The 57671-nt window shown below is 60.7% G+C and carries 46 protein-coding genes and 8 pseudogenes (2 of these 54 only partly in view); 21 read left to right on the forward strand and 33 right to left on the reverse strand.

Annotated features, from left to right (window positions below; all coding sequences use genetic code 11):
• Nucleotides 1-1074: the 5' portion of a PAS domain-containing sensor histidine kinase gene (locus tag OMK73_RS14770; protein WP_267602705.1), read on the reverse strand. 105 nt of this gene lie to the left of the window's left edge; only the first 1074 of its 1179 coding nucleotides appear in the window; it begins with the start codon at nt 1072-1074; its stop codon lies off the left edge, out of view.
• A gap of 91 nt (nt 1075-1165) precedes the next feature.
• Between OMK73_RS14770 and OMK73_RS14775 the strand changes: the two genes are divergently transcribed.
• On the forward strand, nt 1166-1732 hold the full coding sequence (locus OMK73_RS14775; RefSeq protein WP_267602706.1) for a TetR/AcrR family transcriptional regulator: 567 nt from the start codon (nt 1166-1168) through the stop codon (nt 1730-1732).
• A 1135-nt stretch (nt 1733-2867) separates the two neighbouring features.
• On the opposite strand, the gene OMK73_RS14780 is transcribed toward OMK73_RS14775, so the two are convergent.
• Genes OMK73_RS14780 through OMK73_RS14790 form a run of 3 tightly spaced genes read right to left on the reverse strand, consistent with a single transcriptional unit; the run spans nt 2868 to nt 6098 of the window.
• Nucleotides 2868-3758 carry an IclR family transcriptional regulator gene (locus tag OMK73_RS14780; protein WP_324291731.1) on the reverse strand — a complete coding sequence of 297 codons (891 nt, stop codon included), beginning with the start codon at nt 3756-3758 and terminating at the stop codon, nt 2868-2870.
• A gap of 30 nt (nt 3759-3788) precedes the next feature.
• A complete protein-coding gene (locus tag OMK73_RS14785) occupies nt 3789-4445 on the reverse strand; it encodes a glutathione S-transferase family protein (RefSeq protein ID WP_267606387.1) in 657 nt (218 codons plus the stop codon).
• Nucleotides 4446-4454: 9 nt separating this feature from the next.
• Entirely contained in the window at nt 4455-6098 is a 1644-nt protein-coding gene (locus OMK73_RS14790; RefSeq protein WP_267602707.1) for a class I adenylate-forming enzyme family protein, read from the reverse strand.
• 294 nt (nt 6099-6392) lie between these two features.
• On the opposite strand from OMK73_RS14790, the gene OMK73_RS14795 reads away from it, so the two are divergent.
• Entirely contained in the window at nt 6393-7010 is a 618-nt protein-coding gene (locus OMK73_RS14795) for a 2-hydroxychromene-2-carboxylate isomerase (protein ID WP_267602708.1), read from the forward strand.
• 61 nt (nt 7011-7071) lie between these two features.
• Here the strand turns inward: OMK73_RS14795 and OMK73_RS14800 are convergent, their stop codons facing one another.
• The 3 genes from OMK73_RS14800 to OMK73_RS14810 are packed head-to-tail and all read right to left on the reverse strand — an operon-like array spanning nt 7072 to nt 10135.
• On the reverse strand, nt 7072-8193 hold the full coding sequence (locus tag OMK73_RS14800; protein ID WP_267602709.1) for an acyl-CoA dehydrogenase family protein: 1122 nt from the start codon (nt 8191-8193) through the stop codon (nt 7072-7074).
• Between the two features lie 9 nt (nt 8194-8202).
• The gene (locus OMK73_RS14805; protein WP_267602710.1) at nt 8203-9399 is read right to left on the reverse strand and encodes an acyl-CoA dehydrogenase family protein; all 1197 of its coding nucleotides are present in this window, start codon (nt 9397-9399) and stop codon (nt 8203-8205) included.
• A 7-nt stretch (nt 9400-9406) separates the two neighbouring features.
• Entirely contained in the window at nt 9407-10135 is a 729-nt protein-coding gene (locus OMK73_RS14810) for an SDR family oxidoreductase (RefSeq protein WP_267602711.1), read from the reverse strand.
• A 192-nt stretch (nt 10136-10327) separates the two neighbouring features.
• Between OMK73_RS14810 and OMK73_RS14815 the strand changes: the two genes are divergently transcribed.
• The 3 genes from OMK73_RS14815 to OMK73_RS14825 all read left to right on the forward strand — a co-directional run bounded on the left by OMK73_RS14815 (nt 10328) and on the right by OMK73_RS14825 (nt 13593).
• The gene (locus OMK73_RS14815) at nt 10328-11896 is read left to right on the forward strand and encodes a class I adenylate-forming enzyme family protein (RefSeq protein ID WP_267602712.1); all 1569 of its coding nucleotides are present in this window, start codon (nt 10328-10330) and stop codon (nt 11894-11896) included.
• Between the two features lie 215 nt (nt 11897-12111).
• Complete coding sequence (locus OMK73_RS14820) at nt 12112-12930, forward strand: Bug family tripartite tricarboxylate transporter substrate binding protein (protein ID WP_267602713.1); 819 nt, start codon at nt 12112-12114, stop codon at nt 12928-12930.
• Between the two features lie 12 nt (nt 12931-12942).
• On the forward strand, nt 12943-13593 hold the full coding sequence (locus OMK73_RS14825) for a TetR/AcrR family transcriptional regulator (RefSeq protein ID WP_267602714.1): 651 nt from the start codon (nt 12943-12945) through the stop codon (nt 13591-13593).
• 713 nt (nt 13594-14306) lie between these two features.
• On the opposite strand, the gene OMK73_RS14830 is transcribed toward OMK73_RS14825, so the two are convergent.
• The 3 genes and pseudogenes from OMK73_RS14830 to OMK73_RS14840 form a co-directional block, all read right to left on the reverse strand.
• On the reverse strand, nt 14307-15308 hold the full coding sequence (locus OMK73_RS14830) for an NADP-dependent oxidoreductase (protein WP_267602715.1): 1002 nt from the start codon (nt 15306-15308) through the stop codon (nt 14307-14309).
• Between the two features lie 8 nt (nt 15309-15316).
• Nucleotides 15317-15781, reverse strand: a complete 465-nt coding sequence (locus tag OMK73_RS14835; RefSeq protein ID WP_267606388.1) for a DUF2147 domain-containing protein — start codon at nt 15779-15781, stop codon at nt 15317-15319.
• Between the two features lie 132 nt (nt 15782-15913).
• Nucleotides 15914-16141: pseudogene (locus OMK73_RS14840) on the reverse strand (short-chain dehydrogenase/reductase); the annotation flags it as partial.
• 391 nt (nt 16142-16532) lie between these two features.
• Between OMK73_RS14840 and OMK73_RS14845 the strand changes: the two are divergent.
• A pseudogene (locus OMK73_RS14845) lies at nt 16533-19396 on the forward strand (Tn3 family transposase).
• A 322-nt stretch (nt 19397-19718) separates the two neighbouring features.
• Here OMK73_RS14845 and OMK73_RS14850 read toward each other — a convergent pair.
• From OMK73_RS14850 to OMK73_RS14865, 3 genes are all read right to left on the reverse strand, one after another.
• Nucleotides 19719-20024 carry a panthothenate synthetase gene (locus OMK73_RS14850; RefSeq protein ID WP_267602716.1) on the reverse strand — a complete coding sequence of 102 codons (306 nt, stop codon included), beginning with the start codon at nt 20022-20024 and terminating at the stop codon, nt 19719-19721.
• 1099 nt (nt 20025-21123) lie between these two features.
• Complete coding sequence (locus OMK73_RS14860) at nt 21124-21678, reverse strand: RES family NAD+ phosphorylase (RefSeq protein WP_267602717.1); 555 nt, start codon at nt 21676-21678, stop codon at nt 21124-21126.
• Nucleotides 21675-22268, reverse strand: coding sequence for a hypothetical protein (locus tag OMK73_RS14865; RefSeq protein ID WP_267601385.1), 594 nt, complete (start codon nt 22266-22268; stop codon nt 21675-21677). Before OMK73_RS14865 ends, OMK73_RS14860 begins: the two co-directional genes overlap by 4 nt.
• 792 nt (nt 22269-23060) lie before the next feature.
• Between OMK73_RS14865 and OMK73_RS14875 the strand changes: the two genes are divergently transcribed.
• Nucleotides 23061-23324, forward strand: a complete 264-nt coding sequence (locus OMK73_RS14875; protein ID WP_267602718.1) for a hypothetical protein — start codon at nt 23061-23063, stop codon at nt 23322-23324.
• Nucleotides 23325-23534: 210 nt separating this feature from the next.
• Here the strand turns inward: OMK73_RS14875 and OMK73_RS14880 are convergent, their stop codons facing one another.
• Nucleotides 23535-24773, reverse strand: a complete 1239-nt coding sequence (locus tag OMK73_RS14880; RefSeq protein ID WP_267602719.1) for a hypothetical protein — start codon at nt 24771-24773, stop codon at nt 23535-23537.
• Nucleotides 24774-25633: 860 nt separating this feature from the next.
• Between OMK73_RS14880 and OMK73_RS14885 the strand changes: the two are divergent.
• Nucleotides 25634-26918: pseudogene (locus OMK73_RS14885) on the forward strand (IS4 family transposase).
• Between the two features lie 334 nt (nt 26919-27252).
• Nucleotides 27253-27396, forward strand: coding sequence for a hypothetical protein (locus tag OMK73_RS14890; protein WP_267602720.1), 144 nt, complete (start codon nt 27253-27255; stop codon nt 27394-27396).
• Nucleotides 27397-27872: 476 nt separating this feature from the next.
• On the opposite strand, the gene OMK73_RS14895 is transcribed toward OMK73_RS14890, so the two are convergent.
• Complete coding sequence (locus tag OMK73_RS14895; RefSeq protein WP_267602721.1) at nt 27873-29921, reverse strand: ATP-binding protein; 2049 nt, start codon at nt 29919-29921, stop codon at nt 27873-27875.
• A 110-nt stretch (nt 29922-30031) separates the two neighbouring features.
• Between OMK73_RS14895 and OMK73_RS14900 the strand changes: the two are divergent.
• Nucleotides 30032-30235, forward strand: a pseudogene (locus OMK73_RS14900) (hypothetical protein); the annotation flags it as partial.
• A 1307-nt stretch (nt 30236-31542) separates the two neighbouring features.
• On the forward strand, nt 31543-31734 hold the full coding sequence (locus OMK73_RS14910) for a hypothetical protein (RefSeq protein ID WP_267602723.1): 192 nt from the start codon (nt 31543-31545) through the stop codon (nt 31732-31734).
• Between the two features lie 378 nt (nt 31735-32112).
• On the opposite strand, the pseudogene OMK73_RS14915 reads toward OMK73_RS14910, so the two are convergent.
• The 3 genes and pseudogenes from OMK73_RS14915 to OMK73_RS14925 all read right to left on the reverse strand — a co-directional run.
• A pseudogene (locus OMK73_RS14915) lies at nt 32113-32475 on the reverse strand (Tn3 family transposase); the annotation flags it as partial.
• Between the two features lie 140 nt (nt 32476-32615).
• Nucleotides 32616-32684 carry a hypothetical protein gene (locus OMK73_RS39180; RefSeq protein WP_420715651.1) on the reverse strand — a complete coding sequence of 23 codons (69 nt, stop codon included), beginning with the start codon at nt 32682-32684 and terminating at the stop codon, nt 32616-32618.
• 130 nt (nt 32685-32814) lie between these two features.
• The gene (locus tag OMK73_RS14925; RefSeq protein WP_267602724.1) at nt 32815-32991 is read right to left on the reverse strand and encodes a hypothetical protein; all 177 of its coding nucleotides are present in this window, start codon (nt 32989-32991) and stop codon (nt 32815-32817) included.
• A 614-nt stretch (nt 32992-33605) separates the two neighbouring features.
• On the opposite strand from OMK73_RS14925, the gene OMK73_RS14930 reads away from it, so the two are divergent.
• Entirely contained in the window at nt 33606-34091 is a 486-nt protein-coding gene (locus OMK73_RS14930; RefSeq protein ID WP_267602725.1) for a nuclear transport factor 2 family protein, read from the forward strand.
• A 513-nt stretch (nt 34092-34604) separates the two neighbouring features.
• Nucleotides 34605-34769 carry a hypothetical protein gene (locus OMK73_RS39185; RefSeq protein ID WP_420715534.1) on the forward strand — a complete coding sequence of 55 codons (165 nt, stop codon included), beginning with the start codon at nt 34605-34607 and terminating at the stop codon, nt 34767-34769.
• Between the two features lie 31 nt (nt 34770-34800).
• Here the strand turns inward: OMK73_RS39185 and OMK73_RS14940 are convergent, their stop codons facing one another.
• Nucleotides 34801-36084, reverse strand: a complete 1284-nt coding sequence (locus OMK73_RS14940; RefSeq protein ID WP_267602727.1) for a cytochrome P450 — start codon at nt 36082-36084, stop codon at nt 34801-34803.
• A gap of 68 nt (nt 36085-36152) precedes the next feature.
• Nucleotides 36153-37376: an 8-amino-7-oxononanoate synthase gene (gene bioF, locus OMK73_RS14945; protein WP_267602728.1), complete on the reverse strand. Its 1224-nt coding sequence runs from the start codon at nt 37374-37376 to the stop codon at nt 36153-36155.
• Nucleotides 37377-37855: 479 nt separating this feature from the next.
• On the opposite strand from bioF, the gene OMK73_RS14950 reads away from it, so the two are divergent.
• Nucleotides 37856-38107 carry a hypothetical protein gene (locus OMK73_RS14950; RefSeq protein WP_267602729.1) on the forward strand — a complete coding sequence of 84 codons (252 nt, stop codon included), beginning with the start codon at nt 37856-37858 and terminating at the stop codon, nt 38105-38107.
• Here the strand turns inward: OMK73_RS14950 and OMK73_RS14955 are convergent.
• Entirely contained in the window at nt 38104-38316 is a 213-nt protein-coding gene (locus tag OMK73_RS14955) for a hypothetical protein (protein WP_267602730.1), read from the reverse strand. The genes OMK73_RS14950 and OMK73_RS14955 overlap by 4 nt on opposite strands.
• Nucleotides 38317-38403: 87 nt before the next feature.
• Between OMK73_RS14955 and OMK73_RS14960 the strand changes: the two genes are divergently transcribed.
• Complete coding sequence (locus OMK73_RS14960) at nt 38404-38667, forward strand: type II toxin-antitoxin system Phd/YefM family antitoxin (RefSeq protein WP_267602731.1); 264 nt, start codon at nt 38404-38406, stop codon at nt 38665-38667.
• Nucleotides 38664-38933 carry a Txe/YoeB family addiction module toxin gene (locus OMK73_RS14965; protein ID WP_267602732.1) on the forward strand — a complete coding sequence of 90 codons (270 nt, stop codon included), beginning with the start codon at nt 38664-38666 and terminating at the stop codon, nt 38931-38933. The genes OMK73_RS14960 and OMK73_RS14965 overlap by 4 nt, the downstream gene beginning before the upstream one ends.
• Nucleotides 38934-39367: 434 nt before the next feature.
• On the opposite strand, the gene OMK73_RS14970 is transcribed toward OMK73_RS14965, so the two are convergent.
• The 6 genes and pseudogenes from OMK73_RS14970 to ggt all read right to left on the reverse strand — a co-directional run bounded on the left by OMK73_RS14970 (nt 39368) and on the right by ggt (nt 47126).
• Nucleotides 39368-39808 carry a GNAT family N-acetyltransferase gene (locus OMK73_RS14970; RefSeq protein ID WP_267602733.1) on the reverse strand — a complete coding sequence of 147 codons (441 nt, stop codon included), beginning with the start codon at nt 39806-39808 and terminating at the stop codon, nt 39368-39370.
• A 345-nt stretch (nt 39809-40153) separates the two neighbouring features.
• A pseudogene (locus tag OMK73_RS14975) lies at nt 40154-40950 on the reverse strand (response regulator).
• 760 nt (nt 40951-41710) lie between these two features.
• Nucleotides 41711-42217: a helix-turn-helix transcriptional regulator gene (locus OMK73_RS14980; RefSeq protein WP_267602734.1), complete on the reverse strand. Its 507-nt coding sequence runs from the start codon at nt 42215-42217 to the stop codon at nt 41711-41713.
• An 88-nt stretch (nt 42218-42305) separates the two neighbouring features.
• Nucleotides 42306-42752, reverse strand: a complete 447-nt coding sequence (locus OMK73_RS14985; RefSeq protein ID WP_267602735.1) for a hypothetical protein — start codon at nt 42750-42752, stop codon at nt 42306-42308.
• Between the two features lie 465 nt (nt 42753-43217).
• Nucleotides 43218-45002, reverse strand: coding sequence for a SulP family inorganic anion transporter (locus OMK73_RS14990; RefSeq protein ID WP_267602736.1), 1785 nt, complete (start codon nt 45000-45002; stop codon nt 43218-43220).
• A gap of 387 nt (nt 45003-45389) precedes the next feature.
• Nucleotides 45390-47126 carry a gamma-glutamyltransferase gene (ggt, locus tag OMK73_RS14995; RefSeq protein WP_267602737.1) on the reverse strand — a complete coding sequence of 579 codons (1737 nt, stop codon included), beginning with the start codon at nt 47124-47126 and terminating at the stop codon, nt 45390-45392.
• A 125-nt stretch (nt 47127-47251) separates the two neighbouring features.
• Between ggt and OMK73_RS15000 the strand changes: the two genes are divergently transcribed.
• The 3 genes from OMK73_RS15000 to OMK73_RS15010 all read left to right on the forward strand — a co-directional run bounded on the left by OMK73_RS15000 (nt 47252) and on the right by OMK73_RS15010 (nt 51033).
• Nucleotides 47252-48352, forward strand: coding sequence for an IS5 family transposase (locus OMK73_RS15000; protein ID WP_267602738.1), 1101 nt, complete (start codon nt 47252-47254; stop codon nt 48350-48352).
• 585 nt (nt 48353-48937) lie between these two features.
• Entirely contained in the window at nt 48938-49729 is a 792-nt protein-coding gene (locus OMK73_RS15005; protein ID WP_267602739.1) for a flagellar brake protein, read from the forward strand.
• Nucleotides 49730-50148: 419 nt separating this feature from the next.
• A complete protein-coding gene (locus OMK73_RS15010) occupies nt 50149-51033 on the forward strand; it encodes a MipA/OmpV family protein (RefSeq protein ID WP_267602740.1) in 885 nt (294 codons plus the stop codon).
• A 26-nt stretch (nt 51034-51059) separates the two neighbouring features.
• On the opposite strand, the gene OMK73_RS15015 is transcribed toward OMK73_RS15010, so the two are convergent.
• The 5 genes and pseudogenes from OMK73_RS15015 to OMK73_RS15030 form a co-directional block, all read right to left on the reverse strand.
• On the reverse strand, nt 51060-51251 hold the full coding sequence (locus OMK73_RS15015) for a hypothetical protein (RefSeq protein ID WP_267602741.1): 192 nt from the start codon (nt 51249-51251) through the stop codon (nt 51060-51062).
• Nucleotides 51252-51401: 150 nt separating this feature from the next.
• A pseudogene (locus tag OMK73_RS39190) lies at nt 51402-51608 on the reverse strand (hypothetical protein); the annotation flags it as partial.
• Nucleotides 51609-51887: 279 nt separating this feature from the next.
• Nucleotides 51888-52298 carry a hypothetical protein gene (locus OMK73_RS15020; protein WP_267602742.1) on the reverse strand — a complete coding sequence of 137 codons (411 nt, stop codon included), beginning with the start codon at nt 52296-52298 and terminating at the stop codon, nt 51888-51890.
• An 81-nt stretch (nt 52299-52379) separates the two neighbouring features.
• A complete protein-coding gene (locus tag OMK73_RS15025; protein ID WP_267602053.1) occupies nt 52380-53702 on the reverse strand; it encodes an IS4 family transposase in 1323 nt (440 codons plus the stop codon).
• A gap of 817 nt (nt 53703-54519) precedes the next feature.
• Nucleotides 54520-54624: pseudogene (locus tag OMK73_RS15030) on the reverse strand (IS6 family transposase); the annotation flags it as partial.
• A gap of 465 nt (nt 54625-55089) precedes the next feature.
• Here OMK73_RS15030 and OMK73_RS15035 point away from each other — a divergent pair.
• Both OMK73_RS15035 and OMK73_RS15040 read left to right on the forward strand, forming a co-directional pair.
• The gene (locus OMK73_RS15035; RefSeq protein ID WP_267602743.1) at nt 55090-55341 is read left to right on the forward strand and encodes a hypothetical protein; all 252 of its coding nucleotides are present in this window, start codon (nt 55090-55092) and stop codon (nt 55339-55341) included.
• 283 nt (nt 55342-55624) lie between these two features.
• Complete coding sequence (locus OMK73_RS15040; RefSeq protein ID WP_267602744.1) at nt 55625-56833, forward strand: sensor domain-containing diguanylate cyclase; 1209 nt, start codon at nt 55625-55627, stop codon at nt 56831-56833.
• 226 nt (nt 56834-57059) lie between these two features.
• On the opposite strand, the gene OMK73_RS15045 is transcribed toward OMK73_RS15040, so the two are convergent.
• Nucleotides 57060-57671: the 3' portion of a pilus assembly protein gene (locus OMK73_RS15045; protein WP_267602745.1), read on the reverse strand. It continues 1632 nt past the right edge of the window; the window shows 612 of its 2244 coding nt (coding positions 1633-2244); the start codon falls outside the window, past its right edge — the gene reads right to left on this strand; it ends in the stop codon at nt 57060-57062.

Raw genomic sequence — 57671 nt, forward strand, 5'->3', positions numbered from 1 at the left:
GCGGGGTCCGGTGTCGAGGACGAGTATGCCGTCGAGCTCGCGTGTCCGTTCCCGCATGCCCAGCAGGCCGAGATGGCCATCGGCCGCCACACGATCGATGTCGAAGCCGAGGCCGTTGTCCGAGATTTCCAGCTCAAGGCGATCGGCTACCCAGTCAAGGCTCACGGTGACTTCGGTAGCTTTGGAATGCCTTGCGACGTTGGTGAGCGCTTCCTGGAAGATCCGGTAAATGCCGATCTCACGGTTGCGGTCCAACCCTCGCGCGGCGCCCGTGGCGCGAAAGCGGGTGGCGATACCGTAGCGCCGTTCGAACCGGCCGAGGTCGAGGCACAGCGTGTCGTGCAGGCCCAGATGGTCGAGGGCGCCCGGGCGGAGTCCTTCGGAAATTACGCGCATGGCTTCGATGGTCTCCTGCGTGAGCTGGAGGGTCTGGGCTGCGGTTAGCGCCAGCGAGGCGAGCGCCGGCGCCGCCGAGCCACCTTGCCGCGCCCGTGGCGCGCGACAGCGGTCCAACGCCTCGATGCCCCGCGACAGCCGCGACAGGTCAAATTTGATCGCCGTCAGCATGCCGCCGATCACGTCGTGCAGCTCGCGCGCCACGCGGTGGCGCTCGTTCTCGCGGACGTTGTTGGCGCTTGCGACCAGCTCCTGCAAGCGCTCGCTGGCCTCGACCAGCTCGGCGCGTTGCCGCTCGCGCTCGGTGATGTCGATGCCGAGGCCGACGATTGCGGGGCGGCCGTGGAAGATTACGCGCGTGCCATGAATCTCGAAGCAGCCTGGGTTGCGGGACGAGGTCCGGCGAATGACGAACAGCTTGGAAGCGCCAACGCCGCTGATCTGGCGCTCGTACTGGGCCATCAGCGCACCGCGTTGCGAGGGGTTCGCCACGTCGCAAAGCCGGGCGCCGAGCAACTTCTCGCGCCTGAGACCGCACATGCGCGCGAAAGTCTCGTTGACATAGCGGAAGCGGCCGTCCTGCAGGATGTAGATGCCGGCGATGGACTGCTCGACGATGCCTTTGAAGGGGACCTCGTAGTCGTCCAGGTCAACGTTCAGCTCGTCCAGCTCGGCCATGGCAGCTACCCGCTATCTGAATGATGATTGTCATGCTAGAGAATGACGAGCACAATGCAGAAAGTCAAGACAAGAACATGGGATTTGACAGATGGGACACTCACAGGCGGACAAAGCGCAAAGCAGGAAGCGCATCCTGGAACAGGCCGCGGAGCAGATTCGGGATGGCGGACTCGAATCCGTCAGCGTCGGCAAGCTGATGCGTAGCGCCAACCTGACGCACGGCGGCTTCTATGGGCACTTCGAGTCCCGCTCCGACCTGCTGCTGCACGCGCTCGAACGCGCGCTGGATGCCGGGAATGCCGCGTTCGATGCAAAAAACGGGAAGGCGTCGGTCGAGTACAGCGCAACGGTACGCAGCTACCTGAGCCGCAAGCACCGCGACGCGCGCACGACCGGCTGCGCAATCGCCGCGCTGGCGGGCGACGTGGCGCGCGCCGACGAGTCGGCGCGCGAGGCGATGTCGACCCACATCGAGCGGTTCATCGGCCGGATGGATGCCGCGCTGGGCGGGGACGATCCGGACAAGGCCGTGTTCGCGGTCAGCGCCATGATCGGGGCTCTGGTGGTGTCTCGCGTGATGGCCGACGAAAAGCGCTCCGACGCAGTGCTGGCCGCGGCGAAGCGGGAGTTGCTCGCTTTGCAGCAAATGGAATGAGCCACGCCGCCGCGATCAGGGCGACCCATGGGCTACTGCGGGTTACTTGAGCGCCTGGCCATGGTTGCGCTCATAGACGGTGGTTAGCGTAGCGACCCTGGCTCCTGCCTCGAATACTTCGAGGTCGCATTGGCACAAGGTGCCAAGCTGTTGACGCCGCACGGGCGAAACCGTTAAGGCTTCCCGCACCCGTGCACTCTGCCCAAAATAGCGGATGGTGAGCCATACTGGACTTGTTGCCGCTTCTCCCTGAGAGTACTTGTCGCATAGCCGGGCCACCGCGAGGCACTGTGCAATGTCGTCGTCATGCCATGTCGTCACTGGCAGCATTCCGCTACGCCATGGCATGTAGCTGTTTGACGGTAGCTCGCCATCCAGGACAACATGCGCGCGACCTACGATAGCCCCCGCCTGCCTGAGTTCGGCCAACCATCGCTGCTGCCGACCGTCCCCGTGCTTCAGACGTGCGTCGACGTCGCATCTGCCCTCATACAATGGCCTGCCAACGTGGGCTGTCAGCATGACCGGGCTCAGTGCACCGCACGTCGACTCCATCACAACACTTAGCAACAGCTCCGCCATACCCGGCTGTCCAAGGGTTGCGCGTGGCGCCTGCCCTTGTTGTGCGATTCGCAATGTTTCCGTAGACGCTCGTGGACCGGACGACGTGGAATCCATTTCTCCCTCCTGCCCTGTTGCAGGCGCCGCCAAGGCGCTTCCTGGTTTCGACTATAGCGAGGAGTTATCTAGAAGAGCGATATTGGGAAAAATAGGGAAAAATCTGACACGGATTCGTCGTTAACGGGGCGCTTCAGAGACAGAGAATATTGCACGCTAAGCTTTCGGGAACCCGGCCAGAAGCTGGCTACCTGGTGGCAAAGGCCTGATCCGGTTGCGGACGATGACCCAAAACGGCATCTGTAGCGGGGCACAGCAAACGGGGGGCACTGTCACCCGCCATGAGCGGCTGGTCGGCACATCAGCCGCCGGAGACCGAGTTCGGCCAGTTGCAGCCGCACGAGTCATCGCATCCGAGTGGTCCGCAAGTCCCTGCGGATTCAACCGGTCGATGCAGCGAGGATCGCTGGCGCCAAGGCACGGCGTCTATCCGTGCGGCCCCGCGATACAGATCCGCTTAGGAACTACTCTGACACAAGGCTTGCCGGATCTGCCGTACCGCCTGCAGCAATTTCGGCCGCAGCTCCTCATGCAAGCGGGAGAGGGGGAAGTAGCTGGCAGCGCCGGCAAGACTGATCGCCATAAGCGGCAAGCCACGGCCCGGGGAGAACGGCACCGCGATACCGTGCACTTCCTTTACCCACCCTCCCGCTGAAGTCACGCATCCCGTGGATTGATACTCGGTTATGGATTCCTGGATGCCCCGCTCCACGACTGGCCACGTAGTCTCATCGAGTTCCTTGATCCGCTCCATCAGATCGGCGCGCTCGGCTGGGGTGGCGGCGGCGAGCAACGCCCGGCCGGCGGCGCTTGTCCCCAGCGGAATCCGGGAACCCACATCGAGGTTGAGGGTGATGATCGACGTGCTACGGCAGCATTCGAGGTACAGCGACGAGAGTCGGTCACGCGTGACTAACGCCACGACGGACCCAGTTTCCGCAGCCAGCAGCTGCATGTATGGACGTGCCACCTGGCGAACGTCGAGGTTGGCGAGCATCGAGCTGCCGAGCGCGCCGGTGGCCGTACCGAGACGATACTTGCCAGTTTCCGGCACCAGGTGGAGATAGCCGAGCCTCGTCAGCGTGTATGTTAGACGAGTAATCGTCGACTTCGGCAGGCCACAGCGCTCAGCAATCTCATGATTGGCAAGGAAGTTGTCGCCCGAATGGAAGCAACTCAATACTTCCAGCCCACGCGCCAGCGCCGTGACAAAATGCCTGTCCTGGCCTTCGCCGAGCGATGATTCCTCCTCAGGCTCATCGGCAATAGCGGGCGGCGCCATTTCTGGATTCTTCTGGATTGATTTCGGCATCGTGTTGATTGTCTTTCCGACCTGTTCTGTTTCCACCGACTAACCCGCCGACGATAGCATACTCGCCTAGGCTTGCGCCGCGTGGTTTTCCGCTTTGTGCTTCTCCGCCATGGATTCGACCAGCAGCGCCCGCTGGTATCCCGGCCTGGCTTTCAGCCGCGCGAGGTAGCGCGTGACGGATTCCGGAAACTCATCCTGCAGACCGTTCATGGCGGCGAACTGAACGGCATAGCCGACCGAGATGTCCGCCGCCGTGAAGCGATCCCCGCAGATGTACTCGTCACTGGAGACGATCGCATCGACGCCCCGCAAGCGCCCCAGGAAGAAGCGCTTGTAGTCCACGGCGGCCTGCGGCAGCTTGCGTTCCTCGGGTTCGAGGCGGGAGTACCGCATGAAAATCGCAATGGGAAACGTCAGCGATGCTTCCCCAAAACTCAGGAAATTCAGGTACCGGCCGTACGCGGCCTCATCCGGGCGCACGCTGAGACGCCCCGATGCATGGACCTCCGCGAGGTACTGGCAGATGGCGCTCGACTCGGTCATCTTGACCGCGCCATCGATCATGCAGGGGACCGTCCCGAGTGGGTTGACGGCCAGATACGACTTGGCTAGGACGCGCGGTGGAAAGGGCAGCAACTGCAGCAAATAGGGAAGCTGCAGTTCTTCGAGCATCCATAGCGGCCGGAAGGACCGCGATCTCGCACAGTGATATAGCTCAATCATCGCTGACACTCACTCGGCCTCGAACGCCGAACGCGGGGTACCCTGCCCGGGCTTCTGGCCGTTGCCCGCCGATGCCCACTCGCGCAGCGTCGCCTTGGCCAGCTTGCCGATGCCGATTCGAGGCAGCTTCGCCACTACATGGATTTCTACCGGAATCTTGAACTGGGACAGGTTGCGCGTGCAATGCTCGTGGATGGTGTCATGCAATGCCTCAACCTGTTGACCCGAAAGCTCGGACGAATGGCCGACAAAGGCGACCACGGTCTCCCCCTGCATGTCGCACGGCTTGCCAACCACCGCCACCTCCCGGACACCGAGCACTTTCAGGATGGCGGCTTCCACCTCGGCCGCCGAGACGTTCTCGCCGCGGACCTTGATGACGTCCTTGACCCGATCGGTGAACGCGTACCAGCCATCCTCATGAAGACGAACACGATCGCCGGTCTTTAGGTAGCCCTCGTCGTCGAATGCGGTCTCCGTGGCCGCGCTATCGCCATCGTATTCACTGAAGACCGACAACCCGCGGCGTCCCCTGACCAGCAGATGGCCCGCTTCACCGGGGCGCACTTGCCGCCCGTCATCGTCGACCACCTTGACATCGTAGTAGAGGCTCGGACGTCCAATGCCTCCCGTCAGGGAACCTTGCTCGGGGTTCGAAACCAGTACCTGGATCAGCACCTCGGTCATGCCCCACCCTGCGACCATCCCCACCTTGTAGTGCGCCGCCGCGGCGTGGTCGTGCGTGGAGGTTACCCAGAGGCGAAACGCATGCGCCGGCACCGGCTCGCTGCGCAATGCCGCGAGGGTGAAGTGAACATGAGAGCCGACCGTGGCGTTGTGTTTCATGACCACCGGCCAGTACCGGCTGCGCGAAAAGCCCGGTTGCAGGACGATCGTCCCGCCCGCCCACATGGTCGAGAAGAAGCACCACGAGAGCCCGACCACATGGAACAACGGGAGAAACAGCACATGCGTGTCGTCCTCGCGAAGCCCCTGCTGCCGGGCATTCACTTCCGCCGCCCAGAGCACGTTGGCGTGGGTCCACACGACGCCCTTGGCCCGCGAGGTCGATCCGGTGGTGAACATCACCGAAGCGGGTGCGGACGGATCCGCTGGGCGTTGCGCAAGCGCGTCGCCCAGCAGCGCGGAAAAAGGCACCATCGATGCGACCGCCCTCTCCTGTGCGGGATCCACTGGCACGTGATCGAGAACGGCAACCCATGACAGGCCGGGGCAGTGCTCCGCAAACAGCCCCGCGAACTTTGGCTGAGTGACGGCGCATACCGCGCCGGTGGCCTGTGCAAAGTACTCAAGTTCCGGTCCCGCGGAGAGCGGATTTGTCGCCACGCATACCGCCCCGGCCCAGGCGCAGGCGAAGCGCATAAGAATCGTCTCCGGACAGTTCTCCATATGCACGATCACGCGCTCACCCGGCTTCACGCCACGCTGCGCAAGGCCGCCCGCAAGCTTGCGGACCGTGTCCAGGAAACCGAGATAGGTATAGGTGCGCGACGGTCCTTCGAAAGGCTCCCACACCAGCAGAGGGTGCGCACCGCGACGACGCGCAAGCTCAACGATCCAGCTCGCGATGTCATAGCCGTGGTAGGGGTTTGCCAGGTCTGCAACCGATTGACCGACTGTCAGCGACGTCATCTTTGTCTCCTCGCGCCGGGCCTCGTGGATGACCGGCCTGGTCGCGCTAATGGTTTGCATCGCAGCTTGCAAGTCTGCACTGCAGTCCACTATACTGCTCCTCGGTTTGCGTGACAAGTGAACATTGGCGCAGATTTCGTGGAAATACATCACTGTGTCGCCATCATAAAGTTCTGCACTTCGGTTTATAGAACCGTTTTATGCAGCCAAAGGGGCTTCTGACGCCGGCCAGGCCAGACGGCAGGCCAGACCACCACGCTGAGTGACTCGACACACACTAGAGGGAGACAATCCATGCATGCACCCACTGTGCAATTCCTGCTCGATTTCGGCAGTCCCAATGCCTTCCTGTCGCACAAGGTGATTCCGGCAATCGAAAGCCGAACCGGCGTAACCTTCGAATACGTCCCGATTCTCCTGGGCGGACTTTTTCGGCTGACGGGCAACCGCTCCCCCGCGGAAGCCTTCGCCGGCATCAAGAACAAGCAGGCATTTGCCCGGCTGGAAACGCAGCGATTTGTCGACCGCCATCATATTGTCGGCTACCGCTCCAACCCGCATTTCCCGGTCAACACGCTCCAGATCATGCGGGGCGCCGCGGCGGCCCTGATCGAAGGCGGGTTCGAGCAATACGTCGACGTGGTGTTCTCTGCGATGTGGGAACGCGGCCTCAAGATGGACGACCCGGCCGTGATCGAGGCGACGCTGAATGAAGCGGGTCTCGATGGCGCACGCATGCTCGCACGCATTGGCGACCAGGCGGTCAAGGATCTCCTGCTTGCCAATACCCAACAGGCCTTCGAGCGTGGGGCCTTCGGCTCGCCAACGTTCTTCGTCAACGACGAGATGTACTTCGGCAAGGACCAGCTGCGTGACGTCGAAGAGGAAATTCAACGCGTTCTGGCCAGATAGCATCCGGAAATGATATGCGCGCCGACCCCGGCGGGGGCGGCGCGCAATGCCTCTCGGCGCCTCAGTTCAGAGCCGGTTCACGCGACACCTGTCTCGCGACGCGCCGCAGATGGTAGGCAGCGTTGCCAAGGGTCTGCTCGATGGCCGTCAGCCGCCGGAAGAAATGCGAGATTCCCATTTCTTCCGTCATGCCCATCCCGCCGTGAATCTGGATGGCCTGCTGTCCGACGAATCGAGCGCCGATACCGACAAGCGCCTTCGCCGACGCGCAAGCCTGAGCGCGCCCGGCCTCGTCGTCGACATACGCCAGTGCGCGCCAGACGGAAGACTTCGCTTGCTCGGTGTGCACGAACATATCGACGAGCTTGTGCTGCAGGGCCTGGAAGCTGCCGATGGGAACGCCGAACTGCTTTCGGGTGCGCGCGTATTCGGCGGTGTCCCGGATCATCGATTCCATAATGCCAACGGCCTCGGCGCACAGGCCAATGCGAGCAATGTCCAGCGCCAGTTCGAGATGCCTCAGCGTCTCGCGGCCATCGCCCAGCAACGCGTCGGCAGGCACCCTGACGTTGCCGAAAGTCGCCTCCGAAACCGCCGCGCCATCCACCGACGGATGGGTCACCAGTCCGACTCCCGGCGAGCCGGTCGGCACCATGAACAGCCGGAAGTCGTCACCCCGCCGCGCCAGCACGATCAATACATCGAAATTGCCCGCCAGAATGCCCTTCTTGCGGCCGTTGAGCACGTATCCGCCCTCGCCCTCCGCCTCGGAAAAAGTGGTATCGATCCTGGTGGGGTCGTAGGCGGAGCTGACCTCCTCATAGGCCACCGCAAAGCGCACTGAGCCATCAATGATTCGCGGGAGCATTTCCTGCTTCTGCAGCTCGCTTGCGCCGGCCTGGATCAGCGCGCCGGGAAACACGATCGAAGCCAGATAGGGTTCATTGACAAGCGCCTTGCCGAACTCTTGCATCACCAAGGCGACGTCATTCCAGCCACCACCCCCGCCGCCGTATCGCTCTTCGAATGGCAATGCAAACATGCCCTGCTCGGCAAGCGCTTGCCAATGCCTGGAATTCCCCGAGGTTGCCGCCGCCCGTTCCGCGAGGCTATATTCGCGGGTCAGATATCGCGAAACGGCGTCAATCACGAGTCGCTGGTCTTCAGTCAGGTCGAAATTCATGTTGACGCCTTACAGATTCAATTCGAGCTTGGCGAGGATGTTCTTCTGAATCTCCTCGGAACCGCCATAGATCGTGAGCTTGCGCAGGTTGAGATAGTTCGCGGTCTGGGCCGGCGCATCATCCGGCAGCCATCCGCCGCCCGACCAGTCGAGCTCACGTGCCTCGCGAGGATAGGGCAGCGCGTCAATGCCCAATACATCGAGATAGAGCTCCGATACCTGTTGCGCAAGCTGGCAACTGCGGATCCGGTAGAGCGACGCTTTCGTGCCCACATCCCCGCCCGCATCGGCTTCGGAGAGCGCACGAAGCAGCGTGTATTCGAGCGCGTCCACCTCGATCGTGATACGTGCCACCCGCTCGCAGAAGCTCAGGTCATCGCCGAGCAAACCATCGGGGCCGGTGCGCGTGGATGCGCATTCGACCAGTCGCCGGAGATTGCGCCGGATTTGCCCGATCATTCCCGTGCTGAATCGCTCATGCCTGAGCAGGTATTTGGCACAATCCCACCCGCGATGCAACTCCCCTACCAGATTCGAAGCCGGAACACGCACCCCATCGAAGAAGACTTCGTTGACTTCGTGCTTTCCGTCGAGCGTGATGATCGGTCGCACGGTAATGCCTGGCGAGCGCATGTCGATCAGCAGGAAGGAAATGCCTTGCTGCTTCTTCGCATCGGGATCGGTCCTGACCAGACAAAACATCATGTCCGCATGCTGCGCGTACGTTGTCCATATCTTCTGGCCGTTGACGACAAACGTGTCGCCATCGAGCCGCGCGCTCGTCGACAGGCTCGCCAGATCCGAGCCCGCACCCGGCTCCGAATAGCCCTGGCACCACCAGTCGTCGCCGCTTCGGATACGCGGTAGATAGCGTGCCTTCTGCTCGGCTGTGCCAAACGCGAGCAGCACGGGCGCCACCATGCGAACGCCAAACGCAATCGGTTCGGGCGCTCCGGCGAGCGCGCATGCCTCGGCGAAGATGTAGCCCTGCACCGGCGTCCATCCCGTTCCGCCGTACTCGACCGGCCAGTTCGGCGTACTCCAGCCTTGTGCCGCCAGGATCTTCGTCCAGCGCACAATGTCGTCCTTTGTCAGCGGCCGGTTCTCGACTACCTTCCGCCTGATGTCATCCGGCAGATTCGCGCGCAGAAACGCCTGGACCTCCGCGCGGAATGCCCGATCCTGCTTGCTATAGGTCAGTTCCATGGTGGGTTTACCAGGCCTCGATCCACGGACGCAGGTCGAGTTCGTGCGTCCACGCATCCCTCGGTTGCTGGTGCAACATCCAGTACATGTCCGCAATGTGCTCGGGGTTGAGAATGCCGTCGCGCTCCTTCAGTGCATAGCGCTCCGGGAACGTCTCCCGGATAAATTCGGTATCGATGGCCCCGTCGATCACCGGGTGCGCCACATGAATGCCTTTCGGTGCGAGTTCCTTTGCCATGGCCTGGGCCAGCGCGCGCAGGCCGTGCTTGGCGCCGGAGAATGCCGCGTACCCGGCACGGCCACGCAAGCTGGCCGTCGCCCCGGTAAAGAAGATCGACCCGCGTTCGCGCGGCACCATGACCCGGGCCGTCTCACGCCCCATCAGGAAACCGGCGAAGCAGGCCATCTCCCAGACCTTGAAGTACACGCGTGACGTTGTTTCGAGGATATCGAAGCGCACGTTGGCGCCGATATTGAAGACGGCGACCTCGATCGGCGCAATCTTGGTTTCGATCTCCTGGATCAACGCCACCATTTCCTCCTCCTTGCGGGCATCCGAGGAAAACGCGTGCGCGGCACCGCCTTCGCTCTCGATCTGCGCAACCAGCGGGGCGAGCTTTTCCGCATTGCGGCGCGTCATGCACGCGATATAGCCCTCCCGCGCAAACCGACGCGCAATGGCGCCGCCGGTGGCATCCCCGGCGCCGATCACGAGTACCGCCTTCTTTTCCGACATGCTAGTCTCCTATTGATTTTGCGGAACAATGTACTGCATTGCGGTTTAGTATGGTCCGGCAGATGGTCATCGTCAACGTCATTTTGCGGAAATCTTCGATCTACGCCGCCTGATCGTCTTGTATTTGAGAACCGATTAGCAGTAATATGGCCCGCATAGCAGTACATAATTCAGGAGACAAAGGAGCCGGATGTGACGAAACAGCACGCGCAACCTTCCAGCACGATGAACCGGATCCACGAGGTCATCAGCCCGTGGGTGCATGCCCAGCCGGAAGCCCTGGCACTTCAGGACAGCCGGATCAGGCTGACCTATGCGGAACTGTCCCACGCGATCGACGCGGTTGCGGAACGTCTGCGAAACCTCGGTATACGCCCCGGAGATCGCGTCATGCTGGTTGCCGAGAACTGCGTCGCGCTGGCGGTGATGGTGCTCGCCTGCAGCGCCTGCGATGCATGGGCGGTCGTCGTCAATCCTCGCCTGTCACCCAGGGAGATCGACAACTTCCTGGAACATTCGGACGCGCGCAGAGCGTTCTACGCCGCAAATGTCTCGCGCGAAGCGCTGGACCATGGCCAGCGTGTACAGGCGACCATGGAGACGTTCCCCTACCTTGGCGAACTCGCGGTTGGCCCGCTGAACCCGACGGCAACTGTCGAACCGGCAAGCAGCGATCCCCGACAGCAAGTGGCGGCGATGATCTACACATCGGGAACGTCAGGCAGCCCGAAGGGCGTCATGCTCACGCATGCGAACTTCCTCTACATGGCGTCACTTGCGACGACGCTTCGTCGCCTGAGTCCACAGGACGTCGTCTACGGCATCCTGCCAATGGCTCACGTGGTGGGACTCTCGTCGCAGCTGCTGGGATCGGTGTCGTGCGGATGCACGCTGTTGCTGGAAGAACGATTCTCGCCAGAGGTTCTCCGCACCGCGATCTGCGCGAAGGGCGTCACAGTCTTTCTTGGGGTGCCTGCCATGTTCGCGCGCCTGCTGGACTGGTGCGCGAAGACAGGCGCGTCGCTCGCCGGGCATCGGCTCAGGGTCATTGGCGCTTCCGGCTCGCCGTTGATGCCGGACCTCAAACACGCCGTGGAATCCGCTTTGGGCATACCGCTGCAGAACGGCTATGGCTTGACGGAATTGTCGCCGACCGTCGCACAGACCCCGCTGGACGCGCCGCGCACTGACTGCGCTGCGGGCATGCCGATTCCCGGACTGGAGATTCGCATCGTGGATAGCCGTGGCAATGACGTCCAGCCACGCGAAACGGGCGAGCTATGGGTCCGCGGCCCCAACCTCATGAAGGGCTACTACAAGGCGCCGGATCTGACGCGCGCCGCTGTCAATGCGGAAGGCTGGTTCAACACAGGCGACATGGCGCGCCTGGCCGATGACGGCGCGCTGTTCATCGTCGGCAGGACCAAGGAGCTGATTATCCGCTCGGGCTTCAACGTCTATCCGGTGGAAGTCGAACAAGTCCTGAACAGCCATCCGTCCATTGTCCAGTCGGCGGTTGTCGGCCGGCAGGTCGAAGGCAACGAGGAAGTCGTCGCCTTCATCGAACTGGCTTCCGACATGCCCGTCAGCCGCGATGCGTTGATGAGCTTTCTGCGTGCCCGCCTGTCGCCGTACAAGGTGCCGGCGGAAATCCGCGTCATGCGCCCGCTCCCGGCCGCGCCGACGGGAAAACTGCTCAAGGGCGAAATCAAGAAGCTGGCCGCGGTGGCGACGGACGCGCGGCAAGTCACGCTTAGCTGAGTGCGTTCGCGCGCCTCGTATTACATAAAGCAATCATGGAGACATGCAGTGATCAGGAAAACGTGTATCAACGGACTGGGCGTCGCGGTTCTCGGACTCCTTTCGCATCCCCTGCTGGCCGCTGACCAGAACTACCCCACCAAGCCGATCCGTCTGGTCGTCCCGTTCTCCGCGGGGGCGCGCTCGATACGACGGCACGCGTGCTGGCGGAGCGCATGTCCTCCCATATGGGCCAGGCGGTCGTGGTGGACAACCGAACCGGCGCTGGCGGCATTATCGGCGTGGACAACGTGGCAAAGGCGGCCCCCGATGGCTATACGCTGTCCATCTCCCAAAGTTCCCAGTTGCTGGTCAATCAGTTCCTCTACAAGAAGCTGCCCTATAACCCCAATCGGGACTTCACGCTTGTGGCCAAGATTGCGGACTCTCCGCTGGTACTGCTGGTAGGCGAAATGGTCCCGGCCAAGGACGCCAAGGAACTCCGCGCCTACCTGAAGGCCAACCAGGGAAAGCTCTCCTACGGCTCCTGGGGCGTCGGAACCGTCGGCCATCTGAGCGCCAACAAGCTCAATGAAGTCACCGGCGCGCAAATGACGCACGTCTCCTATCGGGGCGAGGTACCCATGGTGCAGGACCTGATCGCCGGCAACGTTCAACTTGCCTTCGCGACGGGATTGCAAGCGAACATGTTCCTGCCGAGCGGAAAGCTGAAAGCCATCGGCGTCACCGGCACGTCCCGCCTGCCGACCTTGCCCAATGTGCCCACTCTCGCGGAGCAAGGCTTCGACAGCGATGTATTCAAGACCGTGGGCTGGTCCGCCATTGCCGCACCTGCCGGCACGCCCAAGCAGGTGATTCAACGCGTGGCGGACGAGGTCAAGCTGGCAACGAATCTCCCCGACGTCAGGAAGCGAATCGGCGATCTCGGCTTTGTCACCAACTACGCAGGTCCGGCGGAATTTACCGCCGTGTATCAGAAACAGCTGCCGATATGGCAATCAGTCGTGAAGGAGTCCGGTGCGTCCCTTGACTGAGTGGCGTTCGCTTTGCGCATCAAAATGCGCCTGGATCATCCGCGATCGCAGAAAGGACTGATGCGCTCTGCCAGAGAGAACTTCATGCGCGTGGCGACGGCAACGATGCGTAGCCGCGGCATCCGGGCGATTACCGTCGGAGAGATCACCGGCAAGCTGGGGCTCTCGCGGAGTTCGTTCTATCTACGCTTCGACTCCCGGTCGCATCTGATCGAAGAGGTGTTGCTCGCATACTTCGACGGCTTACGATCCGATGCCGCGGCGAGCGTGCTGGGAGTACCGATCGGACTTGCGCGACTGGTGCGGATTCTCGAGTTCTGGATTCGTGACCATGTGGCGCAACGCGGCGGTTGCCTGATCCTGAGCGGCGCCACCGAATGTGCGACATATGGCGCCGATCCCATCCGACAGGCCGTGCACCGCGTCACGACAAACTGGCGGGCCTATTTGGCCGAGCAACTCAGGGATTCGGTGGCGACCCAGCAGATCCCGGATACCGTCGATATCGAGCAGTTGACCTTCGAGATCTTCAGCTTCGTGCTCGGCATTCAACACGACTGCGTCTTCCTCGGCGAACCGGTTTCGTTTCGCGGGCGCTTGTTCCAGCGGATTCTGGAACGAAACGGTGTGGTCCTGTGCAAGAAGCTGGCGCTTCGAATCTAAACCGCCATCGGGCATGCCGTGCCGATGCATTGTGGCAGGTAGTGACAATATCTTCCAGGAGTCCCCGATGGAGCAGTTGGTAGCAGGCTGTCGCGGAGCGAGGTCTACAAGCTCATGAATTGTATGATCGTGCCCCGCCCCATTGCTTGGGTCAAAACGATCTCGGAGAGCGGGCTGGTCAATCTCGCCCCTTCTGCGAGGGCTTAAGAGTCCAACCCTCGACAAGACCGACTCGATCGCAAACGAGTTGAAAATCCATCCTTTGACGCTGGTGGCATATACGTATCTTCGTCAATGCACACAGGAAGAGCAGGAATCAATATTTCAACAGGCGCGTTCGCAACTGCAAAATTGTCGATCGTCGATACGGCGAGCAAAGACGCGTGGGCGTAATCTTGCGGCGGCGCTGGATCAAAGTGATGGCGCGATTCCGAATCGCGGGCAGGTATGTTACTCCGATGTGATCTAGACTCGTCACGTGACTACTCGTAGCTGCCGGAAAGCCTTACAGGCAAAGGCCTTCCTGGGAAACCGCCAGATTTTGCACCAAAAGTACGATTCCCCCTTGTATGGCGTCGACATTTGAGGATGCTCTGTTACCGGGGGGGCGAGCCGCCCGGTCTGCGCATCGCTGGCGCCATGCGGCTTCTGCGCCTCGGCTGGTCATTCATGCAGTGGAGCAGGGTCCGAAAAGAACCAACGGGTGATCGCGCCTATCTGACCTGAACGACGACCTTTCCCTTGGCCCGGCCTTTCTCGACATAGGCCATGGCCTCGTTGGTCGAATCGAATGAAAAGACCCGATCCATTACTGGCCGTATTGCGCCGGCATCAATCAGTGAAGTGATCTCGCTCAACTGGCGTCCGCTGGCCTTCATGAAAAGGAATGAATATTTCAGGTCACGACGTATCGCCCGCTTCCGGACTCCGTAACTCAGAAGACGAACAGCCAATCTCACGAACCACGGTGCTCCGATTCCACTTGCGAAAGCGGGATCGGGAGGTCCAGAGATCGAGATGAGTGTTCCGCCGGGCTTAAGGACGCGCAGAGATTTCTCCAGCGCCGTTGCGTCTTGGCTGTGGAGGACCACATCGTAGCCCTGCAGTACTTTCTCGAAATCGTCTTTCTTGTAATCGATGACGACGTCTGCCCCGAGGCCTCTTACCAGGTCGGTGTTGGCGCTGCTCGTGGTGGTGGCTACAGTGGCGCCAACATACTTGGCCAACTGGATCGCAAATGTGCCTACGCCACCGGAACCGGCCTGAATGAATACCTTCTGTCCTTTCTTCAGATTGGCCTTCTCGATCAACGCTTGCCATGCCGTCAGCCCCACCAGAGGGATCGATGCAGCCTCTTCCATGCTCAGTGCCTTGGGCTTGATCGCCAAAGACGCTTCCTTGACCGCGATGTACTCGGCGAAGGCGCCGATGCGGAAATCATCAGGCCGCGAATAGACTTCGTCGCCCGGCTTGAACTGCCGGACGCGAGAACCGACCTTGACTACGACGCCGGCCACGTCGTGGCCCAGGACAAGGGGCAAGCGATAGGGGAGGATCAGCTTGAACTCGCCGTCCCTGATCTTGGAATCCAGCAAATTTACACCTGCCGCATGGACCTGGACCATGACCTCATCCTCACCCAGCATCGGGCTCGGTACCTCCGTGCAACGCAACGCGCGCTGTTTCCCGTACCGATCCAAAAGAAATGCTTTCATGGTCGCTCTCATTCCTGACGCCCCCAGGTCTGCGAGCGGCCCAGCATTGGCACGCCAATGTAGCCGCGCATGCTGAGCGTCTTGCCATCGTCGGCCAGGCGGACCTTGCTGCGATAGACCTTGCCGTTGTCGGGATCAAGAATCTGGCCGCCGACATACTCTTCGCCTTCCTTCTTCAGGCCACTTAGGATGACCAGGCCGATGACCGGCGCATTCTTGTTTGCACCCTCGCATTTGTCGCACTTCGGATTCGGGTCTTCGCTCGGGGCGGGAAACACTTTCTCTATCTTGCCCTGAAGCGTTCCATTCGATTCAGTGATGCGGATCAGCGCGCGCGGCTTGCCGCTGACGTCGTCAACGTTCTTCCACAGGCCAGCGGGCGAAGCATCGCCGGCCCGGACCGGCGGTGCCGCGAGCGCCGCGGCGAGGATCAGAGCGACGCCGGCCGCTTGTTTCAAACGAAGCGTTGCCATGGCTTCAACGGCGAACGTTGCCTGGCCGGCGGGTGGCCGCCTGGCGATGCATGATGACATGGGCATTCCCTTCTCACAGATTGGATGACCGGGTATGTGCAACACGGAAAAGCGCGCGAAGCGGGTAACCGCCTATGCTTCAAGCCGCAGGTCTTTGCGAACCCCCGCATCCAGCACGCTGGCGGGCGCAAACCTGCGCAGCATGCGCATGCGCCTGGCGAGGCCGGGGGCGTAGTGAATATTTGGATGCGCCGCCATGGCCGCCTTCAGCACGACGTCGGCCACCACTTCTGGCCCGTCCGCGTTAACGAGAACTTCCTTCACCCGCCTCTCCACGCCCGCGCGAATCTCTCGATACAGAGGGTCGGCCGGGATTCGCAAAAAATCCGCCACATCCCTGGCAACCCATTGATTTATCGAGGGAATCCAGACTTTCCAGCACCCGGATGGCAGCGCCTGCCCCCAGCAAAGAACTCAATTTGCGCCGAATAGTGCCAAAAACAGCATATTTACGCAGGGGAGGCGGAAGGCATGAGCGCTTAGCCCGTCAACCTGTCATCAAAGGCGGGCAAATTCCTTTCCCTGGCACGCACGTTGTTCGAGGGCGCCCGATATCGGCCTCGAGGGGCGGAGCAGTTTCTGAAGACTGGGAGTAGACCTTGGCTTCCCCAAATGGCGACAGGACAATCTGCAACGATGACGAGGTCCGGTACATGCGGCACATCAATCTGGACTTGGTGCGGCGCTAAGGATGCAGCCGATCCACGATACCGCCTATCCCGCGCTCCCGGCTGAGCTTACCGCCGCCGAACTGGAGGCTGCGTTCACGCCAACACCGACCGAGATCCGCTTCGCGCGCAGCCAGTCTCGTCGGGCCTCAACTTCTGTCCTGATTCTCGTGCAGCTCAAACTGCTGCAGCGCCTTGGCTACTTCCCCATGCTGGCTGATGTGCCACCTATCGTGATCGATCACGTGCGCGCCGCACTGCGAGCCCCCGCCCTGTCCCGCGCAACAGTCAAACGCTACGATGCCTCTGGCACACGCTCCCGGCATCAGAAGATACTACGCGGGTACCTCCACATTCGGCCGGCCGAGGCCAACACGCTGAAATGGCTGGAGGCGCTCGCAACCGATGCGGCGCACACCAAGGTCGAATTGCCCGACATCGTCAACGTGCTGATCGAAGAGCTGATCCGGGTACGGTGCGAACTGCCGCCACTTGCCAGCCTGCACCGAATGGCGACTCAGGCCCGCAGCCGGTGCAATGACGCCATCTATCGCGCCATCTCGGATTCGCTCGATAGCGCGCTGATCGCCCGGATTGAGGCGTTGTTTAACAGTCAGGTCGGCAAATCCGGGTGGGAGCAGCTCAAACGCGAGCCCAAGCGCCCTGCCGCGCGCGAAATCGCAAGCTTCCTCAAACACATCCAGTCCCTGCGGACCCTTGCCGGGGGTCTGCCGCAGGCGCCGGCCTTGCTTTCCGTGAGCAAACGCACGCAACTGGTGACGGAGGCACGGGCGCTTGACATTGCTGAGCTCAGGTCGCTCAAGCCAGCCAAACGATACACGTTGGCAGTGCTCTTCATTCACGCGCAGTTGCAGAAGGCGCTCGATGATGTGGCGGAAATCTTCATCAAGGTCATGCGCAAGCTCGAGTCCCTCGCCAGGACCCGGCTGCAGCAATATCAGCTCGCGCATGCGGACACACTAGAAGACCTGGTCCGCCAGTTCCGTGATGTGCTGCAGGTCCTGGTGGATGACGGCATTGCCGACATCTTCCGGCTGGATAAGGTGCGTGAAGTGCTCGGCAACGATGCAGCGGGCGCGCTTGCCCGCTGCAATGAGCATATCGCGTACGCTGGCAACTTCGATCTGCCATTCATGCTGGCACCGTACCGCCAGCAGCGCTCCCTGCTCTTTCAGTGCCTTGAGGTCCTGCCACTCAAATCCAGTTCGCAGGACAAGACGGTCCTGGTGGCACTGGCCTGGATACAGGGCTTCCGGACCTCGCACCGCGAACATCTGCAACTCACCGACGACGATCTGATGAACCTTCCGCTCGACTGGATCCCGGCCAAGTGGGAGAAAGCCATCTTTCCGGACGGCCGGAGTACTCGTCTGCTCCATCGCAGGTACTTTGAGCTGTGCGTGTTCGATCAGGTCATGCGTGAGCTGAGTTCAGGCGATCTTTACGTGGAGGGCAGCGACCGTTTTGATGACTTCCGCGTCCATAGGTGGATGCAAACTTCCCTGAGAACGACAGCATCGAGTTCGGAGAACAGGGTCTGATCATCCACCGGCCCGGCAAGGCGCCTGACCCGCCTAACATGATGCTGATCGACCAGGCCATCACGGCGTCAATGCCGCAAATCAGCATCCTCGACGTACTGACCGAGACGGAGCAATGGCTGAATCTGCATAAGCTGTTCGGCCCACTGTCCGGCTTCGATGCCAAGCTCGATGACCCTCGCAAGCGCGTTATCTGCACGCTGTTCTGCTACGGTTGCAACCTGGGGCCGAGCCAGACGGCCCGGTCCGTCAAGGGGCTGAGCCGCAAGCAAATTGCGTGGCTGAACCTGCGTCACGTCACCGAAGAACGGCTCGACAAAGCCATCGCGAAGGTCATCAACGCGTACAATCAGTTCGCGCTACCGAAGTACTGGGGCAGTGGCAAACGCGCGTCCGCGGATGGCACGAAGTGGAATCTGTATGAGCAGAATCTGCTGTCGGAGTATCACATCCGTTATGGCGGGTACGGCGGGATTGGCTACTACCATGTCTCCGACATGTACATCGCGCTCTTCAGCAACTTCATTCCGTGCGGCGTGCATGAGGCGGTGTACATCCTGGACGGGCTCATCAGAAATGACTCTGAAATTCAGCCCGATACCATTCACGGTGACACACAGGCGCAGAGTGGGCCGGTGTTTGGTCTGTCCTACCTGCTGGGCATCAACCTGATGCCACGCATGCGCAATATCAAAGATCTGGTGCTGTACAAAGCAGACCGGCGCCGCAGATACGACCATATCGAGCGGCTGTGCCGCCGGTCCCTCGACTGGGACCTGATCCAACGACACTATCCCGACATGATGCGCGTTGCCGTCTCGATCAAGGCCGGCAAAATGACGCCGTCGACCATCCTGCGCCGGCTGGGTTCAGAGAGCACGAAGAATAAGCTTTACTTTGCGTTCCGGGAACTGGGCCGAGTCATCCGCACACTGTTCTTGCTGAAGTACCTGAACGACCCGGAGCTCCGGCGCACCATTCATGCCGCGACGAACAAGAGTGAGCAGTTCAATGACTTCGCGCAGTGGTTGATGTTTGGTGGCGACGGGATCATCGCCGAAAATCTGCGGCACGAACAGCGCAAGGTGATCAAGTACAACCAACTGGTCGCCAACATGGTCATCCTCCACAACGTTCAGTGGATGTCCCGCAAGCTGAAAGATTTGCAGGAACGCGGGCACCCGGTGAATGCCGAAGTGCTGAAGGCGCTGTCGCCATACCGCCGCGAGCATATCAACCGGTTCGGCGATTACCTACTCGACTTGCAGCGGCGCGTGCCGCCACTCGATTCGTCAATCGATTTCCTATTCAAATCAGCGGCTTAGCGGAGATGTGGCGGATTTTTTGCGAATCCCGGCCAGCCCTCATTTTGACGCTGTGGCATGGCCCTCATTCAGGAAGACTTGCCTCCGGACCTCTTTGTATCAGTGCCCAACGTCGGTGCTGTTGGTCTCTACGCACCCAACAGAATAATTTCATGATCATGAAATTAACAATCGCCCATGGGTTGCCCTTGACGTTCGCGGTAGCGGTCCCTTCCTTTCGCCAACCTCACCTGCTCATGCCGGAGCTTATGCGGAAGATAGTGGTGCACTCTCGGACGGGGCCGTCGGGAGGCCGTTCATTACCGATTTCACCGACCACTCATCACGCCCACTTCTTCCCTAGTGCCTCCAGACCAGCCTTTTGCAGGTCCTCCTGGCTCATCACAATGCGGAACTTGCAGTTGGCCTGGAAGTTGAGGAAGAAGGGCTCAGCAAAAGCGGGAACGTCAGATGGATTTTCGACGTTGATCAGGAATACCCCGCAGCGCATTCCGTCTTGCTCGGTAAAGTACGCTGCCTCCGGCTTGATCGTTTCCAGGATACGCTCAATGACCTCGCCCACCTTCCCGCCCCTGACGAGAACGTTGAAGGGCTCATGAGGAAATTCGACTGTGAGTAGCATCTTCATGATCCACCTTCTCCTTACGTAGTCGCTGCCCGGCAGCCAGACTTTTGCCTCAGGCGCTCCTGCCGCTTAACGTTGTCGCTGGCGGTGGGTGGGCAAACCGAAGCTGCCGCTCGCCGGCGCGCCGATACTACAAGATAGCACCGGCCACTGAAAAAGCTAGTTGGCGGCCCGTTCAAGCGCGCCGCGGACATTCTTGAACGCTTGAGCACGCGATCCTCCTTGGCAGTGGCACAGCAGGAGCGACTGCCTTGCTAGGCCGAGTGGCGTTCGGCGCGGCTTCGGCTGCTAGCCAACTCAGGCTTGATGGGGCGCTTGCATTCGGAACCGGATCGCCGACTGGGTCAAGCTCGAGGCTTGGCCGGGATTCGGGGTGAGACGCTCATGCCATCTTCGCCGATGGCACAGGGTCGAAGATGAAATTCGCGGCGGCGTAGCTGGCGTTGCGGTCCCAGACTTCCTTGCCGTCGCCGAAGAAAGTGCACCAGCGGCACACAACGCGCCCGCGGAAACACTTCCTCGTGGCCCTTCATAATGGCCAGCATGTGGCTGGTCGGCCACCACCACCACCGCAGTCGGCGCCTGGTCGCGCTGTGCCTCCGCCTCGCTCGCCTGCAGCACCACCTCCGTACGCAAAGCGGCCAGCTCACCGGCGGCGGCCGGCCTGCCAGATAGACTGCACGGCATTGGCGGAGATCGACTTGTGCGCGCCCGGTAGTGCAGCGCGATGGTCACGCGCATCTTGTCGCACAGGTCCTCTCAGAACTGTGCCAGGACCTCGGCTGGCGTGCCCATGCGGGCCATAGAGCTTGTTGGCGGTGGGGGTGATGCCGTACCTAAAAAAGCAAGGCACAGACCTCGCGGGTCTCGGGGAACTGCGCACGGACGGCGGCCACGTCTGCGGAGAGATGCGGTTGGGAGAATCAGGAGCCGAGAGCTGTGAGGGCCTCTCAGACCGCGGCATGGCCGCAGTGTCGCGCTGTCGCCTGACCGCGCTAGCCGTTCGATGTCCAATCGTCGTCGGTTGGCGCGAGGCCAATTTGATTGGCCGCCAGATAGGGCCCCAACCCGGGAAAGTCGAACAGCCGAGTTGGCATACCTGCTAGTACCAGTTGGGCACGGTCATCGAAGATAGCGACGCTAGGCTCCCCGCCAGGCGTGACTGAAAATACAAGCCGTCGATTCGAGGAAATGCCGCGTGCAGCGCCGAACTCCACAGGTTCGGGCCAAGGTAATCAGTGACCGAAAACACGCGAGCGTCCATGCCAACGGTAGTCAGCGGACCGGTAAGATCGGCGAGCACTAAAGGTCGCCTATCGGCCACGGCCAGCCGGCAAATGCATCGACTGCTTAGTTCATGCTCATCGAGCAGTAGCGGCAGGTGTTGTCCTTGGAAGCGCTCCCGAATGACCGCTTCGGCCATGCACGCGGCAAAGCTGGGAGCTGCATAAAGGACGCCGAACTCGCCGCCGGCTGCATCGAACCGGTAATGGGTCACGCCCGGCGCGCGGCGGTTGTAGTAAATAGGGTCCAGGTGCGCGCGATGGATCCGCCAGAGCGCTACCCTCTCGAGATCGAGCATCTTTGTGGTAAGCCGACGGTCGGCCAGGTCGGCCGGCGGCAGCGGACACCCCAGATCTTCTGCGCTAAAGGTCATGCGGCGCCCTGCTCGTCGCGGTACCGCGCGTCGACGAGCCGCACAACGGCGTTTATTGGGGCCGCTGCATCGGCGATCCAATCCGCCGGCGTGCGTCCCTCCAGGCCTTCTTGCGGGCGATGCAGAAAATTATGGATAACCCAACTGCTCGCGCCGGCAGCCACAAATGGTGCAAGCACAGCGGTCAGCCGCTCGGAATCGACGTGGAACTGCCACGACGGATAGCGAAACCCTCGCTCGCGCCCCGGCAGCACGAGGGCATAGAGGCGACCCGCCTGGCGGTCCTGGTTGATGGCGCGGTCCGAACGTCCTGCATAAAGCGCGGCGTCCTTAAGAGACAGGTTTTCTGGCTGTTCCCACTCCCGGGCAGCTGCCAGTCGACCACGTTCGCGCGCCTCTTGCAGCGGATCGGAATGCGCTGCCCCGCCGGCATGTGCCACAGTCTCCCCGGCAGCAATAAAAGGACGCTCGCGGACCGGACGATTTGGCTTCGCAAAGATGCGGACGATCCGACCGAGTGCCGCGTCCAGTTCGTGTTGGACTTCGACGGACAACGCGACCTCACGGGATGCGTCGTTGACGAGCGCCACTGCCGTCTCAATTAGCTCCCGGGGGTGGCGTGTTGCTGGTCGCGCGCTACCGCAGACGATGCAGCACGACGAGCGCGGGCACTCGGGAGCTGCGTAGCTTCGAGCCGGACAGGGGCGGCCGGGAAACGCGCGCGAAGAGAGATACGGCGGTGTAGGGTCATGAACATATGATAGTTCATGAAGTTCATGACGCCAACTATTTTGGCCAAGCGTAGCAGTCGAGCACCCCGCCCCTGGTCTATGGCGACTCCCCATCACTTTGAAAGATGGCAAATATGTCTTTTTGTCCACTTTCATGAGGCATTGTGCCTACCAGCACCCGGCTTAGACGTGGCTTAGACGGGAAAGGCGCTACGCTTGAGCCCCCTCTTTCGTCAGACAGAAAGTGAACCGCAGATTGGGTAGTCTTCAGGACTCCATACAACGGGCAGCCGGCTTTTCGCTAGCGTCCATAGCACCTTCGGAGATATGCCGATTCTGCAGGTGGCTGTGCATCGCCTCACAGCGGATCAACATCGTCGCCGCGGGTTCCCCGTCAGCGCCGGGACTGCCAGCTTCCGCGGCGCCCCGCAGATAGACTTGCCGGGAGACCACGGCGATGTTCACAACCGACGCCGAACGCTCGGACTGCAAGGAGGAGGTATTGCGCCATGGCGAAACTGCACCTTATAGCAGCGAGGAGATTTGGCGGTGAGGCTACACGAGGATGTCTCGGGACGGTGCCACGCCGTTGCGGGATTGACACAATCCGGCTCGCCGCGGCGGGTCGGATCGCGCGTTGCGTGACAGCGCATGGCGGTACTGAAGAGATTGTCCCGAAAAGCGATCGAGGCCTTACCGACCGGCCGCTACTGGGCCACGCCACGCGCGCCATTCCCGCTGGACGGTCCAAACGGCCATGATGAGGTCTTCCCCGGCGCCCAATGCATCAGCGACGGCAAATGGGTCACCTTCTATAAGGACGGGGAAGAAGTATGGGCGTGCAATGCCGTGTATGCCGCCGCCCATTTCGATTTTGCACCGGTTCCAACCCACCGCTCGCCGACGGACAACTGAGGGTCGGACGGTTCCCCGGGCCGTGGGGTACGTTTCGACAAACAGACGCGTCCATTTTTCGCGGACCGGGTGTTATGTTAAATACCGTGCTGTACTTCCTCGGCCTTGCGATGCTGGCGGCACAGTGTAGGAAACCGGAATTAGCTGGATTGCGGTGCACTGCATCTGCGCACTGAGGACACCTGGTCGTCAATCGCGGCGCCTCGCGCCCTAGCCAACTGCGGCTTGGGCCAGTCGAGGCCTCAGCGCGTTGACCAAGGCATTTGCAGTGGCCAGAATCCAGTCCAACTGCGCATCATCGCCGATTCTGGCGGCACGTCCATCAGTGAGCTCGACGAGAAGACGGCCCACAACGTTCCCGTCCTGCTCGGCCGTGTGGCGTACCTCGAATCGCAGCGAATGCCCAACTTCCGATTCCAATGCGGCTTGGTCCTCGATGAGCCGCTGCAGCGCATCGCGACCTTCCGCACCAACAAACTTGAGCATGAAGCCCAGGTTCCCATTTGCTTCCCGATAGGCCGCTAGCGGTGCGACCGGCCCCGGCAACTCCATGCGCACCCAGTTGTTGCCGCCATGACGCGGCGGCATTTGGTCTGGATGGTCGAAGTGGGCGTCGGCGATAAACCGGTTCCAGAAGGCGCGATTGGCCGAGCGATTGCTGGTTGATTCGGACTCGACGCGGTCGCCGTCGTGTTCACGGCTGGCCATCCTCACCGGCACGTCGCCCCGGTCGATGGGCACAGGCACACCCTCGCTGGACACGAGCACTCTGTGCTGTACCACCTCGGTTTTGAAGGGGACCGCCGGCACCAGCAACGTACGCCCGCTCAAGTCCCGATACAGCCTCAATTCGAGCAGCGCCAGATGGGAAAGCAGCCCACTCTGGTCCGCCACCAGCCGCCGCAGCGATTGCAGGTCGCTGCGTATGCCATCCCCTGCGATGGCTAGCAGGAATTCGCCCCGACGCAAGGATGCAGACACCGCGTCGACAAAGGCGGCTTCCTGCAAGTCCGGATGGCGCGCCTTAGCCAGTGCGAACATCGGGTTGACCCCGCTCAAGCCTCGGCCGTGCTTGAGCCTAGCCTCAAGGTCGGCGTAGCTCCACTCCGAAAGCAGCGAAGCGTACTCGAACAGCTGGGCGATGACTTCCCGGCGCGCCTCCGGATTACGCCAAAGCTTGCATTCGACGAGCACCAGCCGCCCCGTGGCTGACACACCGAGCAGGTCGAGATAAACCGTCGATGTGCCATAGCGCAGCGGCAGTTCCCGGCACAGGGCAACAAAACTCTCGCCGTGCCCGAACATTTCGGGCATCGGCAGCAACTGGGGGTGGCGAAACAGCGTTTCCTGCAACCAGCGTTCGCTATGCCCCTCGGCACTGGCGAGGGCGACACGTTCAAAGGAAGTTGGGTAAGACTCAGTGGCGTCGTCGAGGAGAAAGGCAGTCATGCGGATTAGTTTGCGGAAGACCTGCAGATAAGGCGGCGCCAACGATTCTGCAATGTTTCAGGCGATTAACAAGTTGGCGCCGGAGTTTCTCACATCCGGCAACGTGCGGCGCACAGGCCGGAAGCCAACGACTCTGACTTTTGCTCACGAGGGCTACGGGAACACTAGCCCTCCGATTTTTATAGGTATCTGTGAAGGTGTTGCGATTGCTCCAATAGGGAGCACGAAACGGCCAGACCTATTCAGTCTCAGCCGGCGGCTTGGACGTCTTGTGAATTCTCAGAAGCCCCTTGAGATGACTCTCCCGCAAGGATACCTGCGTGGAAATCGATAGGGGCTGCAATCGCAACAACCCTGTTTGCCAAATGCAACAGCCCATAAAGCAACGGCTCCGACATTCGCAGCGCCGCCGCCAAGGCGTTGGCATGGCCTACGGCCGCTAGGACCGCCGCTGGCCGGCGCGAGGCCTGGCCGCGCGCTCAGCATCAAATCCCAACCGGGCCAAAACGTGCCCGGTTTTTTCATGCCGACAACCGCGAACGCCTCCCGCATTATGTCTAGCGGTGCCCTGCCCGCCGGTTTTGACTGCCGCGCAGCCGGTGGCCGGTCCTTGGGCGGACAGGGGCTCCGGGCTAACCCTTCGCCTTGGGAGCAACCGTTTATACACCAGGAGAATGCCCCGCTATAGGCCATCTCCTTATACAGAAGTCCAGCGTCCTGACCGGGCGCAGTGCGGCCAGAATTTGATGGGACTTGGGCGGGAGGGGTTGTAAACTCGCGCGGACTCGCGTTTACTCCTAGATTTTCGAGCGCGAATGAACGACGAGTCGGGGGCATGGGTGGACGAAGAATTTGAGGTGCTGGATCTTGGCGATCCAAGGCGGGACCGACGGGCGAAGGGGCTGCTGAAGCGACTGGCTGCGAGGCCGACTGCGAGCATTCCGGGCGCATGCGAGGACTGGGCAGAGACCATCGCTGCCTATCGATTTTTCGGCAACGAGGAAGTCGAGTGGACAGACATGATGCAGCCGCATTGGGAGCGCACGGCAGGGCGGGCGCGGCAATTCCCGGTGGTGCTGTGCATTGCAGACACGACCGAGCTGAACTTTAACGGCCAGGAGATCGATGGGCTCGGGCCCTTGAGCTACGAAGCGCAGAGGGGATGTATCTCCATCCGACCTATGCTGTGACGCCGGATCGGGAACCACTCGGTGTGATCGACGCCTGGATGTTGGCCCGGGAGCCGCTGGATGCAAACGGGCAGCGGGTTGGTATTACAGAGAGCGTACGGTGGACTGAAAGCTACGAACGCGTTGCAGAACAGGCCGCGATGTTGCCTGAGACTCGCCTGGTCTACGTGGCGGATCGGGAAGGCGATATCGCTGCGATGATGGAGCGTGCTAATGAGCTCGGCAATCCTGCAGACTGGCTGATACGTTCCCAACACAACCGCAGCCTTGGTGAGACAGGCAAGCTGTGGGACACGGTAGACGCCAGCGAAGCTCTGGGGAGATCGGCTTCATCCTGCCGGGGCGCGCAGGCCAGAAGGCGCGCGAGGTCAAGCAGGAGTTACGTGCGCAACGCGTGAAGCTGCCGGGTAAGACGGGGCCCGCCGTCACCTGCATTGTGGCCCAGGAGATCGGCGCCCCGGCAGGCGTTACCCCTGTCGTGTGGCGACTGCTGACCAACCGGGAGGCGCAAGATACAGATGCCGTCGTCGAGCTGATCGATTGGTATCGAGCCCGGTGGGAGATTGAAATGTTCTTCAATGTCCTGAAGAACGGGTGCAAGGTGGAAGCTTTACAGTTATCCCACATGGACCGCGTGGAACGGGCTCTGGTGTTTTACATGGTCGTGGCGTGGCGCGTTGCCCGGCTGATGCGTTTGGGCAGAACCTGCCCTGACCTGGACGCGTCGCTATTTTTTGATGCCGATGAGATACGAGGCGCGTATCTACTCGCGAAGAAGGCGCGTCCAAAGACGCCCGTCACGCTCAATCAAATGATTCGCTTGATCGCGTCACTGGGTGGTTTCCTGGGCCGCAAGAGTGATGGCGAGCCCGGCGCCAAAACGATCTGGATCGGCATGCAGCGAACCATGGATGCTGCGTTCATGATCCTGGCGCTACGGGCTGAGGACTCATGACTTCTGTATAAGGAGATGGCTATAGGCGGGTATAGATTTCCAAATCTATGCCGTATAGGTAAGCGGGGTCGGCTTAATGCCTCCACAATACAAAATATGCACCTTTATTATGTAAAATTTACAGAAGAGGAAGGACACCCGCAGGGGCCTGCCCGTGAAGCATTACATTGATTTTCAGTACCGCCCCGGCCTCGCTCCAGATCGAAAAGGCGCGTTTCGCAGCCAATGTTCATCGCTTGGCTGAAGAGCCATCCCTAAGCCGCGCTTCAATGGCGGCTTTGCCAAGGTGCCCGGGAGCAACTTTAATGCCTGGGCGCCGCGCGGCGACGAGAACTTGGACCACATTTTCACTTGGTGGGAATGGCGCAAGGCAGCACCCGGTCGTATTGGTCGCCGGCAGAAAGAGACCGGCAATATCCTTGATCGCTTTCGCCCGGTTGATGGAAATCGCACGATCCCGCTATTTCTTGCCATATGATCTGAGCACCAGAAAACGATGCTCGATTGTTCGGTGCACGCACGGAAAATAGAAGAAGCACACTACCCAGTGTGTCCGCCGCTTTTCGTCTCGGCCATGTACAAACTTCTCTCGCTGGGCATACGCGGTACAGACTGAGACCACAATCTCCTAGTTATCGTGGTGCTAACAGATGGCCCATGTACTCTTACTCCCAATCTAAGATAGCCGAGGACAACCAATTTAATCCTAGCACGACACTCAGGCGCACTCCATTCCTGTCAAGTCCAATATAGGGCTGTACTTGTATTTTTTCCGAGCCCCTGGACGATGGCCCTCAATAAACGATCAAGCTAGTTGGGCTTCTTATCGCAATCGGATCCTAGTCTAGCTGCGCCACAAGTGGCCGGCGGCGCGATTTCGGGCTATTCCTGAATTTGGGAACAGAACTATGCACCCAGTCGGGGAACGCGAGTAGGCCGAGGCAGCCAGTACCATCATTCGCTGCCACGGGGGAGGCTAAGTGTCACTGTAGTGCCTTTGCCGAACTCTGTCTCGAGTGAGATCTGGCCATCATGGAGCTCGACGATTTCACGTACGAGGGCGAGGCCCAGACCACTTCCTAACAGCCCATCCTGCCGCCTCCCCCGATAGAACTTGTCGAATGCCTGCGTGGCCTCATCGTTCTTCATACCAGTGCCTCTGTCAATCACACTCAGCCTCACTTTCCCGTGTTCATCAGGCTCCGGCGCCGAGGCAATCAATACAGTGACCTCCTTTCCGACAGGAGAATGTTTAAGTGCATTGTCGAGCAAATGACGCAACGCCCGGCTCAGTGTAGAGTAATCTGCCGTCACAAAGGTTGGCTCCGTGGCCGCCGTAACCGTTACTCCGGTGTCGGAGGAAACCACGTCTCTCGCCAAATGTACCAGATCGACCCTTTGGAAGTTCATGTCAGCTGTGCCGTGTGCCTCCAAGCGCGATAGCTCTAGCAGGTCGGACACCATGCGCAGACTGCGTTTTCCCTCCGAGCGGATTGTCTGGTAGGTGCTGTGATGCTTCTCGATGGGAAGCGACTCGGCGGCGAGCAGTTCGGCGTAACCAACTATGTTGGTCAGCGGGGTCTTGAGGGTATGGGTGGCGGTAGCTAGGAAGTGATTTGTCGTACGCGCGCGCCTTCTCTCCACGGTCGCATCGCTCATCGACAATGCGCATCCCGCACCATTAGTGGAATGCACGATTCGAACTACGTAAGCGGGTGAATCTGGAATGTCAAATTCGATCAGTCCGGTGTACTCATGCGAGAAGGCATTGCGATTTAGTTCAGCCAGGAGCGTTGTGGGCCCGGTAGAATCTCGCCCGGGACGCCGACCCCTATAAAGCAGATCAACAAACTTTCCCGGTGTCGCCCCAAGCAATTCTCCGACTGAAACCTCCAGTAGGTCGCATATCCCAGGATTGGCATTATCGATTACGCGCTGCTTGTCGAATATGGCCACCCCTTCCGCGACGGCGAGGGAGACGGCATGAAGTTGCTGCCTCGCTTCTTGCAGGAGGCCGGCGACTACAGCCTCATGCTTCGCCAATGTGGACAGGTTGCTGATCGCCAATACCTGTCTCCATTGGAGAAAGAGGATCAATGTGGAGACGAAGCTTGCGATCAGAAAAATCGCCAATAGCCTGTTGCGGTATGCAGTCAGGGCTTCGTGGAGGTTGTAACCCACTACTACGGCTAGGTTCTCCCTTGCCAGGCGATGTACTCCGTAGATGCGGTTGACTCCATCCACCGGACTGCTTTCCTCCACTTCTGCATCTGAGGCGGTGGCTAGGGCCGTCCGGATCGCTGAATCCGCAGGCACCTGCTGTCCAGCCGACGTGAACAAAGGACTCCAGCGCGCGCGGTATATAAAATCGTCGGTGCCTAGTAATCCGATCAAACCGTCATTGCCCAGATAGATACCCTTGTAGCCCTCAGTCAGGGCAAACGAATCGAGCGATACTACCACTACGCCCTTAAAATGACCGCCCGGCGCGACGATTCCCTTAGACAATTGCACCACCCAGCGTCCAGATGCACGGTCCATCAGAGGCTTACTGACGAGCAGCGTGGGCCGAGGGTTGTTGGCGTGAATGCGAAAGGATTCCCGGTCGATCAGGTCCGGCGGTTCAAAGGGCCGATTGGTCGAAGCCCTAACGAGTCCGTCTGCATCCAAGATCGAGGTCTGCAGGAACGGAACAGGTCCGAGATGGCCGTTGCGCGTCCATTCTGTCAGCGGCAAATCGGGCCCTTGCGCCACTACTGCGCCGCCGATTAGAGAGGTCCACTGGTCAGCCACCATCAATGTCTGCTCCACATGCTGGCTGACGGCAAAGGCCAGCCGATCAGCATCCACCTCTATTCTGCGCACCTCTGAACCTCTATCCCAGCCAGCCCAGACCGAGACGCCAAGCCAGACACCCACAATCAGCGCGATGGCGGTCCCAAGCGGCGTGAGGGCACGTCGCGCCGAACTGACTGCTGCTGGTCGGTAAATTTCCAGACTCATGAAATTTCCCTCGTTGACAAGGCTGGCCAAATCCACATACCTGCTGCCGAAGCGAACGAAGTTGGTGTAAGTACGCCAACTGCCGAAACGATCAAGCCCGCCACCAGCATTCGTTCATGCACGCGCCAGGGAAGGAAAAGCGCTCCGTTGTCGTGTTGCCACCGGAGAGCTGGGATGACTGGCTAAACTGCCGAGATCCCGAGGCCGCAAGGACATTCCTAAGCCTCTACCCCGCGGATCGCATGGAGACGGCGCCGGCGCCCCGCCTTTCGCGAGCAAGATCTGTTCAGCAGCCATCCTTAAGACTCGACTGACCGCCCCCATGCCGTCCAGATCGGCTGCACCGTCCCTTGCTGAGTTGAGACCGATGCTTCTGAGCGAGCGCAAGCATGTCCCAGCCAGTGACGAATGGCGCTACGAGGTCCAATTGGCTTGCCCGCTTTCGCGAACTGCTCCTGTTGCATGACCCGTCCGGCAAGTGGAAGGCGCGGGTCCGGCTAGGCATAAAATTCCAATTTTCCGGACGATGCCCACGCTGTCCGAATATGGGCGCACGTGCCGCACAATCAGTATATCCCTAAAACAAATTAGGAAAAAACTTATGCTACTCGCACCTCGATGCGAGTGTCTTTGTAAGCGCCAGTATGGAAGCACAGATCTTTGGAAATCTGCAAGGTGGGCGGAGTTGCCGTACCCCTACTTTCGTGGGGTATTGGAATACGCCAAGCGTGCCGTAAAGGCCAAGTACTAGAAGTGACTTTGGATATTCCCGTGCGGCTATCCAATGCGCAGCAAACAAGTGAATGGCTTCCAGACGGGCGACTTGGCGCGCGTCGAGGTGCCGACAGGAAAGAAGTCTGGCGCCCATCGCCGACGCATGGCTGTCCGGGCAACAGGCTCATTCAACATCCAGACACTGGATGCGTCATCCATGGCCTGTCCCACCGCTATTGCAAGATCCTGCAGCGTGGCGACGGCTACGGTTACTCACTCGTAGCGCAATCTAACAAGGAGAGCGGGAATAGGGGCGACACTTCGCGTCGCGCGCTACCCCACCCCGGTCAGAACACCGAGACTTCCCGCGCAAAACTATGAAATTACGGTTCTTGTCGATGATAGCTTGCCTCTGTGTTGCGTTGCTATCCGGGTGTGTGACACTCCCAAAAACAGAGCTGGATGTCAGCAATCGTCAAAAGGTGCATTCCGTCGCTCTCTTGCAGGTAACTGAGCCGAAGACCAAACAGGTTGTCAATTTTGGAGGTGCTGCTGGGGCCTTTGGACTGATCGGCGGTATCGCTCAGGCGGTCGTCAATTCAAATCATACGAACACGTACACGCAGCGAGTGGCCGACGGGCAAATCCTATTTGCTCCAATCGTCTCCGACGGAATCAAACGACGGTTGTCGTCAGCTGGATATCAAGTTATCGAGCTAAATGACCAGAAGGTAGCGGTCGGGCCGGATGGAAAGTCTGACGACTATTCGGCTATTCATACGGAAGCAGATAGTATCTTGAGCGTGTGGTTCACTTCATTTGGTTACGTGTCGCCCCCACAATCAACTGATTTTTTCCTTGGGTGGTTGCCCGTGCTCGCCTCATGGATGCAAAAACAAAGGAGGACATGTACTTCAAGACATTCGCTTGCGGTTGGGATATCAAGGCTAACAGCGTCCATATCGCAAGCGACGAGACCTACCGCTATGGCAGTTTTGACACGCTGATCGAAAAATTCGACCAGTCTGTAGCGGGCATCAAGGCGTGCGAAGAATCTATTGTGGTGATGATTGGAAAGGATCTAGCGCAATCGCAATAGACAGCGTTAGTGCGACCTTGACATCCTCCCTCCCTCAGCCTTCGGCTGCCGCGCGTTGCGCGGAAAGGGAGGATTCCTGCGGCGCTCAGGCACGGCGTCGAGCCATAGCCTGAGTCGCTTCGGTGGGTTCCTGCTGCTGGCGGCATTGTTGCACCGCTCACTTCACAGGCAAACCGGGCGTGTCCCGCCCTTAAAACATTGATCGCGCCGACCACATCGGCATGCTCCTCGAAGCTGGGGTAGCTTTGATTTCAGTGCAATTTGCGACGGTTCGCAAGCCCAGCATCAGCGCGGACAGGTACTCGTAAGCTATTGATTAATAGAGGATTTCTGTTTGGCCATCGATCAACCGCAAACGGCGTCATTGCGAGTTCGATTTCAGCCCGCAGCGCTTGTTTTGGGTGCAGTTTGTGACGGCAGTAGTTGTCCGACGTAGCGCTCAACTGGGAAGCGGAAGACGCCCCGAAGATTGATGCCCTCTAGCCGTGTTGGGGCGATTCGCCCGAACGACTCGGGTGCCACGGGCTGCCGTCGTTTCACTTGCCGATCGAGCACTGTCTGCATCTGACCGGTATTCCACGCCATCACGATGTTAGCCAGCAAGCTTAGCGCGTCGGCGACGGCCTGCATCTCGTCGGCGCGCCTAGCCTGCGTGGGGGCGACTCGGCCTGTATAGATCGCCCGCTTTAGCGAGTTGACCGCCTCGCCGCGATTAAGGGGTGATCGTACCTTTCGTGCGAAAAGTGGCGGTGATCAACCGGAGAGCCGCCTGCAGCAAGGGTCTGCCCGTTCCCGCATGTCACACGATCAGAGATATTGCAACCCCTTGATTCGCAATAGCTTTTGGGGCTGGACCGCCAGATTTCACACGAAAGGGACGATCACCCCAGGTTGCCTTCCGCGGGTTCGAACGCGCAGATCTGCGAGATGTCGTAGACGTAGCCAAGCAGCGCCTGGCAGCGGCCACAGGTGACGTTCTCAAAAAACCAGGTTGGAGCAACTGCCGCAGTGAAAGGTCTTCATGGATTCTTTTACCTGGCGAAGAATATTTACACGCCCCATCCGCTGCAAGTGCCGCCGCTAGCGCTCCAGCACCTGCTCGCGGGAGGTGCTCGCCAGATCCGCGGGCTGCTCGCTTTGCGGGTCGCGCTCGCCCGGCTGCGTGGTTTTGCGGCCTTCTCCCGGCTGCTCGATATGGCCGCGGGCACAGGGCTTGGCCTGTGGCTTCGAATCGGGCCTGCCATTCTCGTTTGTCATCGTCGAGCTCCTGTGTGGTGACGGTTACTGAACCGTTTGAGCCATGCTCCAACCCGCAAAATATGTGCCTGGCGCAGGGCACTTGCAAACCGGCACCGATGAATGGTTGGCGCACCCGGTCAGCTCGTGACATTGGCCATCACGGGTGTCTACCTGACCCTTCGGGTGCATCTCGCGGGGCGTAGCTGGAGGATTCTGCGGTGATGAGTGTCCCGACGCGGCGCCTGTCTTGCTCCCGGGAGTCGAAGGGGCTCCGTCGAGAGCCGTCGCCTCCTCAGTGTCGGCCTACCATTGCAGCGAGAGCTTGCGGACGTGAGCGGGCGTGCCGAGCGTCGCCGCCGACCGACACGCCGCCGGAGGCTCGGGTGACGGCGGCGCACACAGACCGGTCGGGTTGCCCGGCTCACGCGCCGTTCTGATGCGCTGCCACATGCGCTCGACGACCAGGTTAGTCCAAACCTGAACCATTCTGACACCCTCGATTTTTTCAACTATATTCAAGCATGCGGTCCGATGGCTGAAGCCGGAACGTTAGATGCCGACGTTGCATGCCCCGCGCCATGTCGCGTGGATTTTGTACGACGAACTAGGCTCCCGCACGTAAAGGAATTACGATGAATCGCCGCAGTATCCTAATTTCTGCCGCAACAACGGTCGCCGGCCCGCTTCTGCACGCTGCGGACGCAAGCGCACAAACGTCCTCCGATATCGAAGCAATCAAGGCCGCTAACCAGGCTTTCTATACCGCCCTATCCGCCAGGGACGTTAAGGCAATGGTGGCCCTGTGGGCTAACAAGCCCTATGTTGTCAATATCGGGCCGCGAAGCAAAACTATAGCCGTCGGATATGCAGATGCCGTATCCAGGTATTGGCCAGCCGCATTCGACTCTTTCTCCGAAATGGCTGTGTCGCCGGCGTCGATCGATCAAATCCAAACGGACGGAAAATTGGCTTGGGTTATTGGCACTGAGAGAGCTGTGCTCCAACCCAGCGGCGGCGGAGAGGCTCTGAAATTCGATACGTTCTTTACGAATATCTTTGAAAAAGACGGTAAAAGGTGGCTATTGATTTCTCATCATGCACAGGTCATCCCGAAATAACAGGCTGCCGTTGTCCACTTTGTGCAATTTCGATCGTCCTCTTGGGGTCGATAAGGAAACATTCAGCCCTTGGCGGAGGAATGCCCGCCACTCGGCCAAAACGGACATCGGGTTGAGGTAGTAGTCCGGCCTTGCAGCTAGTTCTTCCATCTGGAAGGTGGAACAGCTACAAGATCTACTTACGAAGGCACCTGATCCAGTGCAAGCGAACTCATCCATAGCTCAACGTGGTCGGCGCACCGTCGTGCCATTCTGTGCAACGCAACGCATGAGCGTTACCCTCTTCCTCGCCATGCCGAAGAAGAGGCGTCGCATTGAATGTTGCCAATCCGCTCATTGATGCCGGCCGGCTGAAACCGCTAGCGATCAGCAGTGCGGCGGCACGGTTGCCTCAGTACCGCGCAGTTCCCGCCTTTTCCCAAGTCGGTATCACCATTGTCGAGCGGTGCGTTCTGGTACGGCGGCGTATCCGCCCCTCGGGGTACTCCACAGCAAGTCCTGGAGCGGCTGCGAGTGGAACTGCAGACTGTCCTGCAGAATCCTGAAGTTCAGAATACCCTCGCCGAACAAGCTATTGTTGTCGGGCATGGTCGCGCCGAGGATTTCCGCCAGCGCGTACGTGCCGAGATCGCACAGTATCGGCAACTGGCAAAAGACGCGCGAATTAAGCTGGATTAGGCTCCCCGTATCTGGTCCACTCTGGACCGTTTTAGCTCACGCCCTTGGTGTGCTTCAAGGACCGGCAGCGTACCTGCAAGCTAGCGAGTCCCCGATAGACGGGGTTCCCGGTCCAGTGCGGCGTGGCATCCAGGAGCTCCAGCCCGGGCCAGCGGGCTGACAGCGCCCGAAACGCAATCTCCGCCTCCATCAATGTCAGCGCGGCGCCAATGCAAAAATGCGGGCCATGTCCGAACGACAAGTGAGAGCCCTCCCGCCGGGTGATATCCAGGCTGTCCGGGTTGCTGTAGCGAGCCGGATCGCGATTGGCAGCGCCGATCAGAGGGACCACTAACTCTCCGCGCCGCAGCCGGCGCCCATGCAGGACCACGTCCGTGGTGACCCGCCGCCCTGTGTATTGGACCGGACTCTCATAGCGCAACAGCTCGCGCAAGGCGTTCGGCAGCAGCTCGGGAGCCCGCTGCAGGTGCCGCCATTGATCCGGATGGCTCAGCAAGGCGTGCAGTCCATTGCCGAGCAGATTGCGCGTCGTCTCATGTCCCGCGAACAGTAGCATGGCGCATTGCGCCAATAGTTCGGCCCCGGACTCCACCTCGCCGCTGGCCTCGGCTCGCAGCAGGTGTCCGATCAAATCGTCGCCCGCCGCGTCCGCCACCGTTGCCCCTTGCTCCCGGCGCCGCGCGAGTATTGCCTCGAAGGCGGCACACATCTTGAGCAGGCTGACCTGCGCTCGTCGTTTTAGCCCCTGATCAGGATCCGGTGCGCCGATGAAGGCGGCCAGATCCTCGGACCAGGCCAAGAATTCCGGCTGGTCGGCCGCGTCCATGCCGAGCAGCCGCGCAATCACCATTGCCGGGAGCGGCCTGGCAATCCTCTCCATGAAATCAAACTGCCCCGTCTCGTCAATGCCATTCATCAACCCGGCCACCATATGCTCGATCGCGCCTGCGCTGGCGCGTAGGGCTGACGGCCGGAAGCCGGCATTGAGCGCCTGCCTCAGCCGCGTGTGATCCGGTGCGTCGAGAAATAGCATCGCCCGGCTGAACAGGCGCTGGAAGGGACAGAGCGCCTGCCGCGATTCCTCGCTGCCACGCATCACCCAGCCACCCGTGCGCCGCGCTGAGTAGAGGGGATCGCGCAGCACGGCCTCGACGTCTTCGTGCCTGGTCAGCAACCAGGCACCGCCGAAGAACTCCTCGCTCCAATGGATAGGGCCAGCCTCACGCAGTTCGCGGTAGAGAGGATAGGGATCGTGCAGGAATGTGGCGTTAACGAATGGGCGACAGGACGCTGGCTTCTCGATCACCGCTTCCATTTGCGCCACAGCCTCCGTTTGGGCGCGCATTCCGAGCCTGGCGAATGTGGCAAAACGGGCTGGTGCGCTCATGCAGCCTCCCGCTGCGCCACGACGCCAGACAGGCAGTCCAGCAAGCGCGCGATGTCGCCCGCCGTGTGCGCTGCCGAGAGCGCAATACGCAAGCGCGCCGTGCCTTCGGGTACCGTTGGCGGCCGGATGGCAGTGACACGGATGCCGTCAGCTTCCAGCGCGGCGGAGAGGGCCATGGCAGCGGCATTGCCTCCTACGATCAGTGGCTGGATAGGCGTATCGCTATCGACCAGCCGCCAGCCGGCCTCAGCCTGGCTGGCCTGTAATGTTTCCAGGCCTGCACGCAGTTGTCCGATAAGTTGCGCCACATGGGCGCGGCGCCGGCGCCCCTCCTCGCCCGCGATCAGCGCCAGGCTGGCCAGCAGCGCATGCGCTGCTGCCGGCGGCGCGGCGGTAGTGTAGATATAGGGCCGCGCCACGTTGACCAGATGCTCCACGATGGTTGCGTGCGCCGCCACGAAGGCGCCCGCTACGCCGGCAGCCTTGCCCATCGTGCCGATGTAGATGAAGCGTTCGGAGGCCAGTCCCAGATGCTCCAGCACGCCGCGACCGCTCTCCCCCAGCACGCCAAAGCCGTGGGCGTCGTCGACCACGATCCAGGCATCGTGGCATTCGGCTAATGCCAGCAATTCGACCAACGGCGCAATGTCGCCATCCATGCTGAATACGCTGTCGGTTACGATCAGCTTGAGGGGGCTGGCGCTACCGGCCAGCAGTCTCGCCAGTGCAGTGGTGTCGCCGTGCGGGTAGCGTTTGACATGGGCGCGTGCCAGAAGCGCCCCGTCGATCAGCGAGGCATGGTTGAGCTTGTCGCAGAACAGGGTCGCGCCGGCCGTGCCCAACGCGCTCAGCACCGCCATGTTTGCCATGTAGCCGCTACAGAAGTAGAGCGCCTGCGCCTCGGGGATATGTGAATCCAGCCACCGCGCCAGCTCGTTCTCCAGATGGTCGTGGGCCAGCGAGTGCCCATTAATCACGTGGGACGCACCGCTGCCCGCGCCATAGCGGTAAGCGCCCTCGGCAAAGGCGGAGATAACCATGGGATGGTTGGCCAGCCCAAGGTAGTCGTTGCTGCAAAAACTCAACAGCGCGCGCGGCTCGCCGCATTCATTGCTGACCGCCTGATGTGGCGCGCAGGCTGTGTGTGTGACGCACCGCCTGCGCGTCATGGTGCGCTCGGCGCGTTCGGCGGCAGCCTGGGTGAGTCGGTCAAGCAGCATGGCAGCATTGGCGGACGATTGGGGAAATGCATCTTAGATGCGTATCCGCGCTCATGGCAAACTGGGCTGCCGGCGCATTTTGCGAGCGTGTTGCACGAAGAAAGTAGAGAAATTGCGTAAAGTGCCGCCCTTTGTGCTGAATGACACCCATCAGCGTGTGCACTCTAGAAACGGTACTGCCCTCGCGTGCTCCAAAACACGGGAAATCGTATCCAATGCCGCCGGAGGCACCCCTCTTTTCTTAACGTGTATCCGAAACGCGCATAGCGCCGTCTCGCGAGGCGAATAAGGTTCAAGCGAAGAGCGCGGTACCGCTACTGACGCGCGCGCTGGCGGCGCTGTGGCGCCAGCAGCGGACCCTTTGCGTGGAATTCGTGGGGGACACCAGCGCCCGCCTGCTCGACCTGGCGGACGAGGGTCGCATCGATGTGGCGATGTCGCGGCAGCGTAAGCCGGCGGCCGGACGTGGTGGCGCCTAGATGCCGGCATTGGCGAGTTCGCGCTCCAGCGCCAGGCGCATCCTCGGCGCCGGCCACGGCCGCGGTGCGTTCCTGATTGATCTCGCGCAGCGCGCGGTGCTAGGTGGCGCTGGCCCGCTCCTGCGCCATCGCGACCTACTCGCGGGTGCGTTCCAGGTCCGTCGAGAATTGGGTACGCAACTCACCAAGCTGCCGTTCGAGCGCCTCGACCTGCCATATTCGCCCCTCGTGACGCGCCTGCGCGCCCGCTAGGGCCTGGCGCTCGGCCTCAAATTCGTCTTGCCGCGCCGCGCCGCGCGTGCTCGCTGGGCGGCGTCGGGCTCGGCCTGTACGGCGGCTTTCTCCTGCTCGGCCACCACCACCCCGGCCCGCGCCTGGTCGCGCTGCGCTTCCGCCTCGCTCGCCTGGAACCGCGCCTCGGCCCGCAAGGCGGCCAGCTCACTGCTAGGAGACCGCTCCACCCCGTCTGATGGCAGCAAGCGCATGCCAAACTCTTCCCAGTGCTATACTTGTCCTAGTAGTTGAACAAGTTCTATGGGGGAAGTGCCATGCGCACCGTTCATTTCTCCGATGCCCGCAACAACCTGAAGGCGGTCATCGACCAAGCCATCGACGATCACGACGCCATTCTGATCACGCGCCGCGACGCGCCGAATGCCGTCATCATGTCTCAGGAACAGTATGACAGCTGGATGGAAACGATGTATCTGATGTCGAATCCGGCCAACGCGAAGCGACTGATGGAGTCGATCGCGCAACTGCGCCAGGGCGAGGCCGTGCCGCACGACCTGATCGACCCGGACGCTGAATGACCCGCAAAGTCCTATTTGCACCGAATGCCTGGAACGAATACGTCTGGTGGCAGACCCAAGACAAGAAGATCCTCAGACGCATCAATCAACTCATTGCCGAGTGCCAGCGCGACCCGTTCACGGGGATCGGCAAGCCGGAGCCCTTGAAGGGCAACCTGTCCGGTTTCTGGTCGCGCCGCATCGACGACGCGAACCGCCTGGTCTACGACGCCGATGACGACTTGTTGCGTATCGGCAGCTGCCGCTTTCACTACGGCGACAGGTAACGCCGGCTCAGACCGGCTTCTGACACAATTCCTCGGCAGCCATGCCGGTGACACACGCGGAGGAGAAGGCGTGGCACTGCGCTAATTTGATTGAAATTTCAGCAAGGCGCTGCCCGGAAATGCGCATACAGCAGGCGCAGTGGCATCTTTGAGGGTTCTCTTGATTTCCGCGCAGTTTACCGGGGTAGACAACCCGAGCATTCATGAGGACTTGAGGACTACGCTGGGCGGCTCCGAGCAGCCGTCGCATTTAGCCTAGCCAATCAATCAATTTCGCGGACCGTCTATTATGACGGATAGGATCGACGGACTTGGGTTCTTGATATTCGGGGGCAATGTCGCCACCGGCTTCGAAGCCAGTGGCTTTGCGCACGGTGCTCCGGCGAAGTCGATGGCGACTTCGCGCCTAGTTTTTCAGCTCGACATTGGCAATGCTAGTCGGTGGGAATTTTAAGTGTCCTCCACCCGCCGAATCTTCGCACGAACGCCTTGGATAGTCTTACTTCCTCAGGCATACATTCAAGCTCTGAAAGCGAAAAATCGCCGTGATTGCGGACGCCGAGCTGGCCAGCGATGATGAGTACCGCTTTGGTACAGCCATCTGCGCGAGCGCGCGTCAGTACGCTGCCGATAAGGTGAGTCGCGATTTGATGGTCGCGATACTCTTGGAGCACACCGATGGATCGGACGACAACCGTCTCTCCATATTGCTCAGAACAAGCGCAACCTACTACGCGCTCGCCCAACACAGCGATATGAAAGACGCGCAGTGCTTGGTCGACGACGTCGCTAGGCAATCCACAACATTCGAGGACCTCTGCAATGGCGGCCCAATCAGTTTCTCCCGCTGCCCTGATCTGCACGCTTCTCATCATTCCCGACATCTCCTCGTGTCATATTGCGAGCTGAGGATGGAAAACACAAAAAAATGCGATTCTCCAAGACTGCGGGCTCCAGGCTGACACCTCCGCCAAGCTAATGGATAGCGGGAAAGCCCGGATATCCCGGGACGATGCACTGCCTTTCTATGGCCTTCCCGGCGTCGCATGCTTTTTGAAACTACCGCTCTCATTCAGTGGTCAGGACCGAGGAGACGTTGAATTACCGCGCCAACTCGACAAGCGTGCCGTCGCCTGACCCGCCAGTATCGCCCTGTTTTCAAATGCCGGCGGCCACGGCTGCTAGGAGCGGCTCACTCTCCAGTCTCGTTTTGTGAGGCACTAGGCCCTGCCTTGGCTTCTAGTAGCACTATCAATCAAACTGTCCGAACTCGCATCGCCGTCCCTCCATTTTCCATTGGGCTCTCCACTACCAAGCGTTAGTGGCAACGTGTCGCTGCGGTGGGCGTAGTACTTCCGGGCCAGAGAGTTGATCAGGCCCATATTGATGGCTATCAGTACCAATCCAGTCAAATTTGATATCCCCAATTTACGCATCAGACTGCCGCGATATTTTTCGATCGTCTTGGGACTGAGGTTCAAATATTGCCCAACCTGCCGATTGGATCGACCTTCGGCTACCAACTTCAGTACACTTCGCTCGCGTGCGGAAAGTATATCCAAGGCATTTTTTCGGCTGATGCTTCATGGCCACTTACAAATGAGTCGACCAAATTTCCATAAATTTCTGAACTTAGATGTTTCTTCCCTTGCATCACAGTGCCCATCGCTGCAACAAGCTCTTCAAATACGGCGTCTTTCAGTACGTAGCCATCGATGCCCGCACGCAGCGCCTCCCGGACGTATTCATCGCCTTGATGAACAGTGAGTGCAATGATGCGAATGCCTGGCGCGCGGCGCTTCATCGCGGCGATTGCCTCGATGGCAGCCATACCCGGCATCGACAACTCCGTCAATACTAGGTCCGGACGCAGGGAGATAGCAAGTTGACACGCTTCCCGCCCGTCCTTGGCTTCGCCTACCACGTTGTACTCCGCCAAGCCGGATATCATCGAGCGCAAGCCTGATCGCAAGAGACGATGGTCGTCCACAATCAATACGTCGCATTTCATATTCATTTTAATTTTCCTCCCCTCCAACGTGCGATTTCAACTACGGTTGCATGTCTAGCCTATCCGTTAAAATAAATGTTTGATATGCGGGTCAATGTACTGACTCCTCTCGGAAGCCGTCCGTAATGCAGGATTTTTTAAAGGTGCAAGGATTCTTCCGCAAGTTGCGAATTCACGACCGAAAGCCGCAGCTACGTTCTGCGAATGCTATGGCGGCGGCATTGTTCCTTTCAAGATGCCACTTTTCGGTCTTACAATCCTACGAAGAATGTGCGTTGAAATTTACCAACCAGAAGGATGAAATGCATTGTCTATTAGTCATTCATGTGAAGTTAACCCATTCTACACGCAAGCGCGATGTGTATGTATTATATAAAATACATTAATCCCGAGGGGACTGCACCTCTGCTCTCCTTCTGACGCTGCGTGCGCTCCTGGCCGATCTCACGCAGCGCTCGGTGACGGGGCCCGTCCGCGCGCCACCGCGACTTGCGCGCGCGTGCGTTTCAGCGCGGTCGAGTATTGGGTATGCAGCTCCTGCAACTGCCGCTCCAACGCCTCGGTCTTGACTACGTGTGCCTTTGCTGGACCGGAAATCCGGAATCAGCTGGATTGCTGCACAACTGATCGCCGGCCAATCCTGCCATTGGATCTCCGGAGAGCAATCGAGACCCGCTGCGGCCGCGCCGCGCTCGTTGGGAGACCAAGGCAGGCAAGTCACGCTTCCTATCTTCGCTTCATCTGTAAATCGAGGTAAGCGATGCGATCAGTCCGCCTGCCCGATGTTTGCGGTATGCCATCCCTCATACTCACGCAGGTCCTGCGGCGTTACGCCAAATGCGCGACGAAACGCCCGGGTGAAATCCGACGCGCTTTTGAATCCCACTGAATAGGCGACATCCTTCACCGCAATACCGGGGAATCGGACGATATCGTTCGCTGCGGTGCGTAGACGCATATGGCGAATATAGGCCCCGAGCCCACCTTCATGCTGAAAGAGTCGATACATCGTCGGCCGCGACAGCCCAAGGGATTCGAGCACGCGCTCGGGAGTCAGGTCACTATCGGCCAGATTGGCCTGCACGAAGCAACGGGCGCTACTGAAGGCGATCTCACGGGCAATGGCGCTCCGGCTGCCGCTCAAGCCGATTTCCTCACCGAACGCGGCCGCGATCAGCTCGACGAGCGCGCTCAGGTGGCGATGCGCTTGCGCCGCCGGCATGTGGCGAATGTTGCGGGCAAATGCCGCGACACGCTCGACGATTAGGCGCACCGACGCCTTGAAGGGGAAAGGACACGCCCATGCAAGACGCCGGGGTCGGCGAAGACATTTTGCAGACGTCTGACGGGCACGAAAATGTTCACGTGCCGGCTGTCGCGCCGCCAGACACGCACGGGTTGATCGAGATCGACCGCCAGGATGCCGACGTCGAGGGTCTTCCCTTGCCGCCGGGCGGTATGCTCGACGACACTGTCCGACGCCCCCCGAGGAACACGTGAAAGACGATGCTGCGTGCGTTGTCACGCGAGATCCTCGCGATCGAGCGATCAAGCGTGATCTGATCGGTGTAGCTTTCGGAGAACACGTACTCCCCGATATCGTATCGATCGACAGCTGCACGGAAAGGCAACCGGGTCATGTCACGCGACAGCACCACGTCGATGACCATTCCCATACGTCCGCGCCAAGCCAGCAATTGCTGATGCACGGGCAGTTCGCCGACGTCGAAACGATTACAAACGATGCTGCCCTGAAGCGCCGCACCGGCGCTGGGCATGCTCTGACGACGGGCGATATCCGCTAGCATTTCAAAGCTCGGTCGGGCCGACCGGAAAAGGTTGTTGGACAATAATAAGTTAAGGCGAGCCAGTCCGGCTACCCATGGGGCCTCCCCCAGCGACGCGTGCGGAAGCCTCGGACAGTGGCTTGCAGGAAACGTGCCTGGGTACGTCTGCGCCGTGCCTCATCAGATCGGATTCCCGCCGAAGCCCGTTGTTCGAAAGTGGGGCTGCAGATCGCATGGCGATCCGTCCGCCAAGGCAGACGGGTGCGGATGGCCGGTAAGCGACCTCCTTCGGTCGCTCCTCGATCGGCGCTTCCCGCCATCTGGCAACCGCGACGCTACCTGGCTGGCATCTTGCCCACAGCCGGGGGTTCCTGGGCAGGACGTCGCGCTGGGTGGAAACCGGCATTGCCCGGAGGTGCTGGCAAAGAGATTCCGCAGCCCCGCGCTAGCAGGGATCAGCAATTGGCATTCCAAGCGTGGCGGAATTCAATAGCCGCGCCGAATGGCTGCTGCCTCGTCTTCCCAGTCGCGCCACTCGACTTTGTGCTGCGCCAGGTACTCGTCCACTGCCACGCCGATGGTAGGGAAGAGGTGATCGGCGCCGAGCGCGGCAACCAGGCCGTAGCGCTTCAGCCGGTCCTTGACAGGGCCTTTCATTTCGGCGAAGCACAGCTCAATGCCGCATTCGCTCAATGCCTTGTGCAACTCCGCCAGCGTCTGCGCGGCGGTGACGTCGACATCGGTGATGGGTTCCGCGGCGATCACGACCCACCGCGTGGGAGTCGAGGCCTGGCTCACCGCGCGCAGCACGTGGTCGCGGAATATCTCCGCGTTGGCGAAGAACAGCGGTGCGTCCCAGCGGAACAGGACCAGCCCCGGAATGCAGCGTGCTTCCGGGTGCCGGACGATATCGTGGTAACCCTTGAGGCCGTCGACGCGGCCCAGCACGGCATCGTAGGGCCGCCAGGCTCGCCAGATGAACGCCAGCAAGGCGAGGGCCACCGCGATGAAGATGCCCTGGATCACGCCGAGCAGTGCGACGCCCGCAAAACAGGCCATCGACTGGGCGAACTCGCTGGGGCGCAGGCGCAGCAAACGCGCCACGCTGCGTATCTCGAACAGGCCGAGACAAGCCGCGACAACCACGGCGCCCAGCGCCGCATTGGGCAAGGTGCGGAAGAGGCCGGGGGCGAACAGCAGCAGCATGGCAACGCTCAGCGCGGCAATCACGCTGGTGAGCTGCGTCCGCGCGCCGGCGGCTTCGGCAACCGGGGTGCGCGACGAACTGCTCGTCACGGGGAAACCCTGCAGCAGGCCCGCAGCCAAATTGGCGGCGCCCAGGGCAATCAGTTCCTGGTTGCGGTTCACCGCGTATTGCCCGCGTGCGGCGAAAATCCGCGACAGCACGCTGATATCGGCCAGCGAAATCAGCGCCACCGCTACCGCGCCGGGCAGCAGGGCGCACAGGTCAACGAGCGACACAGCGGGTATGCGCGGCACCGGCAGCCCTTGCGGCAGGGAGCCGATGACCGGGACACCCGCCCGCCGGTCCAGGTCGAGCAGCGCCACGGCCACGGTGGCGCTCGCCACCGCGACCAGGATGCCGGGCACGCGCGGCAGCCAGCGCTTGCAACCGAGGATGAGCAGTAAGCAGGCCGCGCCGATGCCGAGCGCGACCGGGTTCAGGTCGCCGTGCATCAGGCCCTGGAAGAGGCCCGAGGCTTCCTGCAACAGGTTGTCTCCGCTCACCTGGAAGCCGAGCAGCTTCGGCGCTTGGCCGATCAGCACCGTGAGCGCGACGCCATTCACATAGCCCTGGCGGATCGGCTTGGATAGCAGGTCGGTGACAAAGCCAAGGCGGAACAGTCCTACCCCGATGCACAGCGCGCCCGACAGGATCGCAAGCATGCCGGCGAGCATCGCCGCCCGCTCGGGGTGGGCGCCAGCCAAGGGCAGCACGATGGAGGCGATCAACGCCGCCAGCGCGGAGTCGGGGCCAAGGACGAGAATGCGGCTAGGCCCGAACGCGGCGTAGGCGACGAGAGCCGCGATGCTGGCGTAGAGCCCGGTGATGGCGGGCAAATGCGCCGCCTCGGCGTAACCCATGCCGGCCGGAATCATGACCGCCGTAAGCGCGAGCCCGGCGAACAGATCCTTCGCCAGCCAGGCTCTTTCATAGTGGTGCAGCGTCGCAAGGGCTGGGACCAGGCGCAGCAGGCGACCTTCCAGCCCTGAGGCAGTCGGTGTGGAACGATTAGGGAGCCAGTTCATATCCCTGCTTTGTTCGAAGGCGCCGGTCCACATTCTAGCGCCTGGCAAAACGAAGAGGCTTACAAACAAGCAGCGTAACGGCTAGATCCGGCTTGGGGGCGTATCCGAGTGTCCGCAGCGAACCGTTGATCTTCGCCGGTGAAGGGTTCTTTCGGTTACGCGCTTGTGCTGCTCCGGGAGGGATCGCTACAAGAGTCTCGCCTCTACGCAATCGTCGACGACCGCCAGAGACACTTAGGCCGGGCCGACAGCGGCGTGGGGCCGGCGGGCACACTCTACTGCCAAGCTGCCCGGCTGCTTCCCAACCGTCCTTGTTTTCGTCCCGGAAATCGGTGATGAGCCAAAAAGAAATGCCCGCCGAAGCGGGCTTCCATCGTGCGATGACGATCAATAGCCGGCGGCCAGCCCAGTGTTGCGACGCGGGTCATTGGCGCCATAGAAGCGATTGTTGCCCACCGGCTTGCCGTTGAGGGACGGGGCGCCGACGATAATCACCGCCAGATGGTTGGCAGGCTGCGGCGGCCCGAAGTGGTGCCCCATGCCCTCCAGGATCTTGCGCGTATCCGGCGACAGCGCATAGTCCTCCATATTGGTTAGGTCCGGCAGCCATTGCTGATGGAAGCGAGGCATGTCGACGGCTTCCTGCACGTTCATGTTGTAGTCGATGGCGTTGGTCATGGTCTGCAGCACGGCTGTGATGATACGACTGCCGCCCGGTGTGCCCACCACCAGCACCGGCTTACCGTCCTTTGTGACGATGGTCGGGCTCATCGAGGACAATGGGCGCTTGCCTGGGGCAATAGAGTTGGCCTCGCCCTGCACCAGGCCATACAGGTTCGGCACTCCGACCTTGGCGGTGAAGTCGTCCATCTCATCATTCAGGATGACGCCCGTCTTGGCCGCCGTGACCTTAGCGCCAAACCAGTCGTTGAGCGTGTAGGTGACCGACACGGCGTTGCCAAATTTGTCGGCTATCGAGTAGTGGGTGGTATTGCTGCCCTCATGCGGCTCTACGCCCGGCTTGATGTCCTTCGACACTCCCGCCTTCTTCGTGTCAATCGCGGCACGGATCTTGGCGGCGTAGTTCTTGTCCAGAAGGCGGTCCAGCGGGTTCTTCACAAAGTCCGGATCGCCCAGGTAGCTGTTGCGGTCAACATAGGCGTGGCGCATGGCCTCGATCTGGTAGTGGACCGCCTGCGCTGAGTGGTAGCCCAGTTCCTTGAGTGGATAGGCTTCCAGGATGTTTAGCATCTCGCAGATGATCACACCACCCGAGCTTGGCGGCGGCGCCGACACGACGTGATAGCCGCGGTAGTCACACTCTATCGGAGCCAGTTCACGCGTCTTGTAGGAGTCCAGGTCTTCCTGCGTGATGAGGCCCTTACCTGCTTGGCTGGAAGCGACGATCGCCTGGCCCACCCAGCCCTGGTAAAAGCCTTCCGTTCCCATGGCGCTGATCGCGCGCAGCGTCTTGGCCAGGTCGCGCTGTACCAGCTTCTGGCCCACCTCGAACGGTTGCCCCTTGTTCAGAAAGATCGCGCCGGACGCCGGGTCCTCCTGGAAGTCCTTGGTCGAGGTGCGCAGCATGTCCACGTCGCCCTGGTCGAGCGTGAAGCCGTTTTCGGCCAACTTGATGGATGGAGCAATCAGGTCGGCGCGCTTCATCGTGCCGTACTTCCGGCGAGCGAACTCCATGCCGGACACGGTGCCGGGCACGCCTACGGCAAGGTGGCCCTTGGTGGAGGCGCCCTTGATAACGTTGCCCTCCTTGTCCAAGTACATGTTCGCGGTGGCAGCCTTTGGTGCGACCTCGCGGAAGTCAAGGAATGTCTTGCGGCCATCGGCCAACTGGATGGTCATGAAACTGCCGCCGCCCAGATTGCCTGCGGCCGGATACACCACGGCCAGCGAGTAACCCACCGCCACCGCGGCGTCGACAGCGTTGCCACCGCGCTTGAGCACATCCACGCCTACCCTCGTGGCCAGATGCTGTGCCGTTACCACCATACCGTTCTCAGCGGCAACAGGGGCAACGGAAGCCGCGTAGGACGGCGGCGCAAAGCTCGTCGTTAGACAAAAGGACGCTATCGCGGCGCACCACCGCAAACCTGGTTTCGGACTCATCGTGTCTCCTGGTGAATGCCGTCTATTCAGAAAGCATTAGCAGGCCGCTGAAATACCTCTAGCGGACGTCAGCGCGGGGACTGGCTGAGGCGTTGATCTGAGGAGTCCATCCAACCCAAGATTTCATGCGCGGCGCAGACACCTTCACGGAGAGCTTGTTCACTATGCGGCGGCTGGATGATTTCGTGCCGAAGTCCCATCCGCTGCGCTCGATCCGCACCATGGCCAATCAGGCGCTAGCGAAGATGGACCGGTTGTTCGCGCAGATGTATGAAGCCGATATCAAGGGCGGCCGGCCCAGCATCGCGCCGGAGAAGTTGCTGAGGGCCATGCTGCTGCAGGTGCTCTACAGCGTCCGGTCAGAGCGTCAGCTCATGGAGCAGACGCAGTACAACCTGCTGTTTCGCTGGTTCATTGGTTTGGCCATGGATGATGTGGTCTGGGTGCCCACCGTGTTCAGCAAGAACCGCGAACGGCTGATCAAGCACGACGCGGTAATCGAGTTCTTCAATGAAGTGTTGGCCATCGCGCAGAAGAAGGACTGGCTGTCGGGCGAACACTTCAGCGTGGACGGCACGCTGATTCAGGCGTGGGCAGGCCACAAGAGCTTCGTGCCCAAAGACGGCGGCGACAATGACGATAACGACGGCGCTAACTTCAAGGGGCGCAAGCGCGGTAACGAGACGCACGAGTCCAAGACCGATCCCGATGCCAGGCTCTATCGCAAAGGCAAGACCGCCAGTGAGTTGCGCTACATGGGCCATACGCTGAGCGACAATCGCCACGGCCTGGTGGTCAGCGCCATGGTGACCAATGCTGACGGATACGCCGAGCGCGAGGCCGCGAAGGTCATGCTAAACGATGCCAGGCAGGTGGCTGAGGATCTCGATGTGGAAGTCACCGTGGGCGCGGACAAGGGCTACGACGCGGAGGAGTTCATTCAGGCTTGCCTGGAGATGAAGGTGACGCCGCATGTCGCACAAAACACCTCGGGGCGGCGCTCGGCCGTCCCTGATGCCATCGCACGCAGCGAGGGTTATGCCATCTCGCAGCAGAAGCGCAAGCTGATTGAACAAGGTTTTGGATGGGCCAAGACCGTTGGGCGCATGCGCCAGGTGATGGTGCGCGGACGGAAGAAGGTCGACCAGATGTTCGTGCTGAGCATGGCCGCCTACAACCTCGTACGTATGCGTTCCCTGGGACAAATCCGTCCGCAGTCGCAGTAATCGCGGAAATGAGGCTGGAAATGGGCGTCAAATCACCGAAAAAATCGATGAAGTGACGCCAGGTTCCCGGATTGTGAAAAATGGCGAGCCTTCAGCCTTGTAGGAAGAAGCTTCGCCTTTTGTGCGGTGAGTACTTCAGCAGCCTGTTAGGCAAGCGAATCCCACTAAGGGCATAACCCGAAACGCCTATCAGCAGCTTTGCCCATGGTTGGATTTTGGCGTGTGTGAAAAAGAGTTGGACGCAGTACGGAGACCAACTGTCTTTCGCGGCTCTTCTGGCGCACAATCTTCTCATAAAAACTCCGCACCCTCCACAAGGGAGTCACGGCGTGGACACTGGCTCTTGCAATTCTCCAACGACTCGGCGCGGAGTGCGATGTCGCCCGCGAGGCCCCGTTACCCTACGCCTTCCTTGATTGCCCCTTCTACTTAGGGGTGAAGTCCTGCCGCCTTCTGCCATTATTTGTCGTGTCGCGGCGATGCAACCAAAGCCCTTTGTTGGCGCTGCCTGCACATCCGACCAATACGGCCGTTAGAATCGAAAAGTAGCCCTCTCGTCGATTCCCTTTTCTATTGAAGATTTTCGTGAGCCTCAAAAATCCCAATGCCAAGCACCAACCGAATAGCACGCAAGCGCCAAGCGATGACCCATTGGATGGTCGCCACCGATTGACTCTTCCCATGCAAATCAGTGCAGTGCTGCTCGATCTCGCTTGGCTGAAGTGCGTTGTTCGACTAAGCGCACGCGACAGCTACAAGATTGCCACCACCGTGCTGCAGGTTGACCCCGTATCTTGTACCTTCATCTTCGACGGATGCCGAACGGATGCCGAGCGGGATTTGCTGCTGGCATCGGACGAAATTGCTGTCTCCGCTGTGCTGCGCGATGTCAGGATTGACTTCGTCATCGGCAGACCATCCCTGATCAAGTATCAGGGCGGCCCGGCCTGCGCCGCACCCTTCCCATCTAAGCTCTATCATTTCGAGCGCCGCCGCCATCCCCGCGCACGACCGCACGCCGCGATGGGCTACCGCTCTGAGCTTCACACGCCCGACGCCCACCTTCTGACGATGGATATCGCCAACCTCTCCCTGTCCGGTGTGGGACTTCGCTCCAAGGGTGCGTGTACGGACCGGTTACCGGTGGGAACGATCTTGCAGAAGTGCAGGCTCGACTTTCGCAGCCAGGGCGAACTGGAATTTGACCTCCAGGTAGTCGGGCACGGTCTAGCCTGGGAAGGCGAGCGTGCTATGCATCACATCGGCTGCACCTTTGTCGCACTCGCGCCCGGTCAGCAGACCTTCCTCCAGCGCTTGGTCTACCACATCGAACTGGCGAGCCGCGAAGGGCCAGGATGCGCGCCAATCCAGCTCTAATTGCATGTTTCCCCAATCCGCCGCTTACCAAGTGCGGACCTTCGTTCGCCGCGACCTTGAAATTGGTCATCCATTTAGTCCCGTCGGACCCAAAATGAGTGGCTACCTTTGACCCACACCGGCGACTACCCCTGCCGCTAGCGCCTCGTGCCGGGCTTTTCTTCGCGATTAAACCCGCTAGGTCGGCGAACGCAAAGTATGGCGGCGCCGGCAGCGCCGCTCCGGGCGCACCACCGCGGCGTAGCGGCGCTTTGAAAAAGCCGCAGGGATTTTTTAGTCTTAACGCAAAGTAAGTGTGGCATCCTGAAGCAGGAAGACATACCCGAATGTCCTTTGCTCCGGGCGCCGAGGCTCGATGGAGCTAGTCGGCGACAGGCCCGGCTCTATGCGCGGCCAATCGGCCCGGGGACGGAGGACGAATGGCGGATACCAGCAATCCATCTTCAACAGCAGAGCCGTCGGGTACCGCGGCCCGGTGGCCGGCTGCCCTGCTGGTGGGCCTGGCGGCTGCCGCTTTGAGCGCTCGCGCGCAGACACCGTCGCCGCTGGCCGAGTGGCAATATTCGGCCGGTGTCCCGTTGATGAAACTGTACGAGGCCAAGGTGCCCGACTGGCAGGTCCAGGTTGGGGCAGCCGCCAGCCTGCGACCGTATTACGAAGGTACCCAGCGCTATCACGTGCTCGCGGGCCCCAGCTTCGATATCCGCTACCGCGACCTGTTCTTTGTTTCCGCCGGTGAGGGCATCGGCGTGAACCTGCTGCGGGCGGACCACTGGCGCGCGGGGGTGGCGATAGGCTACAACCTGGGCCGGCGCATGGCCGACGATCCCGGCCGTCTCAACGGACTAGGCAACATCAATTTTGCAGTTGAGACCAAGCTCTTTGGCGAGTATGTGGTGTCGGCGTCATTCCCCTTGGTGGTGCGCATCGATGTGCGGCGCAGCCTGGGCGGCACCGACGGCTGGATCGGCGATATCGGCGCCTACCTGCCGCTGCCCGGCAGCTCGGAGCGCTTTTTCTGGTTTGCCGGCCCTACCGTCACCTTCGGTGATGCGCGCTACATGAGCCGGTGGTTCGGCGTCACCTCGGCTCAGGCGACGCGCTCGGGCTATCCGCAATACAAGGCCGATGCGGGCCTCAAGTCATACGGCGCGGGCATCTCCGCGATCTGGTTCTTTCGCGAACATTGGTTTGTCACCGGCGACGTTGCGGTCGGCCAACTCGCTGACTCGGCGGCGCACAGTCCGATCACGCAGAAGGCGACCAATACGGTCGTCGATCTTTCGCTGCACTACCAATACTGATGTGCCCCCGGCACCCTCGCTGCCCACTACACTACCGCGACGAGCCGCCAGCCAGCATCGTGAGCCGCGCCGGCACCAACGCGAAGGGAGCGGCCCCAGGGCATCAACCTGACTTCCGGGGCCATCGGCGCGTTCCGCTGGCCAACAATTTCACGCACTTCATCATGCATCTGCGCCAACGGCTTGCGGATCTTGGCCAGCGCCCGGACATCTTCCACCAGCTCTTGGGGTAGCTTTGATTTCGGTGCAATTTGCGACGGTTCGCAAGCCCAGCATCAGCGCGGACGTGTCCTCGTAAGCTATTGATTAATAGAGGATTTCTGTTTGGCCATCGATCAACCGCAAACGGCGTCATTGCGAGTTCGATTTCAGCCCGCAGCGCTTGTTTTGGGTGCAGTTTGTGACGGCAGTAGTTGTCCGACGTAGCGCTCAACTGGGAAGCGGAAGACGCCCCGAAGATTGATGCCCTCTAGCCGTGTTGGGGCGATTCGCCCGAACGACTCGGGTGCCACGGGCTGCCGTCGTTTCACTTGCCGATCGAGCACTGTCTGCATCTGACCGGTATTCCACGCCAGGTTGCCGATGCGATTGCTGGAATACTGATGCTCTTTTGTCGGAACCAACAGCGCAGTCCGGAGACTACCCATCCTGCGATATATGAAGCCATACAAGGGGTAGTCGTACTTTACGTGCGAAATCTGGCGGTTTGATCCTGAAAATCCATGTGGATCAATGAATTGCGAGATCACCGAATGGGAGAATGCCCGGGAACCGTCGAGCCTTACAGCAAGCGGCTCTCCACGCTACTACCGCCAGATTTTGCACGATTTGGACGATTACCCCTGTCCACAGGCTTATCCCGTGGCGCGGTGGACAAATCCTCGCCCCCTCCTCCTCAGGCCGGCCCCGCCTTGAACTTGAACTTGGTTTTGGTCGCTGGCAACTGGCGCCTGGTAGTTGCCAGGCGGCGCGTCGCAGTGGACTTCCACTTCAGCGCGCTCGGCCCGACGCAGCGCCGCTTCGAGTTCGGCGCCCAGGCCTCCCCGTGCCGTCTCGCCATGCTCAAGCGCCTGTTCTGCCTCCGCCAGTTGCCGACTGAGCGTGTCGCGCTCGGCCTGCAGCCGCGCCCGTGCCTCGGCGCCGGCCACGGCCGTCTCCTGCGCCCGCGCTTGCGCCATCGCCAGTTCGGTCCGCAGGTCCGCGAGCGCCCGCTCGCCCTCCAGGTCCGCCGAGAATTGCGTATGCAGGGGTCCCTTTGATTTCACTGCAATTTACCGGGGTAGGGGCCTAGCATCCACGCAGGTTGCCGGGCAGTGCCCCGCTGAAACCCACCCCTTTCAAGGTGATTAGACGACACGTCCAGCCTTGATGACACGGGCGGTAGAAACATGCCGCCGTGCTACGCATCCGGCCACATAGCCTTTCTTCTTCGGCGCTTTCGGTCCCCGCGTATGTTTGCGCATCGCGCGGGGATCAACGTGCGTCGCCATCTTGATCAACTCGCGACCGAGCTGAGCTGGGGTGAGGAGGTCATAGGCCTGCCACACCTCGGGCGGCACCGCGATCATCATGCCGGCATAAGTTGCCCGGATTTCGCTGGCGAGGTAATACGGTGAGAGCTCGATGTCGCTGGTATCCAGCTCATGCCGGATTCTCACCGCAGTCGCAATCACGCTCAGTACGTTATACGCGAGCGCCGCCACGCCGAAGGCCAGCAGCGCCGCGCGCGGTTGGCTCAACGAACGAATCTCACTGTTGAGCACCGATTCCAGCCGCTGAAACATATTCTCTATGCTCCAGCGTCGCCGGTATAGCCGGGCGACGGCCTCGGCCGTCAGATGGGCGGCCGGGACATTGGTCAGCAGGCGGATGACGGTGTCACCGTCCTCGGTGGCGCCATCCAGATGTAGCTCGATGCGCCGCAGCACCAGCGGCGCGTTCGATTCATCTGGGATGCTGACCGCTTGCTCGTACACGATGCCGGTTTCGACCCGGCCCATTTCGCGTAACGGCTCCAGCTCGCTGGGGCTCGGATTGCGGCCGTGCTCCCGCACGATGAAGGCGCTGCCGCGACGCTGCCAGCCGGCAAGAATCGCCCGGGTGCTGAAGTTGCGATCGGCGATCCACAGCTCGGCCGGCTGAGCCGATGCGAGCAGGGTTTCCATGATGGCCCGCTCCTGGGCATGCGCATCTTCACAGGGCACCAGATCAACGATCATCGCTGTGTCCGGGTCATAGACGACCAATGACTGCCCCGGCAAGGCCGCGCCCCGAAACCCACGTAATGGTTTCAGGCGCTTTTCGCTCGCCGGCAAATGGCTGCCATCCACGATGCGCAGGCGATAGCCGTCCACCGAGGGCGGCTGCTTGCGCAACATCGGTTGCACGACCGGCCCCAGCCGCCGCGCGCTGCCTTGCACCAGGGCACGAACCAGTCCGGGCTCGGTCCGGCTGATCTTGTCGTACAGCGCGGTGATGGAAACCGGCAACGCCGGACTGGCCTTGGCCGCCGCATGCACCGACGGGCGCAGCCCCACGGCGACCAGTGACATGATTTCCACCGTCGTCGAGAACAATAGCTCCCGCGTGTACTGCGTTTCACGCTCTTGCTCGAACAACTGGTCGATCCAGGCCGGATCAAGGGCGCGTTGCAACCCCAGGCGCGCCATCACGCTGATCGGGCTGTGTTCGAGAAAGCGTTCCACCACTGCGTCCACTATCACGCCATTGACTCCGGTTTCTGTTCGAGAGCACGGAGGGTGCCCTAATTTTCGTCACCTTGAAAGGGGTGCCGCTGAAACCCCAATCAAATCCGCATTGTCCACGCCGTCAGGTTCCGATGGGCGAGAGCGGCCTCACCGCAAATAAGTCCCTGCTGACGCGGGGTACATTTTTTAGTTACGGCCCGCCAGACTTGGAACCTCGGCGGGAATGACCCTCGCCGAACTCCAAAAGGGTGCGGGGCATCTTCCCGCGTCGCACCCTTTTTTTAACGCTGCGGGAGCGAAGGCTGTCGCCTTTGCTTTTGGGGACGGAAGCCCAAGCCTGCTAGGCCTAACGGGCAATCTCTGTGCGATTCGAAAAGGTGTCGGTATGGGTATCGATAGCGCGCGATGGCCTGATGAGGGATCCGCGCATATAACGTGAATGGGACAGCAACTCGAAGAGCATCCTGCGTCGTTCTAGTTTTCGGCGGAGGTGGAACAACCGACGCAGGCTTCAGGCGTTAGGTCTTGGCCGTGCGCGACGCGTGCGCAACGGTCTGCTTGGCCGACTTCGACGCCGTGCCGCTCGCCGCATCCGCGCAGGGGTCTCCGACATGAGACCACATCGCACTGTTCCGTTCTCGATTGGGACACCGATAGCCCAAAGCCCCCATGTGGTGGTGACGTAGACCGCCAGGCTAGCGACTACGGCGAAAAGATATCGTTGGAAGCGGACGGAGGGTGTCTTTGCCGCCTGGTAGTAGGCAAGGCAGCCAAAGGCGATGTCGCGCAGGCTCAGTTGAAGGCGAAAGTACCAGCGCACAGCTTGGCTGATGATCGCCGCCGGAAACCGATGGCCGTGATCGAGCGACTTTGTCTTTTGCATCGGTGGAATCTTACGCTATGCACTGGCCAACGTGACAAAGCCCGGGCGCAAGCCACTATTGGCCGATGCAGGCGACCAGATTATCGACGTATCGCCGCGCCCAGAGAATTGCGTGATCCTGTGCGAATTGGCTGGTTGCGTAGCATCCGAGCGCCACCGCAGACTCTGCAAAAGACTGAGGAGCCGATTGATCGCCATTTCGCACGAATCCCCACGATTCGTACAAGCCATCCCCCGTTGGATTGGCGAGGCCCTCGATTATGTAACCCCGGTACATTTCGATCGACATAGGGTTGCTCCCAAGCAATCCGTGTTGGATGAGATCCGCCGGATGCCGCATAGTCGGCAGACTCCACTAACCATCCTAGTAACACATCGGGGTATCGAGCAAGTCCGAAGTGTATTGCGTGGACGAAAGCCGACAACGCCGGGTATCACGGCCCCTACTGTCGAGGGGATGCAACCATGACCGTCGACACCATGTGCCAGATCGTAGGCGACGACCTGGTCATCCGAATTCCCGTGAGTGCGATCGCCTTTGCTGCAGAGATCAGCCTGCCGGATTGCTGCGTTTCAACCCAATGCACTACCTCTTGGGGAACGTCCGAGAGTGGCACATTTCTGGGCTATCTGGCCTTAGTGCCAGCAAAACAAGGGGGCGAGCCGACGCGACGCCAACCCATGTTTCATGCCGTGCTAGGCAACGCGCAGACATAGGCCGCCCGCGGCCATCAAGACGCGACGCTGCAGCGGCTATGGGAGGTCGGTTGCAGCCCCTTCCACGACTGCTGAGTGGCGCCCGTGTAATGGAATGTTCCCTGACCCGATAATGTCTTTCCCCTTCTCGTCGGCTCTCACCTTCCCTCTGTTCGGCCATCGCTTCACTCGCACATACTCTCAAGCCATCAACTTCTCATCGCCCTCCGCTCCCTCGCCAGACCGGTTCCGCTGGCGGTTACTGCGCGCTCAATGCGCATGTCGGAAACGCAAAAATCAGCCATTGAAAAAGGGGAAAAAACCAGCCATTCTTGAAGCCATGTTCGAGCCGGATTCCGACAACTCGAACTGGACCCACGACGCCGAAGATGCCTGCCTTCTTTATGCCAGCGATCGACGCTTAACAATGAGCCTGCCGGGGAGTCTGGGCATGGGTGTTACAACGGCGCGGATCGCCTCAGCCCTCGGGGCCGATCAACGGTTCCGGGATATTGAGTATCGTGAACACCGTGCGACGAATGCGCTGATGACCAGCGTCGTGGCAGCGATGGGAACGGCCTTGTGGGCATGGGATTACGCCCACGATCCGACGGGCGCACAACACACGGTCTGGCTACGCGCGGTTTTTCTCCCCTCCGCGTTGCCGTATCTCGCGACGCTGGCTTTCCGCGTGCCTTGGCCATTAGCGTGGTTGGCAGCATCGATGACGATTCTCGCCTGGGAGAGTGGATTCGTACTGATACTGAGCCACCTGCAGGGCGCCGCCAGCTACGGAATTTCCGGCTTCGCCTATTTCCTCGCCATGCCGCTACTGATGATGCGAGGTTTCGTGTTCGGCGCTAACGTTGCATTGACGCTGCTCATCGTCGCCTTGCCGTTGGTCTTAGCTTGCTTCGGCTGGGGACCGGGATTCGAGAACGTCAGATATGCGGAATTCACCATACCGTTCGCCGTGGCCAGTATGGCCGCCCTGTTTGCCTATGGTCAACTGTATGCAATAACCTGTCGAACCACCGACACGGATCCATTGACAGGGCTGGGAAACCGGCGGCGTTTCACCGAAGCATTGCGCGACGAGGTGACGCGTGGCCGCCACTTGCAACACCCGTTGTCGTTGATCCTCGTCGACATCGACCTGCTCAATCAGATCAACAGTACCCATGGATATTCCGCAGGGAACCAGGTGATCCGCGCTGTTGGCTCCGTTTGCCGCGAGGGGATTCGCGACGTCGATATCGCGACACGCGTCGACGGCGATGAATTCGGCCTCATTCTAGTCGGGACCCCCGTCGAAAACGCAATTGGCACCGCTAGACGCATTCGTCATCAAATCGAACAACTGCAGATCACCGCGGCCAATGGTCATCGGCTCGGTGTTACCGTCAGTATCGGCCTAGCGGAGAGCCTTCATTCCGGGAGCATTGTCGATGCCGCCGAAGAAGCCCTCTACAGAGCCAAGAAATCTGGGCGCAACCGGTTTGCGGTGAGTTGACAGTGCGATCGGTGCTGGCCATGGCTCCGCGGAGCCGTATATTTTTCGCCTGAATCCGGCTCTATTCGACCGACTAGCTCTCGGGGGCTGCCTTAGTTCTTCCGAGATAGGCAGGTCTAGGCGAGCGACCGGGGGGCAACTTTGATGGGGGACGAGCGATCCTACGTCACACAGGAGTCGAAAATTCAGGAGACAGAACGCGATCTACCGTCGCCCCCCATTCCCGCTAGTCGATCACCCTGCGCCAGTACGTTCGGTAGCGACGCCCAAGCTTTGGACCGGGTGGCGCAATTACCTGGGTGCCGCTGATGGCCATCTGATAGATATTGTCACCCAGTTTGACCGAAACGGATACGGGCGTCGGCGGGAAGCCACCACCAGGGCGCACCTCGTAGCGATCAACGGTGGTCAGCGTGCTGCTGCCATTGACGTCGAAGGTAGCGGCGCCAGTGAGATAGTTCAGCATATAGATGCGGGCCTCGCCAAGATTGCCGGTGCAAGTGTTGGTGGCCGCAGTGGCCGGCGTATTGGTGGAGAATATGACGGTACCGGCCAGCGTCGTCGAGCCGCTGACGACTTTCTCTCCCGCGCCTAGCGTGACATACCATCCACTCGCCACGGCAAGTGCCGTCTTGGCGGCCGCGATCTGGTCGGTCGTGCCGACTTGCACCAGATTGGCGGTGGCGTCATAGAGCTGGCCGGCAACACCGGTCGTGCTTCCCGCCGCGCCTTCCACGATCGGGCTCGAGCGTACGGCATAGAGGCTGTGGTCGTCCTTGATCATGTAATAGCGGTTCTGGACCGCCGTGTCGAACGGGTGCTCGCGATCGCCCGAGCC

It is taken from the genome of Cupriavidus sp. D39 (assembly GCF_026627925.1).
Taxonomy (GTDB): domain Bacteria; phylum Pseudomonadota; class Gammaproteobacteria; order Burkholderiales; family Burkholderiaceae; genus Cupriavidus; species Cupriavidus ulmosensis.

Bases quoted from the DNA above. Each gene is read 5' to 3' on its own strand.
- OMK73_RS14775 (WP_267602706.1), top strand. From the start codon at position 1,166: ATGGGACACTCACAGGCGGACAAAGCGCAAAGCAGGAAGCGCATCCTG.
- OMK73_RS14785 (WP_267606387.1), bottom strand. From the start codon at position 4,445: ATGATTGAGCTATATCACTGTGCGAGATCGCGGTCCTTCCGGCCGCTA.
- OMK73_RS14790 (WP_267602707.1), bottom strand. From the start codon at position 6,098: ATGACGTCGCTGACAGTCGGTCAATCGGTTGCAGACCTGGCAAACCCC.
- OMK73_RS14795 (WP_267602708.1), top strand. From the start codon at position 6,393: ATGCATGCACCCACTGTGCAATTCCTGCTCGATTTCGGCAGTCCCAAT.
- OMK73_RS14800 (WP_267602709.1), bottom strand. From the start codon at position 8,193: ATGAATTTCGACCTGACTGAAGACCAGCGACTCGTGATTGACGCCGTT.
- OMK73_RS14805 (WP_267602710.1), bottom strand. From the start codon at position 9,399: ATGGAACTGACCTATAGCAAGCAGGATCGGGCATTCCGCGCGGAGGTC.
- OMK73_RS14810 (WP_267602711.1), bottom strand. From the start codon at position 10,135: ATGTCGGAAAAGAAGGCGGTACTCGTGATCGGCGCCGGGGATGCCACC.
- OMK73_RS14820 (WP_267602713.1), top strand. From the start codon at position 12,112: ATGTCCTCCCATATGGGCCAGGCGGTCGTGGTGGACAACCGAACCGGC.
- OMK73_RS14830 (WP_267602715.1), bottom strand. From the start codon at position 15,308: ATGAAAGCATTTCTTTTGGATCGGTACGGGAAACAGCGCGCGTTGCGT.
- OMK73_RS14835 (WP_267606388.1), bottom strand. From the start codon at position 15,781: ATGGCAACGCTTCGTTTGAAACAAGCGGCCGGCGTCGCTCTGATCCTC.
- OMK73_RS14850 (WP_267602716.1), bottom strand. From the start codon at position 20,024: ATGAAGATGCTACTCACAGTCGAATTTCCTCATGAGCCCTTCAACGTT.
- OMK73_RS14860 (WP_267602717.1), bottom strand. From the start codon at position 21,678: ATGACCTTTAGCGCAGAAGATCTGGGGTGTCCGCTGCCGCCGGCCGAC.
- OMK73_RS14875 (WP_267602718.1), top strand. From the start codon at position 23,061: ATGGCGGTACTGAAGAGATTGTCCCGAAAAGCGATCGAGGCCTTACCG.
- OMK73_RS14880 (WP_267602719.1), bottom strand. From the start codon at position 24,773: ATGACTGCCTTTCTCCTCGACGACGCCACTGAGTCTTACCCAACTTCC.
- OMK73_RS14895 (WP_267602721.1), bottom strand. From the start codon at position 29,921: ATGAGTCTGGAAATTTACCGACCAGCAGCAGTCAGTTCGGCGCGACGT.
- OMK73_RS14910 (WP_267602723.1), top strand. From the start codon at position 31,543: ATGTACTTCAAGACATTCGCTTGCGGTTGGGATATCAAGGCTAACAGC.
- OMK73_RS14925 (WP_267602724.1), bottom strand. From the start codon at position 32,991: ATGACAAACGAGAATGGCAGGCCCGATTCGAAGCCACAGGCCAAGCCC.
- OMK73_RS14930 (WP_267602725.1), top strand. From the start codon at position 33,606: ATGAATCGCCGCAGTATCCTAATTTCTGCCGCAACAACGGTCGCCGGC.
- OMK73_RS14940 (WP_267602727.1), bottom strand. From the start codon at position 36,084: ATGGAAGCGGTGATCGAGAAGCCAGCGTCCTGTCGCCCATTCGTTAAC.
- bioF (WP_267602728.1), bottom strand. From the start codon at position 37,376: ATGCTGCTTGACCGACTCACCCAGGCTGCCGCCGAACGCGCCGAGCGC.
- OMK73_RS14950 (WP_267602729.1), top strand. From the start codon at position 37,856: ATGCCGGCATTGGCGAGTTCGCGCTCCAGCGCCAGGCGCATCCTCGGC.
- OMK73_RS14960 (WP_267602731.1), top strand. From the start codon at position 38,404: ATGCGCACCGTTCATTTCTCCGATGCCCGCAACAACCTGAAGGCGGTC.
- OMK73_RS14965 (WP_267602732.1), top strand. From the start codon at position 38,664: ATGACCCGCAAAGTCCTATTTGCACCGAATGCCTGGAACGAATACGTC.
- OMK73_RS14970 (WP_267602733.1), bottom strand. From the start codon at position 39,808: ATGATGAGAAGCGTGCAGATCAGGGCAGCGGGAGAAACTGATTGGGCC.
- OMK73_RS14985 (WP_267602735.1), bottom strand. From the start codon at position 42,752: ATGCTAGCGGATATCGCCCGTCGTCAGAGCATGCCCAGCGCCGGTGCG.
- OMK73_RS14990 (WP_267602736.1), bottom strand. From the start codon at position 45,002: ATGAACTGGCTCCCTAATCGTTCCACACCGACTGCCTCAGGGCTGGAA.
- ggt (WP_267602737.1), bottom strand. From the start codon at position 47,126: ATGAGTCCGAAACCAGGTTTGCGGTGGTGCGCCGCGATAGCGTCCTTT.
- OMK73_RS15000 (WP_267602738.1), top strand. From the start codon at position 47,252: ATGCGCGGCGCAGACACCTTCACGGAGAGCTTGTTCACTATGCGGCGG.
- OMK73_RS15010 (WP_267602740.1), top strand. From the start codon at position 50,149: ATGGCGGATACCAGCAATCCATCTTCAACAGCAGAGCCGTCGGGTACC.
- OMK73_RS15025 (WP_267602053.1), bottom strand. From the start codon at position 53,702: ATGGCGCGCCTGGGGTTGCAACGCGCCCTTGATCCGGCCTGGATCGAC.
- OMK73_RS15035 (WP_267602743.1), top strand. From the start codon at position 55,090: ATGACCGTCGACACCATGTGCCAGATCGTAGGCGACGACCTGGTCATC.